We start from the raw sequence: 56,008 nt of genomic DNA, 5'->3' as shown, positions 1-56,008 counted from the left end.
TGGACATCGAACCGTTGCCCGTCACCCCCGAGCAGCAGGCGGTGTTCCGTGACCTGGGCCGCTATTGCGCAGTCATCGTGGTGAGCAAGCCGGCCGCCCGCGCGGCCCTGCAACAGATGCAACCCCATTGGCGGCAAGTGCCGTGGTTCAGCGTGGGGGCCGCGACGGCGCAGGTATTGGCCGATCAGGGCCTCAAGGTTCACTGCCCGCAAACCGGCGATGACAGCGAGGCGTTGCTCGCATTGCCCGCTCTGCAGGAGGCCGTCTCACGTCCCGGTGCAAGGGTGCTGATCCTGCGCGGCGAAGGCGGACGGGAGTTGCTTGCGCAGTGTTTGCGCGCCAGAGGTGCTAGTGTCGACTATCTGGAATTGTATCGGCGTTTTCTTCCGACCTATGATTCGCGGGTGCTGGTACAACGCATCCAGTTGGAACGCTTGAACGGGCTGGTGGTCAGCAGTGGGCAGGGTTTTACACACCTGCAGGCCCTGGCGGGCGCCGATTGGCCGCTGGTGGCACAGTTGCCATTGTTCGTGCCCAGCCCGCGAGTCTGTGAGATGGCGCAGGCTGCCGGCGCAGAAAAAGTTGTGGATTGTCGCGGTGCGAGTGCCGCGGCTTTGTTAGTGGCGTTACGGAGTTATCCCGTTCCCACTCTCTGATACGCAAAGGACGGATACGTGAGCGAAACAGCCTTGCCTAAAGATGAGACTCAGCCCGCGCTCGATGCGCCGGTCGAGACACCGGTTACCGCGCCACGCCGTGGTAATGGCCTGGCAATCGTCGCCTTGCTGCTCGGCGCCGCAGGCGTTGCCGTTGGCGGTTGGGGGGTGTGGCAGGTGCGTGCGCTGCAAGCCAGCAGCCAGCAACAGCTGGGCCAGGTGCAGACCCTCGACGACCAGTCCCAGAGCCTCAAGCAGAGCCAGCAGCAACTGGCCGCGCGTCTGGCGCAACTGCCGGCTGCGGATGAACTGGAAGAGCGTCGGCGCCTGGTTGCCCAATTGCAGGGTGACCAGCAGCGACTGAACCAGCGCCTGGAAACCGTGCTGGGCGCCAGCCGCAAGGATTGGCGTCTGGCTGAGGCCGAGCACCTGATCCGCCTGGCGAGCCTGCGCCTGTCTGCCCTGCAGGACATCAACAGTGCCCAGTCGCTGGTCCAGGGTGCCGACGAGATCCTTCGCGAACAGAGCGATCCTGGCGCTTACGCCGCCCGTGAACAGTTGGCCAAGAGCCTGGCGGCGCTGCGCAGCACCGAGCAGCCGGACCGCACCGGGTTGTACCTGCAATTGGCGGCACTGCGTGATCAGGTGGTGCAACTGTCGGCTATCGCGCCGGAGTATTCACTCACCGAGCCCGCGTCCCAGGGGCGCCCTACCGACGATACGCAAAACCGCCTGAGCCAGTGGTGGGAACAGATTTCCCGTTACTTCCGCATCAACTTCAACCCTGACGACACGATTCGCCCATTGCTGGCAGGCCAGGGCCTGAATCAGGTGCGCCTGGCCCTCAGCCTGGCCCTGGAGCAGGCGCAGTGGGCGGCGCTCAATGGCGAATCGGCGGTGTACAGCCGCTCGCTGGGCGAGGCGCGCAGCGTGTTGCAGGACAACTTCAATCAGGACAATCCGCAGAGCAAGGCCATGCTGGCACGTATCGCCGAGCTTGAGCCCAAGGCCGTTTCGGTGGTGACGCCGGACCTCGCCGCGAGCCTGGCTGCTGTGCAGGCCTACCTCGAGCGTCGTCATTTGTCTGCCGATGAGGCCAAGGCGTCGGCAAGCAAGCCGACGACCCAGGAGTAGAGCCGATGAAGCGTTTCTATGTGATCCTGGTGCTGGCGATTGTCATTGCTCTGACTCTGGCTGTGGGCATTTCGAAACACACCGGCTACGTGCTGATTACCTATCCGCACCTGCTGCATTATGAGTCGAGCCTTTGGGCGACGCTGGTCGCGATCTTTGTGATCGGCCTGGTGATCTACCTGCTGCGGGTATTGCTGAGTCTGGTGATGACCTCCGGTGGTGTGGTCAACCCGTGGTCGCGGCGCAATCGCAGCCGTCGCGTGCAGATCGCAATCGAACAAGGCCAGATGGACCTCGCCGAAGGCCGTTGGGCCAGCGCCGAGCGCCATCTGCACCGCGCTGCCGAGGCGGAGCGTCAGCCTTTGCTTTACTACCTCGGCGCCGCCCGCGCCGCCAACGAGCAAGGGCGTTACGAGGAGTGCGACAGCCTGTTGGAGCGCGCGCTGGAGCGTCAGCCCCAGGCCGAACTGGCGGTCGCCTTGAGTCATGCACAGTTGCAGATGGATCGCGGCGATACCGACGGCGCGTTGACCACCCTGCAGGCCATGCATGCACGTCATCCTCATAACGCGCAGGTGCTGCGCCAGTTGCAACGTCTGCATCAGCAGCGTGGCGATTGGTCGTCGGTGATCCGATTGCTGCCCGAGTTGCGCAAGGACAAGGTGCTGCCTGCCGCCGAGCTGGCTGAACTGGAGCGCCGCGCCTGGGGTGAAAATCTCGGTCTGGCCGTACAGCGCGAAGAACAGGGCGAAGCGGGGTTGCAGTCGCTGGAGCGGGCTTGGCAGCAGCTGACATCCGCACAGCGTCAGGAGCCGCAACTGGTACTGGCCTACGCTGAGCAACTGCGCCAATTGGGGGCGGATGCGCAAGCCGAGGAAGCCCTGCGCGGTGCTATCAAGCGCGGCTACGACAGTCACCTGATCCGACTCTACGGTTTGCTGCGCGGCAGCGATCCGGCGCGGCAGCTGAAATTTGCCGAAGGCTGGCTCAAGGACCACCCTGGCGATGCCAGCCTGTTGCTGACTCTGGGCCGCCTGTGCCTGCAGAATAGTCTGTGGGGCAAGGCGCGTGACTACCTGGAAAGCAGCCTGCGGGTGCAGCGCAATCCTGAGGCCTGTGCTGAACTGGCACGCCTGTTGGCTCAATTGGGCGATACCGAGCGCAGCAACCAGTTGTTTCAGGAAGGCCTGGGCTTGTTGGACAGCCGGCTTCTGGCGTCTCCCTTGCCGGTCCCCGCACGGGTTTGAAGTAGGAAAAGTGATGTGGGTTGGCTCGGACGATTCTGAGGGTCAACCCATCAATTACCGCGTAACACCTGGTTCAGGTCGCCGCGTAGTAAATTCCTACCGACAGCTTCTTGAAGTCATCCAGGGTCTGACGGCATATCCCTGTGTTCTCGCGGAATTGTCTGCCCCTGCGCGTATTGAAAGGCGGCAGGACTTTCCTCTACCGTAACGACCTATCTCTTGCGGTACGGATAACAATGTCTTTGGCCCCTTCACGCTCCTTGTTTCTTCTGGCCTTCGTGGCCGGTGCGCTGACGTTGGGTGCGTCTTTTTATCTTGAGTACGGTGCGTTGTTACGGCCTTGTTTCCTGTGCCAAGTGCAACGCATCCTGATTGCCACCTTCGTGCTGATCAATCTTCTCGCCGCCCTCCATAATCCAAAACGTTCGGCCAGCTACTTTTACGGTCTGGCGAGTATGGGCTGCGCATTACTCGGTGCCGTTACGGCCGCGCGCCAAGTGCTGTTGCAGAATGCCGCTCCGGAGCAGACAGGCGACTGCTGGCCGAACCTGCAATACATGATTGAAAACCTGTCGCCATGGCAGGCGCTGCAACTGACGTTCAGGGGCACCGCCGATTGCGTCGAGATCAACTGGACACTGTTTGACCTGAGCCTTCCAGAGTGGAGCCTGTTGTTTTTCGTAGCGATGCTGATATTGGGCATCCTGCAGTTTTCACCGCTGTTGTCCGGTCGCCGAGCGGCCGTTGCGAGGCAATGACTGTGCAAGGCTATTCGTAGGACGGGATTAAACGCTTGTATGAACTTTCTGTCCTGCGTACCTTGAAGCCATAGTCATGCGGGCATAATCTGGCCCGCACGCGTCATTGAAACCGATTGTCAGTTGCAGCTTCGTGCGGCTGGCGCTTCACCGTTGAGTGTTGCGCGGCACAAGGCGAACGCATCCCCTAGGGAAGAGAGATCATCATGTTGGAAAGTTGCCGGAATGCCCAGGAACGCTGGGGTGGGGTGCACAAGCTGATAGACAGCTGGTTGAAGGCACGTCACGAACTGATTCGGTCCTTCGATGCGCTAGGCGCCAAGCCCGAAGCGCTGGCCGAAAACGGCGAATTGCTGCAGGACTTCTGCGGTGTGCTGATGGACTACGTGTCAGCCGGCCATTTCGGCGTCTACGATCAGTTGACCAAGGAAGCAGAAGCCTTCGGTGATGAGCGTGGGTTGGAGTTGGCAGATACGCTTTATCCTCGCCTCGACGCGATCACTGAGAAGCTCGTTGCCTTCAACGACCTGTGTGATGCGGGCAAATGTGTTGCTGAAAAATTCAAAGAGTTGGGTGCATTGTTGCATGAGCGTTTCGAACTGGAAGATTGCCTGATCGAAGTGCTGCACAACGCTCACAAGGACGAGGCTGTTACCCAGGCCTGACCCTTGGCGGTACAAAAAACGGTGCGCATGTCGCACCGTTTTTTTTGGCTCAATGACGCGTGCCCAGCAATTCGATCTCAAACACCAGCGGTGTGTAGGACGGGATCAACTCCCCCGCGCCGTCTGCGCCATAGGCCTGTGCCGATGGAATCACCAGGCGCCATTTTGCGCCCACCGGCATCTGCTGCAACGCACTGCGCCAGCCGCTGATCACGCTGTCCAGGCGAAACCACTGCGGTTGCGTGCTCTGATCGAACACCGTGCCGTCCGGCAACCGACCCACGTATTTGACTTGAACCTGATCACTGGCTGCCGGCTTGTTGCCGTTACCCGGCGTCAGCTCCGTGAGCAGGATTCCATCGGCCAATTCGCGCACACCGGGCGCGGCTTTTTCCTTGGCGAGAAAGTGTTGCTCGGCGGCCAGTGCCTTTTCACTTTGGGGCGCCTGTGCATCGGCCTCAGTCTGTGCCTCGTGCTGGGCAAGCAGTTTTTCGATACGCGCGCTGTCCAGCGCCAACGGCTTGCCTTGATAGGCTTGTTTGAGTCCGTCGATCAGGGCCTGGATCTGCAGGTCGGGGACTTCCTGGCGCAGCCGTTCACCAAGACTGGCGCCCAGGCTGTACGCGAGGTCATGCTGGTCTTGGGTAGCCGCGCTGGACGGCGATTGTTCGCTCGCGTCAGCGACGCAAACACTCAAGCCAAGCACAAGAAAAAGGTAACGCGACATGGGCATGCTCCCGCCGAAAGTGCGACGGATTATGCCAGTGTGGAAGGGTAAAAAGTGTCGTGGATTCCGGTCAGGCCGATAAGAATTTTCGCAGGGCGCAACGCAAGTCAATCGATACTGTCAACATGCGCTAGCGGCGGTAAGAGCAGAGGGCTAGTATGAGCCGCACCCACGTCAGTCAGGAGGTAAACCATGTCGGCCAAACAGAAGCCTGTTAATACCCCGTTGCATTTGCTCCAACAACTGTCGGGCAGCCTGCTCGAACATCTGGAAAGCGCTTGTGCCCAGGCCTTGGCCGATGCAGAAAAACTGCTCGCCAAACTGGAAAAACAACGCGGCAAAGCGCAGGAAAAGCTGCACAAATCCCGCACCAAACTGCAAGACGCCGCCACTGCAGGCAAGTCCAAGGCACAAGCCAAGGCCAAAGACGCAGTCAAAGAACTCGAAGACTTGCTGGACGCTCTCAAAGATCGCCAGTCTGAGACCCGCACTTATATTGCCCAACTGAAAAAAGACGCTCAGGAAAGCCTGAAGCTGGCCCAGGGCGTTGGTCGTGTGAAAGAGGCCGTCGCCAAGGCCCTGGGCGCGCGTACGCCAGCCAAAGCGGTCGCGGCAAGCACGGCTAAAAAGCCTGCGAGCAAGGCCGCTGCAGCGAAGGCTCCGGCTAAAGCCGCTGCCAAGCCAGTTGCTAAAACAGCCGCTGCAAAACCAGCTGCCAAGCCAGTTGCTAAAACAGCCGCTGCGAAACCAGCTGCCAAGCCGGTTGCTAAAACAGCTGCTGCAAAACCAGCTGCCAAGCCAGTTGCTAAAACAGCCGCTGCGAAACCAGCTGCCAAGCCAGTTGCCAAAACAGCTGCTGCAAAACCGGCCGCCAAGCCAGTTGCCAAAACAGCTGCTGCAAAACCAGCTGCCAAGCCGGTTGCTAAAACAGCTGCTGCAAAACCTGCTGCCAAGCCGGTTGCTAAAACAGCTGCTGCAAAACCAGCTGCCAAGCCGGTTGCTAAAACAGCTACTGCAAAACCAGCTGCCAAGCCAGTTGCTAAAACAGCCGCTGCGAAACCGGCCGCCAAGCCAGTTGCTAAACCAGCTGCTGCAAAACCGGCCGCCAAGCCAGCTGCCAAACCTGCTGCTGCAAAACCAGCACCGGCCAAGCCTGCTGCATCGACCGCTACTTCGACAGCATCCACCGCTCCAACCGCACCGGCCAGCAGCACCTCTGCACCGGCAGCACCAGGCACCACGCCAACCAGCGCTTCCTAAGTGCTGGCAACCACGACGCGCAGTTGCTGGAGCGCGTTGTGGTCAAGGTTGGCGACTTCGGTCGCCAGGCCTTCAAGCCATCCGTAGTGACCCTTCGCCTCATCCTGCGGCCAGCCCTGCGCCAGTTGTTCCAGGCGAGTCAACAGCGCCCGTTCCGCTTCCAGTTCCAGCGCCTTGACCGCCGTGCGTAACGGCTCCAGTTGACCCTCCTGCTGCGCCAATTCACGCCATTGCACGCGTAGCGCTCGCAACGGCTCGACAACCTGTTCGCGCCACGGACGAGCAAGCTGCTGCAACGCCTCCAGACGTTCGGCCTTCGGCGCTACGCCCCGCGCCTCCAGCCAGGCGCCACACAGTAAGAGGCACACATCCGCGCCAGTTTCCTGCAAGCGCAGGCACGCGGCTTCGACGCCGGGACGGGCGTAGGTCGATAGGGCAAAGCTCCACAGGTCAGCGCACATATTCACACCCAAGCCAGCGGCCAACGAAGCTGGTAGACTCCGCCGCCATTATGATCCGACTTCAAAGCCTAACATTACAGCGTGGCCCGCAACGTCTTCTTGAAGATGCCGAGCTGACCCTGCACGCCGGTCACAAAGCCGGCCTGATCGGTGCCAATGGCGCCGGAAAATCCACGTTGTTCGCCTTGTTGCTCGGTGAGCTGACCCCGGATTCCGGAGACTGCCTGCTGCCGGCCGACTGGCGCATCGCCCATATGCGCCAGGAGATCGACACCCTGGACCGCATCGCGATCGACTACGTGCTCGATGGCGACCTGCGTCTGCGTCAGGTGCAACACGACCTCGCCGAGGCCGAGAAAGCCCAGGACGGCGCCGCCCAGGCCCGCCTGCACGCCGAGCTGGACAGCGCCGATGGCTACACCGCCGACGCCCGCGCGCGCAAAATGCTCGCCGGCCTGGGGTTTGCCAACGAACAGATGGACCGCCCGGTCGCCGACTTCTCCGGCGGCTGGCGCATGCGCCTCAACCTGGCCCAGGCGCTGATGTGCCCCTCCGACCTGCTGCTGCTCGATGAGCCGACCAACCACCTAGACCTCGATGCGATCCTGTGGCTGGAAGACTTCCTCAAGAACTACCAGGGCACCTTGCTGCTGATTTCCCACGACCGGGATTTCCTTGACGCCGTGGTCGACAACATCGCCCACGTCGAACAGAAGAAAATCACCCTCTACCGTGGCGGCTACACCGCCTTCGAGCGCGCGCGCGCCGAACGCCTGGCCCAGCAGCAACAGGCGTTCGAGAAACAACAGGCGCAGCGGGCGCACATGGAAAGCTACATCGCAAGGTTCAAGGCCCAGGCCACCAAGGCGCGCCAGGCACAGAGCCGCATCAAGGCCCTGGAGCGCATGGAAGAACTGTCGGCGGCCCACGTGGATTCGCCGTTCGACTTCGTGTTCCGCGAGTCGGTGAAAATCTCCAGCCCGTTGCTGGACCTCTCGGATGCGCGCCTGGGTTACGGCGACAAGACCATCCTGGAGAAGGTCCGGCTGCAGCTTACGCCGGGCGCGCGCATTGGTTTGCTCGGCCCCAACGGCGCGGGCAAGTCGACGCTGATCAAGAACCTGTCCGGTGAGCTTTCGCCGCTGGCCGGCCGCCTCACCCGCGGCGAAAACACTGTGGTGGGCTACTTCGCCCAGCACCAGCTCGACTCGCTCGATTCCAAGGCCAGCCCGTTGCTGCACCTGCAGCGGCTGGCGCCGACCGAACGTGAACAGGTCCTGCGCGATTTCCTCGGCGGTTTCGACTTCCGTGGCGCGCGCATCGATGAACCGGTGCTGAACTTTTCCGGCGGCGAAAAGGCCCGCCTGGCCCTGGCTTTGATCGCCTGGGACCGGCCGAACCTGCTGCTGCTCGACGAACCAACCAACCACCTGGACCTGGAAATGCGCCTGGCGTTGACCATGGCCTTGCAGGAGTTCAGCGGCGCGGTTCTGGTGGTGTCTCACGATCGTCACTTGCTCAAGAGCACCACCGACAACTTCCTGCTGGTGGCTGACGGCAAAGTCGAAGAGTTCGATGGCGACCTGGATGACTACGCACGCTGGCTGACCGATTACCGTCTGCGCAACGCGCCGGCCAGCAACACGCCAGTCAACCCGGACAAGACCGACAAGAAGGCCCAGCGCCAGGCCGCTGCCGCCTTGCGCCAGCAGTTGGCGCCGCACAAGCGCGAAGCCGACAAGCTGGAAGCTGAGTTGGGCAAGGTGCACGAGCGCCTGGCCAGCATCGAAGCCAGCCTGGGTGACAGCGCCGTGTACGAGGCCGCACGCAAGGATGAGTTGCGCGACCTGCTGGCCGAGCAGGCCAGACTCAAGGTGCGTGAAGGCCAGTTGGAGGAAACCTGGATGGAAGCCCTCGAACTGCTGGAATCCCTGCAAGCGGAGCTGGAGGCGCTGTCCTGATGGAAGCGCTGCAACTGCCACTGCCGGCGCAATGGGTGGCGCCGATCTGGATCGGTGTGCAGATCCTGCTCATTCTGCTGGCCGGCTATTTTGCCCAGCGCTTCGTTGCCAAGGGCCTGACTCGCTTGGGTGAGCGCTACCCGTTCCCGCCCCAGTTGCTGATGCCCCTGCGCGGTGGGCTGCGCTGGCTGATCATGGGCAGTGCGTTGATCTTCGTGCTGGGCCGCCTGGGCGTTTCCGCCACGGTGTTGTGGACGGCGTTGTCAGGGTTCGTGGCGGTGGCGGCGGTGGCGTTCTTCGCCATGTGGTCGGTGTTGTCCAACCTGCTGTGCGCGATTTTGATCTTTACCGTCGGGCCGTTTCGCCTGGGTGACATCGTCGAACTGGTGGACACCGTCGACAAGCCCGGCGTTAAGGGGCGCGTGGTCGCGATCAACCTGCTTTACACCACGTTGATCGAAGTGGAAGAGGCCGGCACCAACAGTGCCATTGTGCAGGTGCCCAACAGCCTGTTCTTCCAGCGTTCGGTGCGGCGCTGGCCCGGCAATATCTCGCCGCTGTAAAAAACTGATAGCCAGCCTTCATTCGGCGGCGTTAGCTTAGGGCACAACAGCAAACTCCCCCTTGAGGTGTGCAATGGCACTCGACACATGGCTGGCGTTTTTCCTCGCCAGTTGGATCATCTCCCTGTCCCCTGGCGCGGGCGCTATCGCCTCGATGTCCAGCGGCCTGCAATACGGTTTTGCGCGTGGCTACTGGAACGCCATTGGCCTGCAACTGGGCCTGGCGATGCAGATTGCCGTGGTGGCGGGGGGGCTGGGTGCCATTCTGGCGACGTCGTCCACCGCGTTCTATGCGATCAAATGGTTTGGCGTGGCGTATCTCGTGTACCTGGCCATCAAGCAATGGCGCGCCTTGCCCATGGACCTCACCGATGACGCCACTCCGCGCCAGATCGGCAAGCCGATGGCCATGATGTTTCGCGGTTTCCTGGTCAATGCCAGCAACCCCAAGGCCTTGGTGTTCATGCTGGCGGTGTTGCCGCAGTTCGTGAATCCGCAGGCGCCGCTGGCGATCCAGTACCTGATCATCGGCGCGACCATGATCAGCGTCGACATGATCGTGATGGCCGGTTACACCGGGCTGGCCTCCAAAGTCCTGCGCCTGTTGCGCACGCCCACGCAGCAGAAGCGCGTGAACCGCACGTTCGCCGGGTTGTTCGTGGGGGCAGCAGGTTTCCTCGCCAGCCTGCACCGCGCCACGGCATAACGTGCACTGAACACAGATCAACCTGTGGGAGGGAGCAAGTCCCCCCACAGTGGTGTGTGGCGGTGTCAAATAAGCTTGAGTCCAATCGGTTAAAGCTGAACAATAGTGTTACTTCGTATTTCCCCCTGAGATTCATTCATGACCGCCCCCTTCCGTTTTCTCGCCTGGCTGCTGTTGCCGGGGTTGATGTCGTGCAGCCTCAATCTGCTGGCCGCCACCGCCGAAGGTGCCCCACAAGCCTTGCATCTGCTGGACTACGTTAGCGCCGACTACCCACCGACCGTGGCGGCGGGCGAGGTGGTGGATCCATCGCACTACCGCGAGCAAGTGGAGTCTATCGGCGCATTGCAGGGGCTGGTCGCGCAGTTGCCGGAAAAGCCTGAACGCGCCGAATTGGTTACAGGCGTCGATCAGTTGCTGGCCGCTGTCAGCGCCCGTGCGGACGCCGCCACAGTGGCCCGCCAGGCCCGGCAATTGGGCGCCAGGCTGGCGGTGGCCTATGAAGTCAGCCAGGCACCGGCCATTACGCCGGACCCGGCGCGCGGTGCGCCGCTCTACGCTCAGCATTGCTCGGTGTGCCATGGCGCCACCGGCGCCGGAGACGGCCCGGCCGCGCTGGGCATGGAGCCTGCGCCTGGTGACCTGCGCGACGCGGCGCGTTTCGACCGCCTGAGCCTCTACGCGATCTACAATACCCTTGGCCTGGGCATCGAAGGCAGCGATATGCCATCGTTCGCCGATCAGTTGGACGACCGTCAGCGTTGGGACCTGGCCACCTACCTTGCGGGCTTCACCGCCGACCCGGCCGCGGCCAGGAGCGGGCAGCCCTTCAACCTCGCTGACCTGGCCCGCCAGACCCCCAATGAGGTGCTGACCACCAGCGGCCCGGCCGCCGCCGCGACCTTCCGCGCCCAGCGTGCGCAGCCACCGCAGGTCACGCGCGGCCCCGCGCAATTGCTTGAATACACCGCCACCACGCTGGACAAAAGCATCGCCGCGTTCCGTAGCGGTGACCACGAGCAGGCCTACGACTTATCCGTTGCGGCCTACCTGGAAGGCTTCGAGCTGGTGGAAAGCTCGCTGGACAACGTCGACGCCAACGTGCGCAAGGACACCGAGAAAGCCCTGATGGCCTATCGGCAGTCGCTGCAGGACGGCCTGCCGCTGGAACAGGTGCAGCAGCGCCTGGACGTGGCCAAGGGCAAGCTCGGCGAGTCCGCCGACCTGCTCGGCAGCGACGGCTTGAGCTGGTCGCTGAGCTATATCTCCGGCCTGTTGATTCTGCTGCGCGAAGGCCTGGAGGCGATTCTGGTGCTGGCGGCGATCCTTGCGTTCCTGCGCAATACCGGCCAGCAATCGGCGGTGCGCAGTGTCAATGTGGGCTGGGGCCTGGCGCTGGTGGCCGGCCTCGCGACCTGGGCATTGGCGGCGTACGTGATCGACGTCAGCGGTGCCCAGCGCGAACTGCTCGAAGGCTGCACGGCGCTGTTCGCCAGCGTGATGGTGCTGTGGCTTGGCGTGTGGATGCACAACCGCCGTCATGCGGCGGCCTGGCAAGATTACATCAAGAGCAGCCTGGTGGGCGGCGGCGGGCGGTTCGGCTTTGCGCTGCTGGCGTTCTTCTCGGTGTACCGCGAGCTGTTCGAGGTGATCCTGTTCTACGAAACCCTGTGGCTGCAAGCCGGCCCGGCCGGGCACAACGCGGTACTGGCCGGTGGCGCCACGGCGCTGGTGTTGTTGGTGGGCCTGGCCTGGGTGATTCTGCGCGGCTCGGCGAGGTTGCCGCTGGCACTGTTCTTCGGCATCAACGCAGCGCTGCTGTGCGCGCTGTCGGTGGTGTTCGCCGGGCATGGCGTCAAGGCCCTGCAGGAGGCCGGTGTCTTTGGCACACGGCCGGTGGCGTTCTTTGAGTTCGACTGGCTGGGGATTCACGCCGACGCGTATTCGTTAAGCGCGCAGGCGGTGGCTATCCTGGCGATTGTGGTGTTGTACCGCCGCAGCCGGTAAAAAATGTGGGAGGCTCCGCCGGGTCTTCGGCTTAGCGCTGTCGCGCAGCAAACTGGAGCCTTTGTGGCTGCCTGAAATTTCAGGGTTTGAAATCAGCACGCTATTTTGTGTTTGATAAGAGGGGGCTTGCTCCCACAATTGCATGTGTGGAGATGCTGTATGCGCGTATGGATCGATGCCGACGCCTGCCCTCGGGCGGCCAAGGATCAGGTGGTGAAGTTCGCCCTCAAGCGCCGGTTCGAAGTGGTTCTGGTAGCCGGGCAGAGTCAGATCAAGCCAGGCTTTGCCTGCGTGAAGCTGATCGTGGTGCCCAGCGGGCCGGATGCGGCGGACGATTACCTGGTGGAACACGCCGCGCCCGGCGAGTTGGTGATTTGCAGCGATGTGCCTCTGGCCGATCGCCTGGTGAAAAAGGGCGTCACCGCCCTTGACCCGCGTGGCAAGGAATTCAGCCCGGCCAACATGAGCGAACGGCTGGCGGTGCGCAACCTGTTCACCGACCTGCGTGAACAAGGTCAGATGGGTGGCGGGCCGCCGCCCCATGGCGAGAAGGACAAACAGGCGTTCGCCAACTCACTGGACCGTATTCTGACCCAATTGATGCGCCAGTCCTGACCCTCAGTCGTTCTCGTGAGTCAGTTCCAGCACGCGATCCACCAACTTATTGATGCCCGAAGCCACCTCACTGATGTTCTTGCCCAGCATGTAGGCCGGCGTACTCACCAGCTTGCGCGCGTAGTCCTCGACAATATCCTCCACCGCGCATTCCTGATGCGTGGCGCCCATCTTGTCGAGGGCGGCGGCGGTGTCGGCGCAGTTGCCGATGGTGCAGGTCACGCCCGGGCCGTAGATCTTCGCGGCCAGGGCTGGCGAGATGCAGATCAGGCCCACTGGCTTGCCGGCTTCGGCAAAGGCTTCGGCCAGCGCCAGTACCTGCGGGTTGACACTGCAAGCGGCACCTTGCACGGCGAAATTCGACAGGTTCTTCGCCGCGCCAAACCCGCCCGGCACGATCAGCGCGTCAAAGTCGGCGGCGCTGGCTTCAGCAATGTCCTTGACCTCACCACGGGCGATGCGCGCCGACTCCACCAGCACATTGCGCGACTCGGGCATCTCTTCGCCCGTGAGGTGATTGATCACGTGCAACTGCGCCATATCCGGAGCAAAGCATTGGACCTGAGCACCGCGCTGATCCAGGCGCAGCAGGGTGATCACGCATTCCTGGATTTCTGCACCGTCGTACACGCCGCAGCCGGAAAGGATCACTGCAATTTTTTTGCTCATGGGCATTTCTCCTGGTTGATGGCGTGGGATGGCGATTGACGGGTAACCGGCACCCCCCGCACGGAACGCTCTCTAGATGGATCGCAACGGCGGCGGGGTGTTCATTATTTGCGGTCGGTTTGCTCGACAGGCGTTTCGGCCGCAACGGGGTCGGCCGCCTCTCGGGCCCTGGCCTGGGCGCATTCTTCGCGGGCAATCCGCGCATTCTTGAAGCGGCGCCGCAGCCACAGCACAAAGCCCAGCAGGATCAGGGCGCCGAGCACCCACAGCTCGTATTTCTTCACGCTGCCCAGCATGCCTTCAAGCACAGCGCCAAAGTGATAGGCCGCTGCGCCCAACGCTGCTGCCCAGATCGCAGCGCCAATGCCGTTGAGGACCAGATAGCGCAGCGGCGGGTACCCCGACAGGCCGATTGCCACGGGCATCACCGTGCGCAATCCGTAGACGAAGCGGAAGCTCAGCACCCAGATATCCGGGTGCTTGCGGATGTGCTCCAGGGCCTTGTCGCCCATCAATTGCCAGCGCGGCTTGCGCGCCAGCAATTTGCGGCCGTGCTTGCGGCCCATGTAATACCAAAGCTGGTCGCCGGCGTAGCTGCCGAAAAAGGCCACCACCACCACCAGGTTGATGTCCATGTATTCACGGAACGCCAGGAAGCCTGCGAGTACCAGAATGGTCTCACCTTCGAAGAACGTGCCGAGGAAGAGGGCAAAGTAGCCGAAGTCATGCAGAAATTGTTGAAGCATGGTCTGGGTGCTGGCGAAATGAACGCGCAGCCTACGCCTTCACGAAGATTCATGAAAGTATCGAGATGTGTCACGAAGTGAACAATTCCTACGTGAATGACGAATGTGCCTACAGGTCGCGCCGATAAGCACAACTGTCATTCCTTCGTCATAATGGCCGCTTATAACTGCAACGCTCGCCCGTGAAACGCGGGCTCAGGAGTCTGTCGTGAGCTTTACCCCTGCCAATCGCCTGTTCCCCGCCACTCGTCTGCGTCGCAATCGTCGTGATGATTTTTCTCGCCGCCTGGTGCGTGAACATGTGCTGACGACGAATGACCTGATCCTGCCGGTGTTTGTGCTCGACGGTGAAAATCGCCGGGAAGCGGTGGCGTCGATGCCGGGTGTGGAGCGCTTGACCCTTGATCTGCTGCTTGAAGAAGCGGCGCAGTGGGTTGAACTGGGGATCCCGGCGCTGGCGCTGTTTCCCGTGACGCCGCCTGCGCTCAAGTCTCTGGATGCCGCCGAAGCCTGGAACCCGCAAGGCATTGCGCAGCGCGCTACCCGCGCCCTGCGCGAGCGCTTCCCGCAACTGGGTATCATCACCGACGTGGCGCTAGACCCGTTCACCACCCATGGCCAGGACGGCATTCTGGATCAGGACGGTTATGTCGAGAACGACATCACCGTCGATGCGCTGGTCAAACAGGCGTTGTCCCATGCCGCCGCAGGCGCCCAGGTGGTGGCGCCGTCGGACATGATGGACGGTCGCATCCAGGCGATCCGCGAAGCCCTGGAGCTGGCCGGCCACGTCAATGTGCGGATCATGGCCTATTCGGCCAAGTACGCCAGCGCCTATTACGGCCCGTTCCGCGATGCGGTGGGCTCGGCGCTGAACCTGGGCAAGGCCGACAAGGCCTCGTACCAGATGGACCCGGCCAACAGCCATGAGGCCCTGCACGAAGTGGCGGCCGACCTGGCCGAAGGCGCCGACATGGTGATGGTCAAGCCCGGTATGCCGTACCTGGACATCCTTTACCGGGTCAAACAGGAATTCAAGGTGCCGACCTTTGTCTATCAGGTCAGCGGCGAATACGCCATGCACATGGCGGCAATACAGAATGGCTGGTTGAGTGAAGGGGGAATCCTAGAATCCCTGACTGCCTTTAAACGTGCCGGGGCCGATGGCATCCTGACCTATTTTGCCGCCCGCGCAGCCCAATTGCTTAGAGAGCAACAATAGCCCTCACAGGAACACTCGATGAATACCGAAGGACTTACCGACGTTGCCGTAAAAGACGCTCACCCGGTGGTTGAACAAGTCGCCGAGACCCCGCCGGAGCTTGAGCAGGCCCCGCCTGCCGTGGTCGCCGATGTGCCTGCGCCGGCCCCGGTGGTCGCGGTGACCAACCTGGATGACAGCAGCCTGTACATCCACCGCGAGCTGTCACAGCTGCAATTCAACATCCGCGTGCTGGAGCAGGCGCTGGATGAGTCCTACCCGCTGCTGGAGCGGCTCAAGTTCCTGCTGATCTTCTCCAGCAACCTGGACGAGTTCTTCGAGATCCGCGTGGCCGGCCTCAAGAAGCAGATCACCTTCGCCCGTGAACAGGCCGGCGCCGACGGCCTGCAGCCGCACCAGGCACTGGCGCGTATCAGCGAGCTGGTGCACGGCCATGTGGACCGCCAGTACGCAATCCTCAACGACATCCTGCTGCCGGAGCTGGAGAAGCATCAGGTTCGCTTTATCCGTCGTCGTCAGTGGACCACCAAGATCAAGACCTGGGTGCGTCGCTATTTCCGCGACGAGATTTCGCCGATCATCACCCCCATCGGCCTTGACCCGACGCACCCGTTCCCGTTGCTGGTGAACAAGAGCCTCAACTTCATCGTCGAGCTGGAAGGCATCGATGCGTTCGGCCGCGACTCGGGCCTGGCGATCATCCCGGCGCCGCGCCTGTTGCCACGCATCATCAAGGTACCGGAAGAGGTGGGGGGCGCTGGCGACAATTATGTATTCCTGTCGTCGATGATCCACGCGCACGCCGATGACCTGTTCCAGGGCATGAAGGTCAAGGGCTGCTACCAGTTCCGCCTGACCCGTAACGCCGACCTGGCGCTGGATTCCGAAGACGTCGAAGACCTGGCCCGCGCTCTGCGTGGCGAGCTGTTTTCGCGACGCTACGGCGATGCCGTGCGCCTGGAAGTGGCCGACACCTGCCCCAAACACCTGTCGGACTACCTGCTCAAGCAGTTCAACCTCGCCGAGTCCGAGCTGTACCAGGTCAATGGCCCGGTCAACCTCACGCGGCTGTTCAGCATCACCGGCCTGGACAGTCACCCGGAGCTGCAATACACGCCGTTCACCCCGCAGATCCCCAAGCTGCTGCAAAACAGCGAGAACATTTTCAGCGTGGTGAGCAAGCAGGACATCCTGCTGCTGCACCCGTTCGAGTCGTTCACGCCAGTGGTCGACCTGCTGCGTCAGGCTGCCAAGGACCCGCATGTGCTGGCTGTGCGCCAGACCCTCTACCGTTCCGGCGCCAACTCGGAAATCGTCGACGCCCTGGTCGACGCCGCGCGCAACGGCAAGGAAGTCACGGCGGTGATCGAGCTGCGTGCGCGCTTTGACGAAGAGTCCAACCTGCAACTGGCCAGCCGCCTGCAGGCGGCCGGCGCGGTGGTGATCTACGGCGTGGTCGGCTTCAAGACCCACGCCAAGATGATGCTGATCCTGCGCCGCGAGGCCGGTGAGATCGTGCGTTACGCGCACTTGGGTACCGGCAACTACCACGCCGGCAACGCCAAGCTCTACACCGACTACAGCCTGCTGACCTCCGACGACGCGTTGTGTGAAGACGTCGGCAAGTTGTTCAGCCAGTTGATCGGCATGGGCAAGACCTTGCGCATGAAGAAGCTGCTGCACGCGCCGTTCACGCTCAAGAAGGGCATGCTCGACATGATTGCCCGCGAGACCCAGTTCGCCCTCGACGGCAAACCGGCGCACATCATTGCCAAGTTCAACTCGCTGACCGATCCGAAGATCATCCGCGCGCTGTACAAGGCCAGCCAGTCCGGCGTACGCATCGATCTGGTGGTGCGCGGCATGTGCTGCCTGCGTCCGGGCATCGTCGGGGTGTCGCACAACATCCACGTGCGCTCGATCATCGGCCGCTTCCTGGAGCACACGCGGGTGTTCTACTTCCTCAACGGCGGTGAAGAGCAGATGTTCCTCTCCAGTGCCGACTGGATGGAGCGCAACCTCGACAAGCGCGTGGAGACCTGCTTCCCGGTAGAGGGCAAGAAGCTGATCATGCGGGTCAAGAAGGAGCTGGAAAGTTATCTCACCGATAACACCCACAGCTGGAGCCTGCAGTCGGACGGCCGCTACGTGCGCAACACGCCAACCGGCAACCAGAACCCGCGCAGTGCGCAGGCGACGTTGCTGGAGAAGCTGGGTAGCCCGATTTTGTCGGTGAACTAACAGACAATAGGGTCTGAAAATGTGGGAGGGAGCAAGCCCCTCCCACATTTGTTTTGTGGTGTGCTTTAGCGCAGGTTCAGGCTGAACCCCACCCGCGTCAGCCACTCGGCTTCCTGGGCGAAGTCCGCCTGGGTCAGTTGGTTCTCGTCCAGCCAGCCTTCGGGGAACACCACGTCCAGGCTGTCGCCGTTGGCGCGCAGGGTGACCTGGGGCATTTCCTGGGTGCCACGGATGTGGTGGAACAGGATCGCAAAGCGCAGCAGCGCACACAGGCGGATCAGCTTGATGCCGTCGTCGCCGAACTCGGCGAACTTGTCCTTGGGAATGTTACGGCGATGGCCGCGCACCAGCAGCGCAAGCATTTGCTGGTCTTCCCGGGAAAAGCCGGCGAGGTCCGAGTGCTCGATCAGGTAGGCGCCGTGCTTGTGGTAATGGTAGTGGGCGATGTCCAGGCCCACCTCATGCACCTTGGCGGCCCAGCCCAGCAGCTCGCGCCAGACGCCGTCTTCCAGGTCCCAGTCGGCGGCCACCTGGTCGAACGCATGCAGCGCCTTGCGCTCCACGCGGGCGGCCTGTTCCTGGTCGACGTGATAACGCTCCATCAACGAGGTGAGGGTGCGCTCGCGCACGTCTTCGTGGTGATGACGGCCCAGCAGGTCGTACAGCACGCCTTCACGCAGGGCGCCGTCGCAGTGGTCCATGCGTTGCAGCTCGAGGGCGTCGAAGATCGCTTCGAGAATCGCAAGGCCGGCCGGGAAAATGGCGCGGCGGTCGGGCTTGATGCCGTCGAAGTCGATTTTCTCGATATCGCCCAGCTTGAACAGTTTGCGCTTGAGCCACGCCAGCCCTTCGGCATTCACTTCGCCGGTGCCATGGCCGCCGGCCTTCAGGGCCAGGCCGATGGCGCGGATGGTGCCGGAGGAGCCAATGGCCTCATCCCAGGTGAGGCGGTGCAGGGCATGCTCGATGCTCATGATCTCCAGCCGCGCGGCGGTGTAGGCCTGGGCATAGCGCGCCGGGGTGATCTTGCCGTCCTTGAAATAACGCTGGGTGTAGCTGACGCAACCCATCTGCAGGCTTTCACGCAGCAGTGGCTCGAATCGCTGACCGATGATGAACTCGGTACTGCCGCCGCCGATGTCCGCCACCAGACGCTTGCCGGGGGTGTCTGCGAGGGTGTGGGACACGCCGAGGTAGATCAGGCGCGCTTCTTCACGGCCGGAGATGACTTCCACCGGGTGACCGAGGATCTCTTCGGCACGGCGGATGAATTCGCCCCGGTTGCGCGCTTCACGCAGGGCATTGGTGCCGACGATGCGCACTGCGCCCAATGGCATGCCGTTGATCAGTTGGGCAAAGCGCTTGAGGCAATCGAGCCCGCGCTGCATGGATTCTTCGTTGAGCTGGCGCGCGTCGTCGATGCCGGCCGCCAACTGCACTTTTTCGCCGAGCCGCTCAAGGATGCGGATCTCACCGTTCTGGGCCTTGGCCACGACCATGTGAAAGCTGTTGGAGCCCAGGTCTATGGCAGCGATCAGGGACAGATTCTTGGCTTGGGATTGCGGCATGGTTTGGGGCTCTCGGTCGATAACCTTGCCATCGTGCCACGATCGACCGCTGGCGCCAACGCGTAGTGCTGCGGTAATTTTCCTGAGGCCTTTTGCAGAGGGGTGTTGCAGGAAATGTAGGCTGTTGCTCTGTACCTATGTTGAAAGTTGCGGATGACTATGTAGGAATTTTGACCTTGCGCTGTTGTAAAGCTGACGGCGATTCCGGCTACAACTGCAACGATTAAGTTCTCATCTGTGTTTTGAGTTTGCTTACAGCCGCAGGGCGTTTAAAACGGCAGTTGGTTTTAATGGTTCCCACAGTAATTGACGTGTTGTCTTATTCTTTTGCGGGCTGACAAAGCGACAGACTGTCACTCGGCGATTTTGCCGTGGTGTTATTTATTTATGCTTTTGGAATTCAAAAACAGTAAATGCACCTGATAACTCTCAGTGACAGGATGATTATGAAAAAAATTGTTGGAATGACATTTGTTATTGCGTGTCTGGCGGCTGCGGTCAATGCCCAGGCCTCCACCAGTGCCCAGTTGTCTGTCAGGGGGACGATCACACCGGCCTCCTGCAACCTCAGTTTGACGGGGAGCGGTACCATCGATTACGGCGTCATTCGTTCCGGCGAGTTGTCGCAAACGGCGTTCAATCCGCGTGAAGAGCGCACCACCTCGCTGTCGATCAACTGCGGTTCCACACCCGCCAGGTTCGGGCTGGCGTTTACCGACCTGCAAGCCGGCAGCAAGGTCCCTGGTATCCTGGGCGCAGGCTTCACCGAAGCGCAGAACTATGGCCTCGGCTCTGTCGCCAGCAGGCGAACCGGTGGCTACTCGATCACCCTGAAAGACCTGAGGTCTTCGGCCACAACTCTCTATCCCATCATGCGAACCAGCAGCAGCGGTGCCTGGCAAACCAGCGACGGCAAGGTTGCCCAGGTGCCCAGCCAGTATTCGTGGCGCAATAGTTCATCTCTCAGCCCGGTATCGGTGACTCAAATGACCGGCACCATTGCCGTCAAGGCGGTTATCAACAAGGCACAGGACCTGAACCTGAGCAGTGACGTCACTATCGACGGTCGCGCCACGCTGGTGCTGAGTTACCTCTAAGTAACAGTGTGCAGCCGATAAAGAAGCGATTCATTTCTTGTCGGCTGTTTTTATATGGGTGCTTAATTATCGGCAGTGGCTTTGCAAGTCATGGGGAACTCACGTGCGTGGTCTTTCAATAATAAGCAAGGCACTTCTTTGGAGTGCAAGTGTATGTATCTGTTTGTCGGCGGTCGCCGTGGCGGGTGGCATGCGACCTGAAAGCACGTTGGTCATGCTGTATGAGGAAGACGGCGAAGCCACGATCAATATCATCAACACCGATGACGGACCGGCGCTTCTTCATTCGGTGGTGGAGAACGTGCCCGAGGATCACGAGCCGTTGGTCATTGTCACGCCGCCTGTCACGCGGGTGGAGGCGGGCGATATTCAATTGGTGCGGTTCATCAGCACCCTGAAAACGCCGCTCAAGACCCAGCGGCTCAAGCGCGTGTCATTCGAGGGCATTCCCCAGGCGCGCGCGGCGGGCGGCGCGACCATTGGCATCACGTTGCGCCAGAACCTGCCACTGATCCTGCACCCCAAGGGTTTGCCTCGGCATGAATCGCCATGGGAGTTACTCAAGTGGACGCGGGTTGGCGAACATCTGTCGGTGCAAAACGACAGCGCCTACGTGGTGCGCCTGGCACCCGAAGTGCGTCTGCTTCCCAAAACGGGCGTGGCGACGTTACCGCGCACTTACATTCTGCCGGGGGAGACCCTGCGCGCCACGGTCGAAGGCGGTATGGCCGACGTGTCCACCGTCGAGATTCAACCGGCAACGGTCTATGGCTTCTCGGTGGATAACTACCGGACCACGATCAATGCCAGCGGGGGTTGATCGGCGTATGAGCAGACCCAAACGCCGACCCACGATACTTGTTGGACTGGCGACGCTGTGCGGCCTGCCCGGCTTCGCATCGGCGCTGGAGGTGGGAGAAGGCTTTGATCTCGTGGCCCTGAACGCCCATGGCATCGACCCCAGGGTCTCCGACTATTTTCGCAATGCCGCGCGTTTTCGCGAGGGCTCTCAGGTGGTGGGCTTGCGCGTCAACGGCAACCCGTTGGGGTTGGTGGATGCGCAATTCGATTCCAGCGGCCAGCTGTGCTTTACCCCAGGGCTTCTGGCCAAGGCCGGGCTGGTAAAGCCCGCCGGGGTGCTGCGCGAAGGTGCGACGCCGGACCAGGCCTGCCATGACTTCCTGGGCGCCTTCCCAGCGACCATGGTGCGATTGCGCCCCGGCTCGGACGAAGTCACGCTGGTCGTGCCGACCCAGTCACTGCGTGCGCCTGAATGGGAGGCCACGGGTTTTTCCAGCGGCGGTGCGGCGGCGTTGTTCAATTATGACGTGCTGGGCTTTGACAGCCGCTCGCGCAGTGGGTCCAGCCGGTATGTGTCGGCCTATACCGAGGCCGGTTTCAACCTGGGCGACTGGATCGTGCGCAGTCGCCAGTTCTATGTGTCCGACGATGGCAAGGCGCGCACCGAGCATCTGTACGCCTACGCCCAGCGAGATATAGCAGCGCTGCATTCCACGTTTCAGGCGGGGCAGTTGTCCAGCAACAGTCCAGTGTTTGGCGGTGTTCAGTTTTCCGGTTTCCAGTTGGCGCCCGACGGTCAGTCACGCACGCCAGCGGGCAGCAATAATGCGGTGGTTGAGGGGCTGGCCCAAAGTCAGTCGCGAATCGAGGTGCGCCAATCCGGGGTGTTGATCCACACCACACTGGTGCCCGAGGGGCCTTTCCGGCTGACCGGTTTGCCGTTGCTCAACGGCACCAGCGACCTGGAGGTGAGCGTCATTGATGTGCGCGGGGCCAGGCGCAGTTTTGTCGTGCCGGCGGCCTCGTTCCAGGGGGCTGCGCAGGCGGCGCCGGGTTACTACCTGTCGGTGGGCAAGGTGCGTGAATCGGCACCCGGCGAAAACCAGACGCCTTCGGTTGTCATGGGCAGCGGCACCTGGGGCCTGGGCGGCTCCACATCGGCGGGCCTGGGTGTGTTGGGCAGCGAGGATTACGGCGCCGTCGGGGCGAGCCTGGGTAGCGTGTTCTTCCAGAAAGTTTCCGTGAGCACCCGGCATAACCTGTCCCGCGACACACGCGACGCGGTGTCCGGAGCGCGCAGCACCTTGTCGTTGAGCAGTCCGGTGTATGCCGACCTTGACGTCACCCTCAGCGCCACCACTCAAAGCCTTGGTTATCGCGAGGTTCTTGAAGCCGGACGATCCTCACGGCTGGATACCCTGGATTCTCGCTTCAAAAACCAGTACACGGCGGGCATGACCTGGGTTGATCCGGCACTGGGTGGTTTCAGCGTGGGATACAGCCGCAGCGCACAATTTGACGGGCAATCGCTCGAGCACGTATTTGCGTCGTGGAACAAAACGTTCAGCGGCGCCGACGTGACCCTGATCGCCGACTCCCGAGTGGGCGGCAGGCAGGCACGTGAGCATACGGCGGCGCTGGAGAACCGCCGGGATCGGGGGCTGGACAACGACCTTTCGGTGCGCTTGCAGGTCAGCGTGCCGTTGGGCGATGACCGCCGCTTGAGCAGCTACGTCAGCCGTCGCGGGCAACAGCTCAATGCAGGCACGGCCCTCAGTGAACGGGTCAACGAATCGGTGAACTACGAGGTGGCGGTTGAGCGCGATGTTTCGGCGCGCGAGCAATCGGTTCGCGGCCAGTTGAACATGTTGCCGCGCTATACCCAGGTCGGCCTGGGCGTCAGCCGCGACCCACAGGGCGCCACCTACTCGGGGCAGCTGCGCGGAGGCGTGGTGGCCCACAAGCGCGGCGTGACGTTTTCGCCGTATACCGTACAGGACACCTTCGGCATCGTGTCGGTGGGCGACATTGGCTCGGCCAGGGTCGATACCCCCCAGGGGCCGGTATGGACCGACTTTACCGGGCAGGCGGTGATTGCCGGATTGCCCGCTTACACCCACAGCCGTGTCGAAGTGCAGACCCGCTCGCTGCCCAAACGCGTCGACCTCAAAAACGGCACCCAGGTCCTCACCGCCGGGCGTGGCTCCGTCAGTACGGTGGATTTCGAGGTGGTCAAGGTGCGCCGTGTGCTGGTCCAGGCGCAGGACAACCAGGGCAAGCCGTTGACTCAAGGATCGCCGGTATTCGGCAAGGGCAATCGCTTCCTGACCAGCGTGGTCGGCGACGGCATGATCTACCTGAGCGACGTTCAGGGGCCGCAAAGCCTGCGCGTGACGCTGCCGAATGCCTCCACCTGCGTGCTGCGCCTTGAAACCGACAGCAAGCCTGACGACGAGAAACTATATGAAACCACGACGGCGGTGTGTCATGCGCTTTAAACCCATGGCCCTGTGCCTGATGCTCTGGGGCGGCGTGATGAGCCATGCCGCGCGGGCCGACAACTGCCGACTGTCCCTCAGCCAGCCCCAGGTCGAGTACGGCGTGGTTCACCGCGAAAGCCTCGATGACCGCGCCACCGTCGCCCTCGGAACGCGCACGCTGCACTTGAACATCCTGTGTCTTGCGCCCGCGGCCATCGGTGTGCGCTTCAATGGCGCGGCGGCTGACGGGCAGGGCTATCGCTTTGGGCGCGAGGGGCGTTTTCGCCTGAGTCTCAAACATGCGCAGGTGGATGGGCGGCCTGTGCAATGGCGTGCAGCGCAGTCGTCAGGCGAACCCGACGATGACCGCTTGCTGCCTGGCAAGACCTTGCTGGCGCAGGCCACAGGTCGACGATTGACGGCTCAGGTCGAGATCGACGCCGAACTGCCCGCCGACGCCTTGCAGGTGCGCTACCGGACATTGCTGCAAGGGCAGGGCAGTTTCGAACTGGTCAGCCCGGCTGCTCCACCGAACCAATGAAGTTGGCCAGTTCCGCCGTTTGCGGGTTGGCGAACAACACCTTCGGATCACCCACTTCATGCACCTTGCCCTGGTGCATGAACACCAGCTTGTCGCCGACCTCGCGGGCGAAGCGCATTTCGTGGGTGACCATGATCAGCGTCATGCCGTCCCTGGCCAGTTGACGCACCACGCTGAGCACTTCGTTGACCAGTTCCGGGTCCAGCGCCGAGGTGATTTCGTCGCACAGCAGCACCTTGGGCGACATGGCCAGCGCGCGGGCAATGGCGACGCGCTGCTGCTGGCCGCCGGACAGGCGATCGGGGAAAGCGTCGAACTTTTCCCCGAGCCCCACGCGCTCCAGCATCTGCCTGGCGAGCTGCGCGGCTTTGGCCTTGGGCACTTTCTGCACCACCTGGGGCGCGAGCATCACGTTTTCGCCAACGGTGAGGTGCGGGAACAGGTTGAACTGCTGGAACACCATGCCGACTTTCTGCCGCAAGCTGCGCAGGTCGGCGCGTGCCGCATCGATGTATTCACCATCGACTTCGATCACGCCGTCGTTGATCGATTCGAGGCCGTTGAGGGTGCGCAGCAGGGTGGATTTACCCGAGCCACTGCGGCCGATGATCGCCACCACCTGGCCTTCCTCAACGGTCAGGTCGATGCCCTTGAGGACGTGGTGATCGCCGTAATACTTATGCAGGGCGGAAATTCTAAGCAGAGGCATGCAGTCTCCTTTCCAGGTAGCGCGCACTGAGGGACAAGGGGTAGCAGAGCAGAAAGTAACCAAGGGCCACCAGGCCGTAGACCATGAAGGGTTCGAAGGTGGCGTTGGCGAGCATGCCGCCGGTCTTGGTCAGTTCGGTGAAACCGATGATCGAGGTCACGGCGGTGCCTTTGACCACCTGCACCGAGAAACCCACGGTGGGTGCCACGGCAATGCGCAGCGCCTGGGGCAGGATCACGTAGCGCAGTTGCTCAAGCGGGTTGAGCGCCAGGCTGGCCGAGGCTTCCCACTGCCCATTGGCGATGGAATCGACGCAGCCGCGCCAGATTTCGGCCAGGTAGGCGCTGGTAAACAGGGTCAAGGCAATCGCGGCGGCGAGCCAGGGCGAGATATCCACGCCGAGCAGGGCCACACCGAAAAACACCAGGAACAGCTGCATCAGCAGCGGCGTGCCCTGGAACAGTTCGATATAGCCGCGCGCCACATTGCGCGCAAAGGCCTTGCGGCTGATGCGCATCGTCATCACCAGCAGGCCTATCACGCCGCCGCCGACGAAGGCCACCAGCGACAGCAACAGCGTCCATTGCAGGCCGGTGAGCAGGTTGCGCACGATGTCCCAGAACGAAAAATCACTCATTGGGCGTTCCTCATCACAAAGCGGCGCCCGATCCAGTTGAGCAACTGACGAATCATCAGCGCCATGCACAGGTACACCAGGGTGGTCAGGGCATAGGTTTCAAACGCACGGAAATTGCGCGACTGGATGAAGTTGGCGGCAAAGCTGAGTTCTTCGGTGGCGATCTGCGAACACACCGCCGAACCGAGCATCACGATGATGATCTGGCTGCTCAATGCCGGCCACACCTTGCCCAGCGCAGGCAGCAGCACCACGTGGCGGAACGCTTCGACGCGCGTCATCGCCAGCGCCGCCGCGGCTTCCAGTTGCCCACGCGGGATAGCCTGGATGCCGGCGCGGATGATCTCGGTGGAATAGGCCCCAAGGTTGATCACCATCGCCAGCACGGCGGCCTGCCATTCGGTGATTTTCAGGCCCAGGGACGGCAGGCCGAAGAAGATGAAGAACAACTGCACCAGAAACGGTGTGTTGCGGATCAACTCGACATAGACGCCGAAGCACCAGGCGAATGGCTGGATCTTCCATGCGCGCACCACCGCCCCGACGATGCCCAGGGCCACCCCCAGGATCGCGCCGATGGCCGTCAGCTCAAGGGTGAACAGCGCGCCGCGTAACAGCAGGTCGGTGTTGGCCAGCACCGGCACGAAGTCAAATTGATACGCCATAACTCAGCTCCGTGGTATCAGAGGTCGGCAGGCAATGGCTCTTTAAGCCACTGCAGTGCGTTCTTTTCCAGGCTGCCATCGGCCTTGGCCGTCGCCAGGATCTGGTTGACCTTCTCCAGCAGGGCCGGCTCGTTCTTGTTCACGCCCACGTACACCGGCGAATCCTTGAGTTTCACTTTCAGCGCCGGCACGCGCTTGGGATTGCGCTCGCTGATTGCCACCATCACCACGTTGCCGCTGGCGATCAGGTCGACCTGGCCGGCGAGGTAGGCAGCGATGGTCGAGTTGTTGTCTTCGAAGCGCTTGATGGTCGCTTCCTTGGGCGCCACGGCGCTCAGCTCGATGTCTTCGATGGCGCCGCGGGTGACGCTGATGGTCTTGCCCTTGAGGTCGTCGGTGGTGCTGACGGCGGCGTCAGGCGGGCCGAATACGGCCAGGTAGAACGGCGCGTAGGCCCGGGAGAAGTCGATGACCTTCTCGCGCTCGGGGTTCTTGCCCAGGCTGGAGATCACCAGGTCGACCTTGCCGGTGGTGAGGAACGGGATGCGGTTGGTGCTGTTGACCGGCGTCAGTTCCAGTTTGACCTTGAGCTGGTCGGCCAGCAGCTTGGCAGTGTCGATGTCCAGGCCGCGCGGCTTCATGTCGGGGCCGACCGAACCGAACGGCGGGAAGTCCTGGGGCACGGCGACCTTCAGGGTGCCACGGGCGACGATATCGTCCAGACCGTTGGCCTGGGCGGGCGCCTGGCTCAGCATCAGGCTGGCAAACAGGGCAGTGAGCAGGGCGCTGTAGCGCTTGGTCATGGCAACTCTCCGGGAAGGGCGAAGGGGGTTTCTGAATTCGACTGCTGTGCGTGATTGCACAGCCCATGCCAGCCTTCCCTGAATCGTCTGCGGGGCCGGGATTTGCTGAGTTCCGGTGGTCTTACTGGTCTGAACAGTTCGCGCGCCTTTCGCACCTTTTTCGAGCGTCGCCAAAACCGCACGAGCCCCTTTGGGGCGTGGCTTGCCGACGGCCCGGAATAGCTTTACAACTAGCCGCTCAGTTGACTGGAACCTTGAGTTTTTTATGCATTCCATCGCCCAAGCCGTACCGGAAGCGGCCTTGCAGGCCATCCGCAAACTGATCAAGGAGCAAGGCTTCTGCGCGGGCGATGCACTGCCGTCCCAGCGTGACCTGGCGCTGCAGTTGGGGGTGAGCCGCGCGTCGTTGCGCGAGGCGTTGTCGTCCCTGAGTGCCTTGGGCGTGGTCAGTGTGCAGCCGGGCAAAGGCGTGTTCGTGCAGGCGGCGCAGGAGTCGCCCGGGTTCGCCTGGCCGTTTGCAGCGCAGGCCACGCCGCTGGATATCTTTCAATTGCGCTATGCCCTTGAAGGGTTCGCCTCCGGTTTGGCGGCGATGACGTTGACCCTCGATGAACTCGATGGCCTGGAAGACAATGTCGAGGCGATGCGCAAGGTGCTCAGGGCCGGCGATTTCGAAGCGGCGGCGCGGCTGGACTTCGACTTTCACCAACGCATCCTGCTCGCCAGCGGTAACCAGGCGATGGTGAGCATCCTCAGTGCCAGCGCCGAGGTGTTCCTGGAAAGCCAGAAGCTACCGTTCATCCGGCCGGAGAGGGCGATGGAGACCTGGCAGGAACACCGCAGGATCCTGCGCGCCCTGGCCCGGCGCGCGAGCGCGGCGGCGCAGAAAGCCATGCAGGAACACGTACGCAATGCAGCGTTGCGCACCGGGATTGCCTTCGTGACCCCCGTGTCGCCCTGAGTGGCTCATACCCAAACTCATGCGCCGCCATAGCAACACTCAATCAGAGGCGACTTCCTGAACGGGGGAAGGGCGGCTATGATGGGCGACGTTTTTTTGCTTACAACCTGGAGACTTCCATGAGCAGCGATCTTATCAAACACGTTAGCGACGCTAGCTTCGAAGCTGATGTACTCAAGGCTACCGGCCCTGTACTGGTTGATTACTGGGCAGAGTGGTGCGGTCCTTGCAAAATGATCGCCCCGGTCCTGGACGACATTGCAACCACGTATGCAGGCAAGCTGACCATTGCCAAGCTGAACATCGACGAGAACCAGGAAACCCCGGCCAAGCATGGCGTGCGTGGTATCCCTACGTTGATGCTGTTCAAGAACGGCAACGTTGAGGCCACCAAGGTTGGCGCGCTGTCGAAGTCCCAACTGCAAGCTTTCCTCGACGCCAACATCTAAGCGTCGTCAAAAAAGCCCCGCAAATCGCGGGGCTTTTTCGTGAAACAGGGCTGGACGCTCCGAAATTCAGGTGGTACATTCGGCCCCGCACTGGTTTCTCCACTGCCCCCTGCAAGCCGTCGCCGACGCATTCCTTTTCGATTAGTACGCGATCCTGTCGCCTTCTCTGCGGCGCGGCCTCATTAAGCCAAAAGCTTAATTTCCCCCCTCCATAAATGATTACGTCATTCCTATATGAATCTGACTGAACTCAAGCAAAAGCCGATTACCGACCTGCTCCAACTGGCCGAAGAAATGGGCATAGAAAATATGGCCCGTTCGCGCAAGCAGGACGTGATTTTCTCCCTGCTCAAAAAGCACGCAAAAAGCGGCGAGGAAATCTCCGGTGATGGCGTGCTGGAGATTCTCCAGGACGGCTTCGGCTTCCTCCGCTCTGCAGACGCTTCCTATCTCGCCGGCCCGGACGATATCTACGTCTCGCCGAGCCAGATCCGTCGCTTCAACTTGCGCACCGGTGACACCATCGTCGGCAAGATCCGCCCTCCGAAGGAAGGCGAGCGTTATTTCGCCCTGCTCAAGGTCGATACGATCAACTTCGATCGTCCCGAGAACGCGAAAAACAAGATTCTCTTCGAGAACCTGACCCCGCTGTTCCCGACCGTGCGCATGAAGATGGAAGCCGGCAACGGTTCCACCGAAGACTTGACCGGTCGCGTGATCGACCTGTGCGCGCCGATCGGCAAGGGCCAGCGCGGTCTGATCGTCGCCCCGCCGAAAGCCGGTAAAACGATCATGCTGCAGAACATTGCCGCAAACATCGCGCGTAACAATCCTGAAGTTCACCTGATCGTATTGCTGATCGATGAGCGTCCGGAAGAAGTGACCGAAATGCAGCGCACCGTGCGCGGCGAAGTGGTTGCCTCGACGTTCGACGAGCCGCCAACCCGCCACGTGCAGGTTGCCGAAATGGTGATCGAAAAGGCCAAGCGCCTGGTCGAGCACAAGAAGGACGTGGTGATCCTGCTCGACTCCATCACCCGTCTGGCGCGTGCCTACAACACCGTGATACCGAGCTCCGGCAAGGTACTCACCGGTGGTGTCGACGCCCACGCTCTGGAGAAACCGAAACGTTTCTTCGGCGCCGCGCGCAACATCGAAGAAGGCGGCTCGCTGACCATCATCGCCACCGCGCTGGTTGAAACCGGCTCGAAGATGGATGAAGTGATCTACGAAGAGTTCAAGGGTACCGGCAACATGGAACTGCCCCTGGACCGTCGCATCGCTGAAAAACGCGTGTTCCCGGCCATCAACATCAACCGTTCCGGCACCCGCCGCGAAGAGTTGCTGACGGCTGACGACGAACTGCAGCGCATGTGGATCCTTCGCAAGCTGCTGCACCCGATGGATGAAGTCGCTGCCATCGAGTTTTTGATCGACAAGCTGAAAACCACCAAGACCAACGACGAGTTTTTCTTGTCGATGAAGCGTAAATAACACTTCAGGTCCGTGAGAATGGCGCCCTTTGGGGCGCCATTTTTTTGTGTCACAAATGAGCGGTTCGCGGCATACGTGTCAGTTGAGACACAAAAAAACACGAGTGCGTCTACGCTCATCCCCATTCGTATCTGGCTGACATTGATTTATGACTGTTCTTGCTTACCGAAGAGACATTGATGGCCTGCGTGCTATCGCGGTTCTGGCTGTTGTGTTGTTTCACTTTGGCGTGCCGGGCGTCACCGGCGGCTTTGTTGGCGTTGATGTGTTCTTCGTGATTTCGGGTTTCCTGATCACCTCGATCATCTGGCGCGAACGCCAGGCCGGGCGCTTCAGTTTTGTGGAGTTCTGGGCGCGGCGTGCCCGGCGCATTCTGCCGGCGCTGTTCGTGATGATCGTGGCGACGCTGGTGGCGGGCTGGTTCCTGCTGGCGCCCAAAGACTATGAGGAGCTGGGGCGGGCGGCGCACTATCAGGTGATCTTCACCTCCAACCTGCTGTTTGCGCGCCAGCACGGCTATTTCGAGGCGGCGTCCGACATCAAGCCGCTGCTGCACACCTGGTCGCTGGCGGTCGAAGAACAGTTCTATATCCTCTTTCCCTTGCTACTGACCCTGCTTTCAAGCCGCTTGAAGCACTGGCGCCTGGCCCTGTTCGGCGTGCTGCTGGTGTCGTTCGGCATGAGCGTCTGGGCGGTGGAGCATGAACCGCAAAAAGCCTTCTTCCTGTTGCATTTGCGCGCCTGGGAATTGCTCGCCGGCGCCATGCTGGCGGTGCTGCCCGCACGTGAGTGGCGCGCCTCACCGGCCCTGGCCCAGTGGGTCAGCCTGGGGGCGATGGGGTTGATCCTGATTGCCGTATTCGGCTTCGATTCACAGACAGCCTTCCCCGGCGCCGCCGCTCTGCTGCCGGTGCTCGGCGTGGTCGGACTGATCTGGGCCAACGGGCAGCAATACACCTGGGTGGGCCGCCTGCTGAGCTCGAAGGTGATGGTGGGCCTGGGGCTTATCTCGTACTCCTGGTACCTCTGGCACTGGCCGGTATTCGTGTACGCCAACTACGCGGCGGTCGATGGCTTGAGCGCAACGGAACTGGGCGCTCTGATGCTGCTGAGCCTGGTGTTGGGCTATCTGTCCTGGCGCTTTGTGGAAACCCCCTTCAGGGAGAAGCGTCTGCTGGCAACACGCAAGGCGATTCTCGTTGCGGCAGCGGTTGGCATCCTGTCCATCGGCCTCACGGGCGTGGCGCTGCGCAAGGCCGATGGGGTGCCGTCGCGCTTGTCCGAGCAGGCGCTGCGGTATGCCCAGGCGAAGAAGTGGAGCCCCGAGTTGATGGCCTGCATGGCAGACAAGGACACGCCCGATGAGCGCCTGTTCTGTCACTTCGGTCCGAAAAATCCGGCGGTGTCTGCGTTGGTGTGGGGCGACAGCCATGCCACTGCGTTGATCCCGGCGCTCGAAATCGGCGCGAAGAAGCACGACATCAGCTTGATGGAGGCCAGTTTCGCCGGTTGTGTGCCGCTGGATGGCCTGGAAAACATTGCCCGCTGCGCGCATTTCAATCGACGCGTCGAGAAGGCCATGAGCGAACGGCCGATCAGCGATGTGGTGCTGGCGGCACGCTGGAGCCTGTATCTGTATGGGCAGATGTCCGGTGACAAGGAGCATGCGCTCAAAGACCCGAGCACCGGCCAGTACGTACGCGCGGTAGCTGAACAACGCTTCGCCGACGGCATGCGCGCGCGCATCAAGGGCCTGCGTGCGGCGGGGCACCGTGTGTGGCTGGTCAAGGAGGTGCCGCTGCAGGAAATCATCGTGCCGTATCGCCTCAGCCGCCTGGCCATGATGCACCGGCCGGTGGACCGTGAAGGACTGCCGATCGCCAAGCACCTGGCGCGCGAGGCATTCATCGCCAACCTGTTCGACGAATTGGCCGCCGCCGACAGCGGTGTAAGGGTGCTGGACCCGGCGCCACAGCTGTGTGGCACCGATGGCCTGTGCCGGGTCGAACTCAATGGGCGCGCGCTGTACACCGACGATAATCACCTGTCCGACGTGGGCGCGCGGCACATCGAGGCGTTCCTGGAGCCCTTGTTCAGTTCGCTCCAATCACGGGGGCTGACGGCCAATTAAGCTGCCAGCCGTCCTCAGAGCAGGTAGGATGTAAGCCTATTTTACGGGTGGCAGGGTTAATGAAATTCAAGGATCTTCGGGATTTCGTGCAGCAACTTGAGCAGCGCGGAGAGTTGAAACGCATCCAGATGCCGATTTCCCCGGTGCTGGAAATGACTGAGATTTGCGACCGCACCTTGCGCAGCAAGGGCCCGGCGCTGCTGTTCGAGAACCCGACCGGCTTTGATATCCCGGTGCTCGGCAACCTGTTCGGCACACCCGAGCGCGTGGCCTTTGGCATGGGCGCCGAGTCCGTCAGCGAGCTGCGCGAGATCGGCAAGCTGCTGGCCTTCCTCAAGGAGCCCGAGCCGCCCAAGGGGTTGAAGGATGCCTGGTCGAAGCTGCCGATCTTTCGCAAGATCATTGCCATGGCGCCCAAGGTGGTCAAGGACGCGGTGTGCCAGGAAGTGGTCATCGAAGGCGATGACGTGGACCTGGCCATGCTCCCTGTGCAGACCTGCTGGCCCGGTGACGTCGGCCCGCTGATCACCTGGGGGCTGACCGTCACCAAAGGCCCGAACAAGGATCGCCAGAACCTCGGCATTTACCGTCAGCAAGTGATCGGCCGCAACAAGGTGATCATGCGCTGGCTGAGCCACCGTGGCGGCGCCCTTGATTTCCGCGAGTGGTGCGAAAAGCATCCCGGGCAGCCGTTCCCGGTCTCCGTGGCGCTGGGTGCCGACCCGGCCACGATCCTGGGTGCCGTGACCCCGGTGCCCGACAGCCTCTCCGAATACGCGTTCGCCGGCCTGTTGCGGGGTAACCGCACCGAGCTGGTGAAATGCCGTGGCAACGACCTGCAAGTGCCGGCCACTGCCGAAATTATCCTTGAAGGCGTGATTCATCCGGGCGAAATGGCCGATGAAGGCCCCTACGGCGACCACACCGGCTACTACAACGAAGTCGACAGCTTCCCGGTGTTTACCGTGGAGCGCATCACCCATCGCATCAAGCCGATCTATCACAGCACCTACACCGGCCGGCCGCCCGATGAGCCAGCCATTCTCGGCGTGGCGCTCAACGAAGTGTTCGTGCCGATTCTGCAAAAGCAGTTCCCGGAAATCACCGACTTCTATCTGCCGCCCGAAGGCTGTTCGTACCGGATGGCCATCGTGACCATGAAGAAGTCGTACCCGGGCCATGCCAAGCGGGTAATGCTGGGTGTGTGGTCGTTTTTGCGACAGTTCATGTACACCAAGTTCGTTATCGTCACCGACGACGACATCAATGCCCGCGACTGGAATGACGTGATCTGGGCCATCACCACGCGCATGGACCCCAAGCGCGACACGGTGATGATCGATAACACGCCGATCGACTACCTTGACTTCGCCTCGCCGGTGTCGGGCCTGGGTTCGAAAATGGGCCTGGATGCCACGCACAAATGGCCGGGCGAAACCACCCGCGAGTGGGGCAGGGTGATCGTCAAGGATGAAGCTGTCACGGCACGTGTCGATGCGATCTGGAAAGAATTGGGAATAGATTGATGCGTGTAACCCTGCAACCTTCCGGCGCTGTATTGGAGCTTGTCCCCGGCGAGCGAATCCTCGAAGGCGCACGCCGCCTGGGCTACGAATGCCCCCAGGCGTGTCGCAATGGCGTGTGCCATGTGTGCGTGGCGCTGCTGGTGGAAGGGCGCGTGCAACAAAATGGCGAGGTGCTCGACCATGGTGAGTTCTACACCTGCATCGCCGAGCCGCTGGAAGATTGCATTGTGTTGTGGGATGGCGTGCTGGCGCCGGGAGAGTTGCCGTTGCGCAAATTGGCGTGCCAATTGAGTGAATGCGTCGAGGTCGGTGGCGATGTATGGCGCGTGCGCCTGCTTGCACCGGCCGGCAAGGCGGTGCGTTACCACGCCGGGCAGTACCTGATGATCGAGCGGGACAATGGCGAGAAAAAGTCGGCGTTTTCCCTGGCGTCGGCGCCCCATTCCGGGCGCGAGCTGGAACTGCATGTGCTGGTGCGCGAGGACAGCGCCCGCGACTTGCTCGAACAATTGCAGCGAGACCGGATGGCCCGCGTCGAATTGCCGTTTGGCGATACGCACCTGGCCGAGCTGCCGGACGGTCCGCTGGTGCTGATCGCCGCCGGCACCGGTATGGCACAGATGAACAGCCTGATCGAGCACTGCCGCGCGTCGGGCTTCAAACACCCGGTGCACCTGTACTGGGGCGTGCGGCGCCCGGAAGACTTCTACGAAATCGAACACTGGGACCAGTGGCTGCAATTGCCCAACCTGTTTCTGCACAAGGTGGTCAGCGACCTGTGCGGCTGGGAAGGGCGCTGCGGATTGCTGCATGAAGCCGTGTGCGAAGACATCACCGACCTTACGGCGGTGCACGTCTACGCCAGCGGTTCACCCGCCATGATCTACGGCACCCTTGATGCGCTGGTCGAAGCAGGCATGGACGCCCACCAGATGCGCGCCGACGTGTTCGCCTACGCCCCACGCCCCTGAGGCTTGGCAGCGTGGACAATGTTCGAGACGCACCGCGTGCCGCTCGCCTCAAAACCCCTATGCACGGCGGTGAGCCGGGTCTCGGACCTAGAATCGCACGCCCGTGGTCAGCATCACTGCATTGAAGCCGAGCAACACCACCTCCGCCGCCACCGGCCCGTAATACGTGCCCACCGACGGGATAACCACCGGCGCCACGCCAAGCCGGTTCAGTGGGATCTTGTCGCGGTATTTACCGCGATAGCCCTGGATCGCCCCGCCCGTGATCTTCAGGTAGACGGGGTAATTCGCCATGTCATAGCGCTGGCCTGCGTAGGCGTAGTACGAACGCTGGCCGAACGAGTTGCGAAACGTCGCCCCGCCATACACAAAACCTGAGGCCTCATTGCGTTCCAGGCCGATCAGATTCTGTTTGTTGTTGTGGTCAGGGTCGGGCGAAAAGTGCCGGGTATACACGCTGGTCTGCGCATACCAGAAGCCTTTGTCGTCTTCGGCCGGTGGCACTTCTGCAGCGAAAGCGGTGGTGGCTTGGGCCAGAAACAGCAGGCCTGGCAGTCGGATCTTTTTCATGGAGGCGACCTCGGTAGTCAGTGTGAGGAGCGGACAACGGGCCGTAACGTGTGCGCCATTTTGGCGCCGGGACGCGTTACAAGGCTGAACCGGGGCTGAAAGTAGCGGAAGTGCCGGGCTCAATCCTGACCAAAGGTGGGCCATGCGCTTACAGCGCTGCGTTCTATTGCGGTAAAGTCCCTCACAACTGGTAATACACAGGAGGCGCACCGCTTTTCGCCATGACCGCCATAGAAACCGATCTTCTGCAATTGGCTTACCCTCCGCGACTCGATCTGGGGCCGCAACTCACTCACGAACAATTGATGAGCTCGATGCAGGCCACCATGGCGCGGCACAAGGGTGGGCCGGTGTGGCTGTTTGCTTACGGTTCGTTAATCTGGCGCCCTGAATGTTCGTCGACCGAACGCGTGCGGGCACGGGTGCATGGCTATCATCGCGGGCTGTACCTGTGGTCCCACGAGCACCGGGGTACGCCGGAGTTGCCGGGGCTGGTATTCGGGCTTGATCGCGGCGGCTCGTGCAGCGGGTTCGCCTATCGCTTGCCGGAAGATCAACTGGAGGCGTCGCTTTACGCCTTGTGGCAGCGCGAGATGCCTTACCCCTCCTACAAGCCGCACTGGCTCAGCTGCCGTCTGGAAGATGGCAGTCAGGTTCAGGCGCTGGGATTTGTCTTGGAGCGACACTTGCCCAGCTATGCCGGCAACTTGCCCGATATCGTGCTCAATCACGTACTGCAGAGCGCTTGCGGGCGTTACGGCACCACTCGCGATTATGTCGAGCAGACCGTCAACGCCCTGCGCAGCCACGCCATGCCAGATAAAAACCTGGAGGCGCGGCTCAAGCGTTGTATCAAGGATTGCGCGGCGGATTAACGCGCCGAGCTCACACTGTTGGTGTGCCACAGGGTCGGGATCAGGAACGCAATCGCCAGCAGGCACGCGCCGATCAGCAACACAAAGCCACCGTCCCAGCCGAAATGGTCCACGGTGTAGCCCATGGCGGCACTTGCGGCCACCGAACCACCCAGGTAACCGAACAGACCGGTGAAGCCTGCAGCGGTGCCGGCGGCCTTTTTCGGCGCCAGTTCCAGCGCCTGCAGGCCGATCAGCATCACCGGGCCATAGATCAGGAAGCCGATCGACACCAGGGCGATCATATCGACAGTCGGGTTGCCCGGTGGGTTGAGCCAGTACACCAGAGTCGCCACGGTCACCAGGGCCATGAACACAATGCCGGTCAGGCCACGGTTGCCGCGGAAGATCTTGTCCGACATCCAGCCGCACAGCAGCGTGCCCGGAATGCCTGCCCACTCGTAGAAGAAGTAGGCCCACGATGACTTGTCGACGGTAAAGTGTTTGGCTTCCTTGAGGTACGTTGGTGCCCAATCCAGCACGCCGTAGCGCAGCAGGTAAACGAAGACGTTGGCAAGCGCGATGTACCACAGCATTTTGTTGCGCAGCACATACTTGACGAAGATTTCCTTGGCGCTGAATTCTTCTTCGTGGCTGGCATCGTAGCCTTCCGGGTAATCGTTCTTGTATTGCTCGATGGGCGGCAGGCCCACCGATTGCGGCGTGTCACGCATGGTGATGAAGGCAAACGCCGCCACCAGCAACGCCACGGTCGCCGGCACGTAGAAGGCTGCATGCCAGTCGTTGAACCAGGCCATGCCCAGCAGGAACAGCGGACCGATCAGGCCGCCACCGACGTTGTGCGCCACGTTCCACACCGACACCACGCCGCCGCGCTCTTTCTGCGACCACCAGTGCACCATAGTCCGCCCGCTTGGCGGCCAGCCCATGCCCTGGGCCCAGCCATTGATGAACAGCAGGATGAACATCATGGTCACGCTGGACGTTGCCCAAGGTGCGAAACCGAAAATGAACATCACACCCGCCGACACCAGCAGGCCGAAGGGCAGGAAGTAGCGCGGGTTGGAGCGGTCGGACACCAGGCCCATGAGGAACTTGGACAGGCCGTAGGCAATCGCGATCGCCGACATCGCCAGGCCCAGTTGACCACGGGTATAACCCTCGTCGATCAGGTAGGGCATGGCCAGGGAGAAGTTTTTGCGCAGCAGGTAGTAACCGGCGTAACCGATGAAAATACCGGCGAAGATCTGCCAGCGCAGTCGTCGGTAGGTACTGTCTATTTTTTCTTCAGGCAGGGGCGCCTGGTGCGCGGCAGGACGAAAGAAAGCAAACATTCAAGAGCTCCAGATTTCTTGTTTTGACTGCGGATGCGAATGTTACAGTTTCGTTACCGAAAATAGCACCGCCTCTCATGGGCAAACACAAGAAATCCGAACACGTCGTAAATGGATAAGTGCGAGTCGTGGTTGCGCGCCAGGGCACATCAGCGCTGCAGATGTAGGCGGGGGCTTGCTCCCGATAGCGGTGGGTCAGCAATCGGGAGCGAGCCCCTTCCCGCAGTGATTGCATTTCACTGCATTCAGCGAGTTTGGACGACCACTTTGCCGACAGCCTTGCGCTGCCCCAAGTCGTTGATCGCCTGGGCCGCCTGATCCAGCGGATACATTTTCGACACCAGCGGTTTCAACCGGCCTTCGCCATACCAGGTGAACAACTGCTGAAAGTTCGCCGCATTGTCCTGCGGCTGACGCTGCGCGAAAGAGCCCCAGAACACGCCGACCACCGCCGCCCCCTTGAGCAGCGCCAGATTCACCGGCAGTTCGGGAATGCGTCCGCTGGCAAAACCGACCACCAGCAAGCGGCCGTTCCAGGCAATGGCGCGGATGGCCTGGTCAAACAGGTCGCCACCTACTGGGTCGTAGATCACATCGGCGCCATTGCCGTCGGTCAGGCGCTTGACCTCGTCCTTGAGGCTGGCGTCGCTGTAGTTGATCAGTTCATCGGCGCCGGCCGCCTTGGCCACGGCGAGTTTGTCGGCGCTGCTGGCGGCGGCGATCACCCGCGCGCCCATGGCCTTGCCGATTTCCACGGCGGCCAGGCCCACGCCCCCGGAAGCGCCGAGTACCAGCAGGGTCTCGCCGGGTTGCAGGTTGGCCCGTTGCTTGAGCGCGTGCATCGAGGTGCCGTAAGTCATGCTGAAGGCGGCGGCGATGTTGAAGTCCATGCTCGGCGGGATCGGCAGTACGTTGTAGCCGGGAACGGCGACCTGTTCGGCAAAGCTGCCCCAGCCCGTCAGAGCCATCACGCGGTCGCCGACTTTCAGGTGGCTGACTTTTTCGCCGACTGCGCTGACCACCCCGGCCGCTTCGCCGCCCGGTGAGAACGGGAAGGGCGGCTTGAACTGGTACTTGCCCTCGATAATAAGAGTGTCCGGGAAATTCACCCCGGCCGCGTGCACGTCCAGCAGCACTTCGTTCTTTTTGAACGCCGGGCTTTCGATCTCTTCCAGCACCAGGGTTTCGGCGGGGCCGAAGGCTTTGCACAGCACAGCTTTCATCGGACTATTCCTTTTGGCGTCTTGGCCGATAAGTGTAGGAGGGAACGCCCGTGGGTCAACGAGCATGCCCGGGCCTGATGAGTCGCCATAAGCTTGTGCTCTGCCTCGCTGGCGTTATGCTGCTTGGCAACCAAATGTGAGGAATGAATTGTGAAAGCGTGGATCCTGTTGATGCTGGCCCTGACCTTGCCGATGGCGGCTCAGGCCGAAGAGGCCAAGGAAGGTGAGGCGCCGAAGGTCAGTTATATCAGCCTGACCCCGCCGTTCGTGGGCAACTATGGCCTCGATGGCACGGCGAAACTCAAGGTGTTCAAAGCCGATATTGCCCTGCGTGTCACTGGTACCGAAGCGGCTGCGGCGGTCAAGGCCAATGACCCGCTGATCCGTAATCAGTTGGTGGCGCTGTTTACCCAACAGACCAACGAAGCCATGAGCACCGTCGAAGGCAAGGAAAAACTGCGTCAGGAAGCTCTGAAGCAAACCCAGCAGGTCATGAACGATGAGACCGGCAAGCCGATGGTGGAAGATCTGTTGTTCAACAACCTGATCATTCAGTAACCGGCGGCACCTCCCATATCTTCAGCAAGGCTGCGGTAAACGCGGGCTCCAGTACGCGGTTGCCATGGCCACTGAGGTGGTTGGAGTCGAAGAACAACGGTTTGGCGTTTTCCTCGTAGGCCGAACAGGTGGCACCGGGGCATAACAGCGGCAATGGATCCCAGGTATGTAAGGCCGGATAACGCGTCTCCAGTTGTCGCAGCAATTGCATCTGCGGCGCGCGCAGCCGCTCAAGCTGATTGCGCTCCATCGTCAGGCCCGGCTCGCACACCGGGTTCATGCGATTGAACCAGTCCGAGCAACGATTGGGCGCGGCCTTGAACACAGGTTTGGGGGCGTCGATCAGGATGTTGAGCTGCGCCGCCTGCAGGCGTTGCAATAATCGCTCGGCATCGGTTCGCGCCGCTTCCATGTTCTCGTCAGTCAGCTCTTTCAAGGCTTCATCGATTATCGCTGACTCACCTTCGCGCCACGGGCGGGCGGTGAGTTCAGGCATGCGCAGGGAGGCCAGGAACACCACGTCACCCGGCTTGGCGCGGGCCTCGATCTGCTTGAGCTGGGCTTCGCGCGACGGGGCGCAGCGCACGGGGTCCGGCCCGATCAAGCTGGCGACAGCGCAACCCCCTTGTTCATATTCCACCACCGTCACCCCGAGCTTGAGCGAGATCAACTTCAACAAGGTGCGGTAGGCCGCCGTATGCGAGTCCCCCATGACGAACAGCTGGCGTCCCTGCACACGCGGGTCATCGAGGGTTTCAAAGTCTTCCTGTGGATAATGTTTGTAGGCATACCAGGTGTAACTGTCGCGGGTCTGGCTGAGTGACAGGGTCGATGCGTTCGTCGATACCCACTGCGCCCCCAGCCACAGCAGCCCGGTGACGCCCGCAACACTGGCAATCGCAGGCCATGCCTGGCGTTGCACCACGGAGCGGCCGGTGCGAATCGGCATCTCGATCCAGTGGTAGGACGCTGCCGCGAGGGCGAGTACCAGCACCGGGTAAAGCAGTTGCACCGCAAGCAGCTCGAGCCCGGTGGTCCAGCGCAGGAACACCGCGACCGGCCAATGCCACAGGTACAGCGAATACGACAGTCGGCCGAGGTAGGTCACCACCCGGTTTTGCAGCAGGCGTTGCAGCGCACCGGGTGGTTGATCGGCTTGCAGCACGATTCCGGCGAGCATCGAGAGCGCGCCCGCCACGCTGACCATCGCCCAGGGGAACGGGAATTGGCCGGGGTTGGCGAACAGCAAACCGACGATGACCAAACCCAGACCGGCGGCCAACATGGCAGGAGCCCATCGGTTGAAGCGCGGCACCGTGCCGATGAGCTGGAACAGCAGCGCTCCCGAAGCCAGTTCCCAAAAGCGCCCGGGCAGCAGGTAGAACGCCGACAGCGGCGCGGCGTTGACCTGATAGGCCCCGACGATCAGCGAAGCAGCGGCCATCAACGGCAGCACGGCCCACACGATCGCAACGCGTTGCCGGTAGCGTAACCAGATAAAAAACAATGCCGGAAAGATCAGGTAGAACTGCTCTTCAACCCCCAGCGACCAGGTGTGCAGGTAAGGGTTGAGTTCGGCAGTGGGGGAGAAATAGGTGTCGGTATTCCAGGCCAGCACGAAGTTGCTCAGGCCAAAGAACGCCGCGAGGCCCGTACGGTCGATCAGTTCGCTGAGCCAGAACTGCGGCGTGAACATCGCCGACAGCATGAAGCTCACAGAGAGTACCGCCAGCAACGCCGGCATGATGCGCAGCAGGCGGCGACGGTAGAAGTCTTTCAGGTACGCGCCCAGAGTCAGGTCACGGCGCTCCCACAGGGATTGGCTGATTACATAGCCTGAGATGACGAAAAACAGGTCGACGCCGGTGAATCCGCCGGGCAGCAGGTCGAGAAAATCCAGGTGGAAAATGATCACGCTGAGCACGGCTATGGCGCGCATGCCGTCGATGGCTGGTAGGTAAGCACAGGTGGAACGCGTCACGGGATCTTCCTTCCTGGACAACGCGGTCGACGATTCTGCCAAACCCTGTGGTCCGCCGCGACTAGCCGTTCGGACAGGTATGCGTCCAGGTGTTGCGTGCGCTCAGCGCAGCGCCAACACGGTTGCCCATTGCTCAGCCGTGACCGGCATCACCGACAAACGGCTGCCTTTTTGTACCAGTGGCAACTCGGCGAGCGCGGCTTGCTGTTTCAGGTAACCCAGGCCCAGCACCTTGGGAAACGTCTGCACATGCGCCACATCGATCGCACTCCACGGATTTTTATCGGCGCTGGCCTTGGCGTCGAAGTAGTGGCTTTCTGGCTCCAGCGCGGTCGGGTCCGGGTAGGCGGCCTTGATGATTTTGCCGATGCCGGCAATGCCGGGCTCTGGGCAGCTGGAATGGTAAAAAAAGAATTCATCGCCCACGGCCATGGCGCGCAGAAAGTTGCGCGCCTGGTAATTACGCACTCCGTCCCAGCGGGCTTCGCCGAGCTTTTGCAGGCCGTCGATGGAGAGTTCGTCGGGCTCGGATTTCATCAGCCAGTAGGCCATTGTCGGGTTCCTGAAAAAGGCGTTGTGCGAGCTGTCGGGCAATTCCATGACAAACCGACAGTCGGTTGGCGCCAAGGTTTGCGTGTTGGTTCACGTTACCGCAGAATGCCGGCTTTTAAGCTTGACGCAGCTGCAACGGACTACTTTGGAACGTTGTTGTCATCGTGTACGAGATGCCTGAAGGGGGGCAATCGATGCAACGTAAACCGGATTTACTATGGATTTTGGTGATTTTATTTGGTCTGGGCGTCGTGACCACCGGGTATGCGCAAAGCTTGTGGACAAACAAGACCGATGCGCCGGCTCAGCTCTCTCCCGTGCAGCAACAGTACAAGCGTTAACCCCGCTTCAAGGCGCCGCTGATTCCAGTGGCGCTCCTGCGATATACCATTGCCTGTCAGTGACGGTGCCTGCCAACGGCACATCCCAACTGGCCTGCGCCAGACGATCAACCTTCTGACATTCATGGGCCAGGCCCAGCAGCGTAGGCTTGCGCCAGTGCCTGCGGCGGGCGAGGTAGGCCAGGCTGCGGTCATAGAATCCGCCACCCATGCCCAGGCGTCCGCCAACATCATCAAACCCCACCAGCGGCAGCAGCACCAGGTCCAGCGCCCACACCTTGCGCTGGCGGCGGGCATTCACCCGTGGCTCCAGAATGCGAAAGCGGTTGGGCCGTAATGCCTCCCCAGGACGCACGCGCTGGAACACCATCTTGGTTCGCGGCCATGCGCTCAGCACCGGCAGGTAGGTGGCCTTGCCCCGGCGCTGGGCCGCACGCAGCAGCAGGCGCGGATCGATTTCACCGTCCGTCGGCAGATACAGGGAAATATGTTTGGCCCGGCGAAACAGCGGGTGCTGTGCCAGTTGCCGATACAGGCCCAGGGCGGCCTGGCGCTGCTCGCTCGGCGTGAGGGCGCGACGGGCCTTGCGCAACATGCGTCGAAGTTGCGGACGGGAAAGCGGCGCAGGTTCGGTCATGGGTATTCGGCTCATAAAACAATGCCAGTCCGAAGACTGGCATTGAGTTTGGGAATTCAGGCTCCCCGACAGAACCGCTGTCGACTAAGCCCTTGAACCCGAAAGTTCAAGGTGGAAGAAGCAGTAGGCTTTAAGGCTTTCCGTCTAGCGGACATGCACACCAGCCCAACGTGCAACTTCCAGGGTAGTGCGAATCGGCTCCGGGACATCGCCGACTGGCAAGCACGCCAGGGAGTGGGGCGAGTATACCTTAAACAGACTTGGCAATCAGCCCTTGGCTGCGTCCGAATCGCTGGACAGCGCCAGATCGACGCGGTCGAGCAGGTCGCGCACCTGCTCGCGGGTCGAGCCGCTGGCCTGTACATCGGGGCGTTCCTGCTTGTGCAGCAGGTCGTGGGTGATGTTCAGCGCGGCCATCACGGCGATGCGGTCGGCGCCGATCACTTTGCCGCTGCTGCGGATTTCACGCATCTTGCCGTCCAGGTAGCGGGCAGCGCTCACCAGGTTGTTGCGTTCTTCCTGGGGGCAGATGATCGAATATTCTTTGTCGAGGATCTGCACGGTAACGCTATTGCTTGAACTCATGAGTCTTGCTCCAGGGCCTTCAGGCGCGAAATCATCGATTCGACCTTACGCCGGGCGATTTCGTTTTTTTCAATGAGGTGAGCGCGTTCCTCGCGCCAGGTTTTTTCCTGAGCTAGTAGGAGTCCGTTTTGACTCTTAAGTTGCTCGACCCGATCAATTAGCAATTCGAGTCTGGCCATCAGCGCTTGCAGGTCGGTGTCTTCCATTGGGTTCCACTGGATTTGTCTGATGAATGGCAACTGCAGGATAAACGATCTGACGCCCTCGATAGTCTTGGTACGTCTGCCGGTGCTAGGATACAGCGCTCCATTCTAGACATTGCGCCGTCTGGCGCCTAGCTCACCATGCCTATTCAGAACTCCCCGTACGATGCCTTTTCCAAACTGCTGAGCACCAGCGGCCACCCCTGCTCGCCTGCCGAACTGCACGGCGTGCTGTTGGGCCGCAGTTGCACCGGTGTCGGCTTCGATGCCGACAACTGGCTGGCCGATGTGGCCGAGCTGCTGGAGACCGAACCCACCGATAACGTACGCAACGCGTTGATCGGCCTGCAAGAGATGGTCAAAGGCGAGCTGACCGGCGATGACGTCACCGTCGTCCTGCTGCTGCCTTCCGACGACGCACCGCTGGCCGACCGCGCCGCTGCGCTGGGCCAGTGGTGCCAGGGCTTCCTCCACGGTTTCGGCGTGAACGCAGGCGGCCTGGAGCTGAGCACCGACGCCAGGGAAGTGCTGCAGGACCTCGCCGCCATCTCCCAGGTGCAAGATGCCCTGGAAGAATCCGAAGACGGCGAAGCCGATTACATGGAGGTCATGGAATACCTGCGCGTGGCGCCGCTGCTGCTGTTCACCGAGACCAAAAAGTCCGCTGAGCCCGCTGCACCCAAGCCGTCGTTGCACTAAAAAGGAAGCCCCTCTGCCCATGATCCATATCCCCAAAGCGGAATACACCCGGCGCCGCAAGGCGCTCATGGCGCAGATGGAACCCAACAGCATCGCGATTCTGCCGGCCGCTGCGGTGGCCATTCGTAATCGTGATGTCGAGCATGTCTACCGCCAGGACAGCGATTTCCAGTACCTGAGCGGCTTCCCTGAACCGCAGGCGGTGATCGTGCTGATGCCCGGTCGCCAGCACGGCGAGTACGTGCTGTTCTGCCGCGAGCGCAACGCCGAGCGCGAACTGTGGGACGGCCTGCGCGCCGGCACCGAAGGCGCGATCCGCGACTTTGGCGCTGACGACGCTTTCCCCATCACCGATATCGACGACATCCTGCCCGGCCTGATCGAAGGCCGCGACCGGGTGTATTCGGCCATGGGCAGCAATGCCGAGTTCGACCGCCATGTGATGGAGTGGATCAACGTGATCCGCTCCAAAGCCCACCTGGGCGCCCAGCCGCCCAAAGAGTTCGTGGCCCTGGATCATCTGTTGCACGACATGCGTCTGTACAAGTCGGCGGCAGAGCTCAGGGTGATGCGCGAGGCCGCGCGCATTTCCTGCGCGGCCCATGTGCGGGCGATGCAGGCCAGTCGCGCCGGTCTGCATGAGTTCAGCCTCGAAGCCGAGCTGGATTACGTGTTTCGCCAGGGTGGGGCGAAAATGCCGGCCTATGGCTCCATCGTTGCCGCCGGGCGCAACAGCTGCATCCTGCATTACCAGCAGAATGACGCGCTGCTCAAGGACGGCGATCTGGTGCTGATCGACGCCGGTTGCGAGATCGACTGCTACGCCAGCGACATCACGCGCACCTGGCCGGTCAACGGCAGGTTCTCGGCCGAGCAAAAGGCGATCTATGAGATCGTGCTGGCGTCCCAGGAAGCCGCCTTTGCCGAGATCGCGCCGAACAAACATTGGAACCAGGCCCACGAGGCGACCGTGCGCGTGATCACCGCCGGGCTGGTGAGCCTCGGGCTGCTGCAGGGCGATGTCGACGAGTTGATCGCCAGCGAAGCCTACCGCGCGTTTTACATGCACCGCGCCGGCCACTGGCTGGGCATGGACGTGCACGATGTCGGTGAATACCGGGTCGGTGGCGAGTGGCGTGTGCTGGAAGTGGGCATGGTATTGACCGTGGAGCCGGGTATCTATATTTCCCCGGATAACCAGAACGTGGCAAAGAAATGGCGTGGCATTGGCGTGCGCATCGAGGACGACGTGGTAGTGACCAAGAAGGGCTGTGAAATCCTGACCGGCGGCGTGCCCAAGACCGTGGCCGAAATTGAAGCGCTGATGGCGGCTGCGCGATGAGCCGGGTCAACCTGGCGATTGTCGGCGGCGGTCTGGTGGGCGCGAGCCTGGCGCTGGCATTGCAGGCCGGCGCCAAGGCGCGGGGCTGGAAGATCATGCTGATCGAACCCTTCGCCCCGGGCGATAGCTACCAGCCAAGCTACGATGCGAGGTCCTCGGCGCTGTCATTCGGCGCGCGGCAGATCTATCAGCGGCTGGGCGTCTGGCAGGACATTTCCCGCCGAGCCGAGCCGATCAAGCAGATTCACGTGTCTGACCGTGGCCGTTTCTCCACCGCGCGCCTGTCCGCTCTGGAGGAAGGCGTGCCGGCCCTGGGCTATGTGGTGGAAAACGCCTGGCTCGGCCAATGCCTGTGGCAGAGCCTTGATAAAGACGTGGTGAGCTGGCGCTGTCCGGCGCAAGTCACGCGTATGGAGCCGTTGCCGGACGGCTATCGCCTGACCCTCAACGATGAAACGGTGCTGTCTTGCGACCTTGCGGTGCTGGCCGATGGTGGCCGTTCCAGCTTGCGTGAACAGCTCGGCATCGGTGTCAAAACCCGGCCGTATAACCAGAGCGCGCTGATCGCCAATGTGACCCCGAGCGAAGCCCACAACGGCGAGGCTTTCGAGCGTTTTACCGATGATGGCCCGATGGCCTTGCTGCCGCTGCCGGACAACCGCTGCGCGCTGATCTGGACCCGCATCGGCATGGATGCCCAGCGCCTGGTCGACCTCGATGAGCGCAGCTTCCTCAGCGAACTGCAGAGCGTGTTCGGCTACCGCCTGGGCACGTTCAAGCAAGTCGGCGCGCGTCATTTGTACCCGCTGACTCTGGTGGAGGCTGAAGAACAAGTGCGCTCGCACCTGGCGATCCTTGGCAATGCGGCCCATAGCCTGCATCCGATTGCCGGGCAGGGCTTCAACCTGTCCCTGCGCGATACGGATGCCCTGGCCGAAGCCCTGCTGGCCGGTCCGCAAGTGCCGGGCGACCTCGCGACCTTGCAGGCTTATCGCGACCGTCAGCGCGGCGATCAGCAACTGACCGTGGGCTTCTCCGACCAGGTGACGCGCCTGTTTGGCAGCGGCCAGCCGTTGGTGGCATTGGGCCGTAACCTCGGCCTGCTGGGCCTGGACCTGTTGCCGCCGGCCAAGCGCTGGTTCGCCCGTCAGGCCATGGGCCTGGGCACGCGCTCGGATGTGTGAGTGAATTCTTTATCGACGATGCCTTGCTTGATCAGGTGCGTCGGCAAAACCCTTTACGTGCGGCGCAGGCCGCCAGCGAGGCAGGTTTAAAGCATGGACATGCGCGCAGATGTGCTGATTGTCGGGGCCGGAATGGTCGGAAGCGCCCTGGCGCTGGCGTTGCAGGGCAGTGGCCTGCAGGTGCTGCTGCTCGATGGCAGCCCGCTGAGCGTCAAACCGTTTGACCCAGACGCAGCGTTCGAGCCGCGGGTGAGCGCCTTGTCGGCCGCCAGCCAGCGCATCCTCGAACGGCTTGGCGTGTGGGATGGCATCGTGGCGCGCCGCGCCAGCCCATATGGCGAAATGCAGGTGTGGGACGGCAGCGGCACCGGGCAGATCCACTTTTCGGCGGCCAGTGTGCACGCCGACGTGCTCGGGCATATCGTTGAAAACCGTGTGGTGCAGGACGCCTTGCTCGATCGCCTGCACGACTGCGACCTGGGCTTGCTGGCCAATGCACGCCTGGAGCAGATGCGTCGTTCCGGCGACGACTGGCTGCTGACCCTGGCAGATGGCCGCAAGCTGCGTACGCCATTGGTGGTGGCCGCCGATGGCGCCAACTCCGCCGTGCGCCGCCTGACCGGCACCGCCACCCGCGAATGGGATTACCTGCACAACGCCATCGTCACCAGCGTGCGCAGTAGCCAGCCGCACCAGCGTACGGCGTGGCAGCGCTTCACCGATACCGGCCCGCTGGCATTTCTGCCGCTGGATCGGGACGGGCAGCAGGAATGGTGTTCGATTGTGTGGTCGACCACGCCGGCTGAGTCCGAACGCTTGATGGCGCTGGATGATGAACGCTTCTGTCGTGAGCTGGAGCGCGCATTCGAAGGGCGGCTGGGAACGGTGGTCAGCGCCGACCCGCGCGTCTGCGTGCCTTTGCGCCAGCGTCATGCCAAGCGCTACGTGGCCGAAGGCCTGGCACTGATCGGCGATGCGGCCCACGCGATTCATCCGCTGGCGGGGCAGGGCGTTAACCTGGGGTTGCTCGATGCTGCGGTGCTGGCCGAGGTGCTGCGGGCGGCGAGCGAGCGCGGTGAACGCCTGGCCGAGGTGAAAGTCCTGAGCCGCTACGAGCGTCGGCGCATGCCGCACAACCTGGCGTTGATGGCGGCGATGGAAGGCTTCGAGCGCCTGTTCCAGGCCGATCAGCTGCCGTTGCGCTGGTTGCGTAATACCGGGTTGAAGGTGGTCAATCGGATGCCTGAAGCCAAGGCTGTGTTCGTTCGCCAGGCGTTGGGGCTGACCGGGGATCTGCCGGAGTTGGCGAAACCCTGACACTGCCGTGCAACATCTGGTAACGCCTCCACCAAGCGTTACCAAATGTGAGTCCTTATCATTTGCCCTCTTTTTGCAAATGAGCGACCGCCCCCATGTCGGCACCCAAGCGCCTCCTGACTGCCCTGGCACTCACCCTGATCGGCTGCAGCAGCGCCCAGGCAGCCGACGAAGTCGTGGTCTACTCCTCGCGCATCGACGAACTGATCAAGCCGGTGTTCGACGCCTACACCCAAAAGACCGGCGTGCAGGTGAAGTTCATCACCGACAAGGAAGCGCCGCTGATGCAGCGCATCAAGGCCGAGGGCGAAAACGCCACCGCCGACCTGCTGCTCACCGTCGACGCCGGCAACCTCTGGCAGGCCGAGCACATGGGCATCCTGCAACCGTTCACCTCGGCGGTCATCAACAAGAACATCCCGTTGCAATATCGCTCATCCGCTCACGCCTGGACCGGCTTGAGCCTGCGCGCGCGTACCATCGCCTATTCCACCGACCGGGTGAAACCGGGCGAACTGACCACCTACGAAGCCCTCGCCGACAAACAATGGGAAGGCCGCCTGTGTCTGCGCACGGCGAAGAAGGTCTATAACCAATCGCTGACCGCCACCCTGATCGAAACCCACGGCGCGGCCAGGACCGAGGAAATCGTCAAGGGCTGGGTCAACAACCTGTCCACCGACGTGTTTTCCGACGACATTGCGGTCCTGGAGGCGATCAACGCCGGGCAATGCGACGTGGGCATCGTCAACACCTACTACTACGGTCGCCTGCACAAGCAGAAGCCGGAGTTGGCGGTGAAGCTGTTCTGGCCGAACCAGGGCGACCGTGGCGTGCACGTCAACCTGTCGGGCATCGGCCTGACCAGGTACGCGCCGCACCCGGAAGCCGCCAAGGCGCTGGTGGAGTGGATGACCACGCCTGAGGCGCAGAAGATCTTTGCGGATGTGAACCAGGAGTTCCCGGCCAACCCGGCGGTGCCGCCTTCTGCCGAAGTGGCGACCTGGGGCAAGTTCGTGGCCGATACCTTGCCGGTGGAAGTGGCGGGCAAGCGTCAGGCTGAGGCGATTCGCCTGATGGATCGCGCTGGCTGGAACTGAACGTGTAAAACGCCGCAGATCAAAATGTGGGAGGGGGCTTGCTCCCGATAGCAGTGGATCAGTTACTCATGAGTAGACTGACAACCCGCTATCGGGAGCAAGCCCCCTCCCACACTGTGTTTTGCCTTTGGATCGTCATTCGCAGGAAGTTTGCTCTTGGCCCACCCCGCCCAACGCCGCTGGTACCTGCCGGTGTTCACCGTCGCCGCCCTGGTGCTATTGCCACTGAGCGTGCTGTTGCTGTCTTGGCAAACTGTTGATGCACAAATCTGGGCCCACCTGTGGGATACCCAGATGCCACGCCTGCTGGGCAATACGCTCACGCTGGTGCTTGGCGTTGGCGTCGGTGTGACCTTGTTGGGCGTCAGCCTGGCCTGGTTGACCAGCCTCTGCGAGTTCCCCGGACGGCGCTGGCTCGACTGGGCGTTGATGCTGCCTTTTGCGATTCCGGCGTATGTACTGGCCTTTGTCTTTGTCGGCCTGCTGGATTTTGCAGGCCCGGTGCAGAGCCTGCTGCGCGAAGGGTTCGGCAGCGGCTTGCGCCTGCCGCGCGTGCGCTCCACCGGCGGCGTGATCATCGTGCTGGTGCTGGTGTTCTACCCTTACGTGTATCTGCTCGCGCGCAGCGCATTCCTGGCCCAGGGCAAAGGCCTGATGGAGGCGGCGCGGATACTCGGGCAATCGCCGTGGCAGGCGTTCTGGCGCGTCGCGTTGCCGATGGCCAGGCCGGCGATCGGTGCGGGCGTGGCGTTGGCGTTGATGGAGACCCTGGCGGATTTTGGCGCGGTCTCGGTGTTCAACTTCGACACGTTTACCACCGCGATCTACAAGACTTGGTACGGTTTTTTCAGCCTGTCCAGCGCGGCTCAACTGGCCAGCCTGTTGCTGCTGGTGGTGATGCTGGTGCTGTACGGCGAGCGTCGCGCGCGGGGCGCCAGCCGACCCGGCAATGATCGGCCACGGGGCAAGGCGCTGTATCACTTGCGCGGGGTCAAGGCGGCGGTGGCCACTGCCTGGTGTGGTCTGGTGTTCGCCTGTGCCTTTGTGATTCCGATGCTGCAGTTGGTGGTGTGGTTCTGGCAGCGTGGCCGCTTCGATCTGGATGAACGTTACACGGGGCTGATCGTGCACACCCTTTATCTGGGTGGTATCGCGGCGCTCATCACCGTCAGCGTGGCGCTGCTGCTGGCGTTCGCCAACCGTCTGGCGCCGACCCGGGCGATTCGCTCCGGCGTCAGCCTGGCCAACGTCGGTTACGCGTTGCCGGGGTCGGTGCTGGCGGTGTCGATCATGTTGGCGTTCAGCTATCTGGACCGCGTGCTGGTGGTGCCGCTGTCCGGCTGGCTGGGCGGTGCGGGCAAGCCGTTGCTGCTGGGCAGCCTGTTGGCGCTGGTGCTGGCGTATCTGGTGCGGTTCCTTGCGGTGGCCTACGGGCCGCTGGAAAACAGCCTGGCGCGCATCCGCCCGTCATTGCCTGAAGCGGGGCGCAGTCTGGGGGTCAGTGGGCCACGACTGTTTTGCAAAGTGTATCTGCCGCTGTTGCTGCCGGGCACCCTGAGCGCGGCGCTGCTGGTGTTCGTCGATGTGCTCAAGGAAATGCCCGCGACCCTGCTGATGCGCCCGTTTGGCTGGGACACACTGGCGGTGCGGATCTTTGAAATGACCAGCGAAGGCGAGTGGGCAAGGGCGTCGCTGCCGGCTTTGACGCTGGTGTGTGTCGGCCTGTTGCCCGTCATCGGCCTGATTCGTCGCTCGGCCCGGCCAATCGGCTAGGTGCCAGTCCTACAGCTTGCGGCTACAATGCGCGGCATTCGGTGCGCGCCGTCTTTCGGATCGGGTCGCTGTGCGTGGCTGCAGGCCTTGTGATTAAAAGGTGTCCAGCGCATATGGCAAGCCTGCGCATCTTCGCCAAGCCCGGAAGGAGAAACCCATGGGACAGCGTACGCCTCTGTATGACCTGCATCTCGCCCTGGGCGCGAAAATGGTCGATTTTGGCGGTTGGGATATGCCTCTGCACTACGGCTCGCAAGTTGAGGAGCACCATCAGGTGCGACGCGACTGCGGGGTGTTCGATGTGTCCCACATGACCGTGGTCGATGTCACAGGCCTTCAGGCCAGGGAGTGGCTTCAGCGCCTGCTGGCCAATGACGTCGATCGTTTGCATGGCTGCGGCCGTGCGCTTTACAGCGCCATGCTCAATGAGCAGGGCGGCGTGGTGGACGACATGATCGTCTATCGCACCCAGACCGGTTACCGGCTGGTGTTCAACGCCGCCACCCGTGACCAGGACCTGGCCTGGATGCAGGCGCAGCTTGGTGACTACCAGGTGCAACTGCATGAGCGCACGGAACTGGCGATGCTCGCCATTCAAGGCCCCCATGCCCGACAGAAAATCGCCGAGCTGGTGACCCAATCCCGCAGCACCCTGATCCACCAGCTCAAGCCCTTTGAAGGCCAGGCCGACGGCGACTGGTTTATCGCTCGCACCGGCTACACCGGCGAAGACGGCCTGGAAATTGTCCTGCCAGCCGAGCAGGCTCCGGGATTTTTCAACGACCTGGTCGGTGCCGGTATTTCCCCCATCGGCCTCGGCGCCCGCGATACCCTGCGCCTGGAAGCGGGCATGAACCTGTATGGTCAGGATATTCATCAGGACGTTTCGCCCCTGGCGGCCAATATGGCCTGGAGCATTGCCTGGGAGCCGGCGGAGCGCGACTTCATCGGGCGCGCGGCGCTGGAAGCCGAACTGGCGGCGGGTGTGCAGTTCAAGCTGGTGGGTTTGGTCCTGGAAGAACGCGGCGTTTTACGCGCTCATCAGGTGGTTCGTATCGCCAATGTTGGCGAAGGAGAGATCACCAGTGGTAGTTTCTCCCCTACGCTGAGCAAATCCATTGCCCTGGCGCGTGTACCGACGGCGACGGCCGACCGGGCCGAGGTGGAAATCCGCGGCAAGTGGTACCCGGTTCGAGTGGTCAAACCGACCTTCGTGCGCCATGGCAAGACACTGATCTAACTATTTCCGGCAGGCCATTTGGCCGCTGACATTCCTTCTAGAGGGCACAGAATATGAGCACTATCCCTGCCGAACTGCGTTTTGCCGAAAGTCACGAATGGGCCCGTCTGGAAGCCGACGGCACGGTGACCGTCGGGATTTCCGACCATGCCCAGGAAGCGCTGGGGGATGTGGTGTTTGTTGAGTTGGCCGAAGTGGGCGCCACGTTTGAAGCCGAAGGGCAGGCGGGGGTGGTTGAGTCGGTGAAGGCCGCCTCGGATATCTACGCGCCAGTGGCTGGCGAAGTGATCGCTGTGAACGAAGAGCTGAGTGGCAGCCCCGAGCTGCTGAACTCCGACCCTTACGGCGCGTGGATCTTCAAGCTCAAGCCAAGCAACCCGGCTGATCTGGATAAACTGCTGGACGCCGCCGGCTACAAGGCTGCTATCGGCGAGTAAACGCAAAGCGTTGAACAGCACAAACCAGTGTGGGCGCTGGCTTGCCTGCGATGCAGACACCTTGGTGTATCAGTTACACCGCAGTGATGTCATCGCAGGCAAGCCCGCTCCCACATTGGGTTGAGGTGAGCCGGATTTTTCAGTTCGCGTTCAGTACCGCTTTGACCGCCGCTACCGCTCGTTCCACATCCGCCTCGGTCATTGCCGTAAACATCGGCAACGACACAATCAAACGGCCCACTTTTTCCGCCACCGGGAACATGCCTTCCTTGAAACCCTGTGCCCGATAAAGGCTCAGCAGGTGGATCGGTGGGTAGTGGTAACCGATGCCGACGCCATGGGCCTGCATCTGCTCCATGAACGTCGCGCGGGCGGGCAAGCCGTCCTGGCGTTCCGGCAGCACCAGTTGGAACAGGTGCCAGTTGCTGTTTTCGAAGTCCGCAGGCGGTAATTGCGCGCCGTATGCCTGTTCAAAATCACTGCCGAAGCATTGGAAGTAATGCCGCGCCAGATTTTGGCGGTGGGCGGTGATTTTTTCGATATGGGCAAACTGGCCCAGGCCGATGGCAGCGGCGATATCAGTCATGTTGAACTTGCCACCCAACACATCCACGTCCAGGCCGTCAAAGCCGGTGCGGGTAACACCCTGCAGGCGATATTTTTCCGCCAGGCGTGCTTCCTCGGCGTTGTTCAATACCAGGCAACCGCCCTCGGACGAGGTGATGTTTTTATTCGCCTGGAAACTGAAGGAAACGAAGTCGCCGGTGGCGCCGATTCGCTCGCCATCCCAGCTGGAGCCCAGGGCCTGGGCGGCGTCTTCAATGATGCGCAGGTTGTACTTGTTGGCCAGTGCATAAAGCATTGGCATATCCAGCGGCAAACCGGCCAGGTACACCGGAATGATCGCCTTGGTACGCGGGGTAATGGCCGCTTCCACCTGCGTCAGATCGATATTGCGGGTGACCGGATCGATATCGGCAAACACCGGCGTTGCACCCACTTCCAGAATCACGTTGGCTGTAGCGACCCACGAGATTGGCGTGGTAATGACTTCATCGCCCGGCCCGATACCGGCGATGCGCAAGGCAATCTCCATGGTGCAGGTGCCCGAGTTGAACGTGCGTACCGGGCGCCCGCCAAAATATTCCGACAGCTGTGCTTCGAATGCCTGCACTTTCGGCCCGCTGGTGATCCAGCCGGAGCGCAGCACATCGCCGACCGCCGAGATAGTGGCTTCATCGATGGTGGGTTTGGAAAACGGCAGGAAGGGCTGTTGGCTCATGACGAGGAAGGCATCCGTTTCAGAGTGGCGACGAATAAAGGCTGTGAGTGCCCGGCATGGTTGCACGGTTCGACTGAATATAGCCTGTCGCCGGTGAACGAATTGTCATCTGGCAGGCAAAAAAATGCCGCTTGAAAAAGCGGCATCCTTTAGAGCAAGTATCACTCGGTAACGGCATTCTTCGCGAGAATGGCGTTGGCCAGTTGCATGTCCGTGGCCTGCAGGCCAGGGTTGTCGGCGCGGACCTTCTGCATGGCGGCTTCCAGGTAAGGGCCGCGGATGCCGCCGTCGCTGGCAACGAAGCTGCCTGCGTCGTCTTGAGCGGCAACCACCATCTTGTGGTCCTTGAAGGTCAGGTACGTGGAGCCGGTCGTGGCACCCGACGAGATGACATTGCGCCAGAAGCTGTCGGCCATGGCTGAACCGACTGGGAGGGATAGCACAGCGAGGGTTGCGACAGCATATTTAAGACGCATGGTAGGTGACTCCGGTGGTTGTCTGTTGGGTTTGATTGTAATCAGACCAATCGAGTTCAATCATGACTAAACAGTTTCGACTTTCAATACCACGCCGTCCTGGCCGATCACCCGCACTTGAGCGCCTGCAGGCATATCCGGGCCGGTCACCATCCATACACCGTCGCCGACTTTCACCTTGCCCCGGCCATCCACAATGGCTTGATGCACAACAAAGGTGCGGCCGATCAGCTCCGAGCCCCGCTCGTTCAGACCCGGCTGATCGCTCGCCTTGGCGCTGCTGCGCTGACGCTTCCACCAGTACACCGCCGTCAGAATCGACAGCAGGGCGAACAGCAGCAGTTGCCATTCCAGCCCCAGCGATGGCACCACGAACTTGATTACGCCCACCGCAGCGGCCGCGATGCCCATCCACAGCAGATACCCGCCGGCCCCGAACACCTCGAGAATCAACAACACGGTACCCAGTGCCAACCAGTCCCAGAACGACAGATGCTGAAGGAATTCCCACATGGCGATGGCCTCAGCCTTTCTTGTTGTCGAACGTTGCCTTGACGATCTCGCCGATACCACCGATGGCGCCGATCACCTGGCTGGCTTCCAGCGGCATGAGAATCACCTTGCTGTTGTTGGCCGACGCCAGCTTGCCCAGGGCGTCGATGTACTTTTGCGCGACAAAATAGTTGACCGCCTGCACGTTGCCCGACGCGATTGCTTCCGACACCACTTGCGTGGCGCGGGCTTCCGCTTCGGCCTGACGCTCACGGGCTTCAGACTCCAGGAATGCGGCCTGTCGGCTACCCTCGGCCTCGAGGATCTGCGCCTGCTTCTTGCCCTCGGCGGTCAGGATCGCCGAAGCGCGCAGGCCTTCGGCTTCGAGAATCTGCGCACGCTTGATTCGCTCGGCCTTCATCTGCCCGGACATGGCAGCCATCAGGTCTGCCGGCGGGCTGATGTCCTTGATTTCGATACGTGTGATCTTGATGCCCCACGGCGCCGTGGCTTCGTCGACGGTGCGCAGCAGCTTTTCGTTGATGCCGTCACGCTGGCTGAGCATGGCGTCCAGTTCCATGGAACCGAGCACAGTACGGATATTGGTTTGCAGCAGGTTGCGGATGGCGTGTTCGAGGTTGTTGACCTCGTAGGCCGCCTGGGCGGTGTTTACCACCTGGAAGAAGCACACGGCGTCGATCTGCACAGTGGCGTTGTCGGCGGTGATCACTTCCTGGGGCGGGATATCCAGCACGCTTTCCATCACGTTGATCTTGCGACCGATGCGGTCCATGACCGGAATGATGATATTGAGGCCAGGCTTGAGGGTGTTGGTGTAGCGGCCAAAACGCTCGACCGTCCACTGGTAGCCCTGGGGCACCACCTTGAAGCCCATGAAAAGAATGGCGATGGCCAAACCCACGAAAAGAAGCAGTACTGTTCCGATCTGCATTGCGATTCCCTATCTGATGGTGTCGGTAAAACGACGTTCGGCCGATTGTAACGGGGTTGTCGCCGATAAGACGGTTTCATTGTCCGACAATCAAAGGATTATTTCTGAATCTCCAGGGGTGACCCGCAGCACTTCGGCCAGGGTGGTCAGCCCGGCCTGTACCTTCAGCAACCCGGCCATCCGCAGGCTGTGCATGTCTTGCCGCAACGCCGCCTTGCGCAATGCCTGCACATCGGTGCCGGGCGTGATCAGTGTCGTGAGCGCCTCATCCATCACCATGATTTCGTAGACGCCGGCCCGGCCTCGGTAACCGCTGTCACGGCACTCTGCGCACCCCACTGCCTCGCAGCTATCGCCCGCAACGCGCTTGCAGGCGGGGCACAG

The 56,008-nt window shown here is 61.8% G+C and carries 55 protein-coding genes, 1 other RNA gene and 1 pseudogene (2 of these 57 only partly in view); 34 read left to right on the top strand and 23 right to left on the bottom strand.

Annotation, left to right across the window (positions count from 1 at the left end; genetic code table 11):
• The 5 genes from JOE32_RS25040 to rsd form a co-directional block, all read left to right on the top strand.
• Positions 1-656: the 3' portion of a uroporphyrinogen-III synthase gene (locus JOE32_RS25040; RefSeq protein ID WP_231422789.1), read on the top strand. The gene continues 103 nt to the left of window position 1, outside the view; only the last 656 of its 759 coding nucleotides appear in the window; the start codon falls outside the window, past its left edge; the stop codon is at positions 654-656.
• 18 nt (positions 657-674) lie between these two features.
• Positions 675-1,790, top strand: coding sequence for a uroporphyrinogen-III C-methyltransferase (locus JOE32_RS25035; RefSeq protein ID WP_307497079.1), 1,116 nt, complete (start codon positions 675-677; stop codon positions 1,788-1,790).
• Positions 1,791-1,795: 5 nt separating this feature from the next.
• Positions 1,796-3,037, top strand: a complete 1,242-nt coding sequence (locus JOE32_RS16435) for a heme biosynthesis protein HemY (RefSeq protein ID WP_209986282.1) — start codon at positions 1,796-1,798, stop codon at positions 3,035-3,037.
• 236 nt (positions 3,038-3,273) lie between these two features.
• The gene (locus tag JOE32_RS16430; RefSeq protein ID WP_209990569.1) at positions 3,274-3,795 is read left to right on the top strand and encodes a disulfide bond formation protein B; all 522 of its coding nucleotides are present in this window, start codon (positions 3,274-3,276) and stop codon (positions 3,793-3,795) included.
• A 206-nt stretch (positions 3,796-4,001) separates the two neighbouring features.
• Positions 4,002-4,460: a sigma D regulator gene (gene rsd, locus JOE32_RS16425; protein ID WP_169896174.1), complete on the top strand. Its 459-nt coding sequence runs from the start codon at positions 4,002-4,004 to the stop codon at positions 4,458-4,460.
• Between the two features lie 49 nt (positions 4,461-4,509).
• Here rsd and JOE32_RS16420 read toward each other — a convergent pair whose 3' ends face one another.
• A complete protein-coding gene (locus JOE32_RS16420; protein ID WP_209986279.1) occupies positions 4,510-5,187 on the bottom strand; it encodes an FKBP-type peptidyl-prolyl cis-trans isomerase in 678 nt (225 codons plus the stop codon).
• A 192-nt stretch (positions 5,188-5,379) separates the two neighbouring features.
• Here JOE32_RS16420 and JOE32_RS16415 point away from each other — a divergent pair, with 192 nt between their 5' ends.
• Entirely contained in the window at positions 5,380-6,447 is a 1,068-nt protein-coding gene (locus tag JOE32_RS16415) for an AlgP family protein (RefSeq protein WP_209986274.1), read from the top strand.
• On the opposite strand, the gene JOE32_RS16410 is transcribed toward JOE32_RS16415, so the two are convergent.
• The gene (locus JOE32_RS16410) at positions 6,444-6,908 is read right to left on the bottom strand and encodes a TIGR02444 family protein (RefSeq protein ID WP_209986271.1); all 465 of its coding nucleotides are present in this window, start codon (positions 6,906-6,908) and stop codon (positions 6,444-6,446) included. The two genes, JOE32_RS16415 and JOE32_RS16410, sit on opposite strands and share 4 nt — an antisense overlap.
• Before the next feature lie 50 nt (positions 6,909-6,958).
• On the opposite strand from JOE32_RS16410, the gene JOE32_RS16405 reads away from it, so the two are divergent.
• From JOE32_RS16405 to JOE32_RS16385, 5 genes are all read left to right on the top strand, one after another.
• Positions 6,959-8,869, top strand: coding sequence for an ATP-binding cassette domain-containing protein (locus JOE32_RS16405; protein WP_209986266.1), 1,911 nt, complete (start codon positions 6,959-6,961; stop codon positions 8,867-8,869).
• Positions 8,869-9,432 carry a mechanosensitive ion channel family protein gene (locus JOE32_RS16400; RefSeq protein ID WP_057006403.1) on the top strand — a complete coding sequence of 188 codons (564 nt, stop codon included), beginning with the start codon at positions 8,869-8,871 and terminating at the stop codon, positions 9,430-9,432. Before JOE32_RS16405 ends, JOE32_RS16400 begins: the two co-directional genes overlap by 1 nt.
• Positions 9,433-9,505: 73 nt before the next feature.
• Positions 9,506-10,138: a LysE family transporter gene (locus JOE32_RS16395; protein ID WP_209986263.1), complete on the top strand. Its 633-nt coding sequence runs from the start codon at positions 9,506-9,508 to the stop codon at positions 10,136-10,138.
• A 138-nt stretch (positions 10,139-10,276) separates the two neighbouring features.
• Positions 10,277-12,145, top strand: a complete 1,869-nt coding sequence (locus JOE32_RS16390; RefSeq protein ID WP_209986260.1) for a cytochrome c/FTR1 family iron permease — start codon at positions 10,277-10,279, stop codon at positions 12,143-12,145.
• 159 nt (positions 12,146-12,304) lie between these two features.
• Positions 12,305-12,760: a YaiI/YqxD family protein gene (locus JOE32_RS16385; RefSeq protein WP_209986257.1), complete on the top strand. Its 456-nt coding sequence runs from the start codon at positions 12,305-12,307 to the stop codon at positions 12,758-12,760.
• Positions 12,761-12,763: 3 nt separating this feature from the next.
• On the opposite strand, the gene elbB is transcribed toward JOE32_RS16385, so the two are convergent.
• Together elbB and JOE32_RS16375 are read right to left on the bottom strand one after the other, a co-directional pair.
• Complete coding sequence (gene elbB, locus JOE32_RS16380; protein ID WP_209986255.1) at positions 12,764-13,429, bottom strand: isoprenoid biosynthesis glyoxalase ElbB; 666 nt, start codon at positions 13,427-13,429, stop codon at positions 12,764-12,766.
• Positions 13,430-13,533: 104 nt separating this feature from the next.
• Positions 13,534-14,175: a DedA family protein gene (locus JOE32_RS16375; RefSeq protein WP_209986252.1), complete on the bottom strand. Its 642-nt coding sequence runs from the start codon at positions 14,173-14,175 to the stop codon at positions 13,534-13,536.
• A gap of 208 nt (positions 14,176-14,383) precedes the next feature.
• On the opposite strand from JOE32_RS16375, the gene hemB reads away from it, so the two are divergent.
• Entirely contained in the window at positions 14,384-15,397 is a 1,014-nt protein-coding gene (hemB, locus tag JOE32_RS16370) for a porphobilinogen synthase (RefSeq protein WP_209986248.1), read from the top strand.
• 18 nt (positions 15,398-15,415) lie between these two features.
• The gene (gene ppk1 / locus JOE32_RS16365; protein WP_209986245.1) at positions 15,416-17,638 is read left to right on the top strand and encodes a polyphosphate kinase 1; all 2,223 of its coding nucleotides are present in this window, start codon (positions 15,416-15,418) and stop codon (positions 17,636-17,638) included.
• A 65-nt stretch (positions 17,639-17,703) separates the two neighbouring features.
• On the opposite strand, the gene ppx is transcribed toward ppk1, so the two are convergent.
• Positions 17,704-19,206, bottom strand: a complete 1,503-nt coding sequence (gene ppx / locus JOE32_RS16360) for an exopolyphosphatase (protein WP_209986242.1) — start codon at positions 19,204-19,206, stop codon at positions 17,704-17,706.
• Between the two features lie 446 nt (positions 19,207-19,652).
• Between ppx and JOE32_RS16355 the strand changes: the two genes are divergently transcribed.
• From JOE32_RS16355 to JOE32_RS16340, 4 genes are all read left to right on the top strand, one after another.
• Positions 19,653-20,303: a DUF1120 domain-containing protein gene (locus JOE32_RS16355; protein WP_209986239.1), complete on the top strand. Its 651-nt coding sequence runs from the start codon at positions 19,653-19,655 to the stop codon at positions 20,301-20,303.
• A gap of 157 nt (positions 20,304-20,460) precedes the next feature.
• Entirely contained in the window at positions 20,461-21,123 is a 663-nt protein-coding gene (locus JOE32_RS16350) for a fimbria/pilus chaperone family protein (protein WP_307497670.1), read from the top strand.
• Between the two features lie 7 nt (positions 21,124-21,130).
• Positions 21,131-23,602, top strand: a complete 2,472-nt coding sequence (locus JOE32_RS16345; RefSeq protein WP_245229038.1) for a fimbria/pilus outer membrane usher protein — start codon at positions 21,131-21,133, stop codon at positions 23,600-23,602.
• Positions 23,592-24,125 carry a DUF1120 domain-containing protein gene (locus tag JOE32_RS16340; protein WP_245229037.1) on the top strand — a complete coding sequence of 178 codons (534 nt, stop codon included), beginning with the start codon at positions 23,592-23,594 and terminating at the stop codon, positions 24,123-24,125. Before JOE32_RS16345 ends, JOE32_RS16340 begins: the two co-directional genes overlap by 11 nt.
• On the opposite strand, the gene JOE32_RS16335 is transcribed toward JOE32_RS16340, so the two are convergent.
• The 4 genes from JOE32_RS16335 to JOE32_RS16320 are packed head-to-tail and all read right to left on the bottom strand — an operon-like array spanning position 24,097 to position 26,939.
• On the bottom strand, positions 24,097-24,834 hold the full coding sequence (locus JOE32_RS16335) for an amino acid ABC transporter ATP-binding protein (protein ID WP_209986230.1): 738 nt from the start codon (positions 24,832-24,834) through the stop codon (positions 24,097-24,099). The genes JOE32_RS16340 and JOE32_RS16335 overlap by 29 nt on opposite strands.
• Positions 24,821-25,471 (bottom strand): amino acid ABC transporter permease, encoded by a 651-nt coding sequence (locus tag JOE32_RS16330; protein ID WP_209986227.1) that lies wholly within the window; start codon positions 25,469-25,471, stop codon positions 24,821-24,823. The genes JOE32_RS16335 and JOE32_RS16330 overlap by 14 nt, the downstream gene beginning before the upstream one ends.
• On the bottom strand, positions 25,468-26,136 hold the full coding sequence (locus JOE32_RS16325; RefSeq protein WP_209986224.1) for an amino acid ABC transporter permease: 669 nt from the start codon (positions 26,134-26,136) through the stop codon (positions 25,468-25,470). The genes JOE32_RS16330 and JOE32_RS16325 overlap by 4 nt, the downstream gene beginning before the upstream one ends.
• A gap of 17 nt (positions 26,137-26,153) precedes the next feature.
• Positions 26,154-26,939, bottom strand: coding sequence for a transporter substrate-binding domain-containing protein (locus tag JOE32_RS16320; RefSeq protein WP_209986221.1), 786 nt, complete (start codon positions 26,937-26,939; stop codon positions 26,154-26,156).
• Between the two features lie 265 nt (positions 26,940-27,204).
• Between JOE32_RS16320 and JOE32_RS16315 the strand changes: the two genes are divergently transcribed.
• The 6 genes from JOE32_RS16315 (at position 27,205) to JOE32_RS16290 (ending at position 34,471) form a co-directional block, all read left to right on the top strand.
• Complete coding sequence (locus JOE32_RS16315) at positions 27,205-27,900, top strand: FCD domain-containing protein (RefSeq protein ID WP_209986218.1); 696 nt, start codon at positions 27,205-27,207, stop codon at positions 27,898-27,900.
• A gap of 119 nt (positions 27,901-28,019) precedes the next feature.
• Positions 28,020-28,349, top strand: coding sequence for a thioredoxin TrxA (gene trxA / locus JOE32_RS16310; RefSeq protein ID WP_003234832.1), 330 nt, complete (start codon positions 28,020-28,022; stop codon positions 28,347-28,349).
• Between the two features lie 234 nt (positions 28,350-28,583).
• Positions 28,584-29,843, top strand: coding sequence for a transcription termination factor Rho (gene rho / locus JOE32_RS16305; protein WP_003176825.1), 1,260 nt, complete (start codon positions 28,584-28,586; stop codon positions 29,841-29,843).
• Positions 29,844-29,991: 148 nt separating this feature from the next.
• A complete protein-coding gene (locus tag JOE32_RS16300) occupies positions 29,992-31,974 on the top strand; it encodes an acyltransferase family protein (protein ID WP_209986216.1) in 1,983 nt (660 codons plus the stop codon).
• 59 nt (positions 31,975-32,033) lie between these two features.
• Positions 32,034-33,500: a 4-hydroxy-3-polyprenylbenzoate decarboxylase gene (ubiD, locus tag JOE32_RS16295; RefSeq protein ID WP_209986213.1), complete on the top strand. Its 1,467-nt coding sequence runs from the start codon at positions 32,034-32,036 to the stop codon at positions 33,498-33,500.
• A complete protein-coding gene (locus JOE32_RS16290; protein WP_209986211.1) occupies positions 33,500-34,471 on the top strand; it encodes a CDP-6-deoxy-delta-3,4-glucoseen reductase in 972 nt (323 codons plus the stop codon). The genes ubiD and JOE32_RS16290 overlap by 1 nt, the downstream gene beginning before the upstream one ends.
• An 87-nt stretch (positions 34,472-34,558) precedes the next feature.
• Here the strand turns inward: JOE32_RS16290 and JOE32_RS16285 are convergent, their stop codons facing one another.
• Complete coding sequence (locus tag JOE32_RS16285) at positions 34,559-35,041, bottom strand: sn-glycerol-3-phosphate transporter (protein WP_209986208.1); 483 nt, start codon at positions 35,039-35,041, stop codon at positions 34,559-34,561.
• A gap of 221 nt (positions 35,042-35,262) precedes the next feature.
• Here JOE32_RS16285 and JOE32_RS16280 point away from each other — a divergent pair, with 221 nt between their 5' ends.
• On the top strand, positions 35,263-35,916 hold the full coding sequence (locus JOE32_RS16280) for a gamma-glutamylcyclotransferase (protein ID WP_003234823.1): 654 nt from the start codon (positions 35,263-35,265) through the stop codon (positions 35,914-35,916).
• Here JOE32_RS16280 and glpT read toward each other — a convergent pair.
• A complete protein-coding gene (gene glpT, locus JOE32_RS16275) occupies positions 35,913-37,250 on the bottom strand; it encodes a glycerol-3-phosphate transporter (protein WP_209986205.1) in 1,338 nt (445 codons plus the stop codon). The genes JOE32_RS16280 and glpT overlap by 4 nt on opposite strands.
• 245 nt (positions 37,251-37,495) lie before the next feature.
• Positions 37,496-38,473 carry an NADPH:quinone oxidoreductase family protein gene (locus JOE32_RS16270; RefSeq protein WP_003234819.1) on the bottom strand — a complete coding sequence of 326 codons (978 nt, stop codon included), beginning with the start codon at positions 38,471-38,473 and terminating at the stop codon, positions 37,496-37,498.
• Between the two features lie 150 nt (positions 38,474-38,623).
• Here JOE32_RS16270 and JOE32_RS16265 point away from each other — a divergent pair, with 150 nt between their 5' ends.
• Positions 38,624-39,031, top strand: coding sequence for a flagellar basal body-associated protein FliL (locus tag JOE32_RS16265; RefSeq protein WP_209986201.1), 408 nt, complete (start codon positions 38,624-38,626; stop codon positions 39,029-39,031).
• Here JOE32_RS16265 and JOE32_RS16260 read toward each other — a convergent pair.
• The gene (locus JOE32_RS16260) at positions 39,021-41,012 is read right to left on the bottom strand and encodes an acyltransferase family protein (protein WP_209986198.1); all 1,992 of its coding nucleotides are present in this window, start codon (positions 41,010-41,012) and stop codon (positions 39,021-39,023) included. The two genes, JOE32_RS16265 and JOE32_RS16260, sit on opposite strands and share 11 nt — an antisense overlap.
• A gap of 102 nt (positions 41,013-41,114) precedes the next feature.
• A complete protein-coding gene (locus JOE32_RS16255) occupies positions 41,115-41,564 on the bottom strand; it encodes an EVE domain-containing protein (protein ID WP_209986195.1) in 450 nt (149 codons plus the stop codon).
• 194 nt (positions 41,565-41,758) lie between these two features.
• Between JOE32_RS16255 and JOE32_RS16250 the strand changes: the two genes are divergently transcribed.
• Entirely contained in the window at positions 41,759-41,905 is a 147-nt protein-coding gene (locus tag JOE32_RS16250; RefSeq protein ID WP_163001020.1) for a hypothetical protein, read from the top strand.
• Positions 41,906-41,912: 7 nt separating this feature from the next.
• On the opposite strand, the gene JOE32_RS16245 is transcribed toward JOE32_RS16250, so the two are convergent.
• The 4 genes from JOE32_RS16245 to JOE32_RS16230 all read right to left on the bottom strand — a co-directional run bounded on the left by JOE32_RS16245 (position 41,913) and on the right by JOE32_RS16230 (position 43,333).
• A complete protein-coding gene (locus tag JOE32_RS16245; protein WP_209990563.1) occupies positions 41,913-42,542 on the bottom strand; it encodes a 5-formyltetrahydrofolate cyclo-ligase in 630 nt (209 codons plus the stop codon).
• A 58-nt stretch (positions 42,543-42,600) separates the two neighbouring features.
• Positions 42,601-42,779: non-coding RNA, 6S RNA (gene ssrS, locus JOE32_RS16240), on the bottom strand.
• A 30-nt stretch (positions 42,780-42,809) separates the two neighbouring features.
• Entirely contained in the window at positions 42,810-43,127 is a 318-nt protein-coding gene (locus tag JOE32_RS16235) for a cell division protein ZapA (protein ID WP_003234809.1), read from the bottom strand.
• A complete protein-coding gene (locus JOE32_RS16230; protein WP_003177365.1) occupies positions 43,124-43,333 on the bottom strand; it encodes a TIGR02449 family protein in 210 nt (69 codons plus the stop codon). Before JOE32_RS16230 ends, JOE32_RS16235 begins: the two co-directional genes overlap by 4 nt.
• Before the next feature lie 138 nt (positions 43,334-43,471).
• On the opposite strand from JOE32_RS16230, the gene JOE32_RS16225 reads away from it, so the two are divergent.
• The 8 genes from JOE32_RS16225 (at position 43,472) to gcvH (ending at position 52,422) form a co-directional block, all read left to right on the top strand.
• Positions 43,472-44,029, top strand: a complete 558-nt coding sequence (locus JOE32_RS16225; protein ID WP_209986192.1) for a YecA family protein — start codon at positions 43,472-43,474, stop codon at positions 44,027-44,029.
• A 19-nt stretch (positions 44,030-44,048) separates the two neighbouring features.
• Entirely contained in the window at positions 44,049-45,371 is a 1,323-nt protein-coding gene (pepP, locus tag JOE32_RS16220; RefSeq protein ID WP_209986189.1) for a Xaa-Pro aminopeptidase, read from the top strand.
• Positions 45,368-46,555 (top strand): 2-octaprenyl-6-methoxyphenyl hydroxylase, encoded by a 1,188-nt coding sequence (gene ubiH / locus JOE32_RS16215; RefSeq protein ID WP_209986186.1) that lies wholly within the window; start codon positions 45,368-45,370, stop codon positions 46,553-46,555. The genes pepP and ubiH overlap by 4 nt, the downstream gene beginning before the upstream one ends.
• A gap of 99 nt (positions 46,556-46,654) precedes the next feature.
• Positions 46,655-47,872, top strand: coding sequence for a 2-octaprenyl-3-methyl-6-methoxy-1,4-benzoquinol hydroxylase (locus JOE32_RS16210; RefSeq protein ID WP_209990560.1), 1,218 nt, complete (start codon positions 46,655-46,657; stop codon positions 47,870-47,872).
• A gap of 95 nt (positions 47,873-47,967) precedes the next feature.
• Entirely contained in the window at positions 47,968-48,972 is a 1,005-nt protein-coding gene (locus JOE32_RS16205; RefSeq protein ID WP_209986184.1) for an extracellular solute-binding protein, read from the top strand.
• Between the two features lie 156 nt (positions 48,973-49,128).
• Positions 49,129-50,745, top strand: a complete 1,617-nt coding sequence (locus JOE32_RS16200; RefSeq protein WP_209986181.1) for an iron ABC transporter permease — start codon at positions 49,129-49,131, stop codon at positions 50,743-50,745.
• 157 nt (positions 50,746-50,902) lie between these two features.
• The gene (gcvT, locus tag JOE32_RS16195) at positions 50,903-51,985 is read left to right on the top strand and encodes a glycine cleavage system aminomethyltransferase GcvT (protein ID WP_209986178.1); all 1,083 of its coding nucleotides are present in this window, start codon (positions 50,903-50,905) and stop codon (positions 51,983-51,985) included.
• Positions 51,986-52,038: 53 nt separating this feature from the next.
• On the top strand, positions 52,039-52,422 hold the full coding sequence (gene gcvH / locus JOE32_RS16190) for a glycine cleavage system protein GcvH (RefSeq protein ID WP_209986175.1): 384 nt from the start codon (positions 52,039-52,041) through the stop codon (positions 52,420-52,422).
• A gap of 139 nt (positions 52,423-52,561) precedes the next feature.
• Here the strand turns inward: gcvH and JOE32_RS16185 are convergent, their stop codons facing one another.
• The 5 genes and pseudogenes from JOE32_RS16185 to JOE32_RS16165 form a co-directional block, all read right to left on the bottom strand.
• Complete coding sequence (locus JOE32_RS16185; protein WP_209986172.1) at positions 52,562-53,704, bottom strand: DegT/DnrJ/EryC1/StrS aminotransferase family protein; 1,143 nt, start codon at positions 53,702-53,704, stop codon at positions 52,562-52,564.
• 161 nt (positions 53,705-53,865) lie between these two features.
• A complete protein-coding gene (locus JOE32_RS16180; RefSeq protein ID WP_003234790.1) occupies positions 53,866-54,180 on the bottom strand; it encodes a DUF2388 domain-containing protein in 315 nt (104 codons plus the stop codon).
• Positions 54,181-54,246: 66 nt separating this feature from the next.
• A complete protein-coding gene (locus tag JOE32_RS16175; protein ID WP_209986168.1) occupies positions 54,247-54,693 on the bottom strand; it encodes an NfeD family protein in 447 nt (148 codons plus the stop codon).
• A 10-nt stretch (positions 54,694-54,703) separates the two neighbouring features.
• Positions 54,704-55,624: an SPFH domain-containing protein gene (locus JOE32_RS16170; protein ID WP_057006438.1), complete on the bottom strand. Its 921-nt coding sequence runs from the start codon at positions 55,622-55,624 to the stop codon at positions 54,704-54,706.
• Between the two features lie 76 nt (positions 55,625-55,700).
• A pseudogene (locus tag JOE32_RS16165) lies at positions 55,701-56,008 on the bottom strand (ATPase, T2SS/T4P/T4SS family); it runs 1,368 nt beyond the window's last position.

The organism is Pseudomonas sp. PvP025, from assembly GCF_017832155.1.
Taxonomy (GTDB): Bacteria; Pseudomonadota; Gammaproteobacteria; order Pseudomonadales; family Pseudomonadaceae; genus Aquipseudomonas.
This window is presented reverse-complemented; position numbering and strand designations above follow the sequence as displayed.

Coding starts and splice junctions, on each gene's coding strand:
- JOE32_RS16390 (WP_209986260.1), top strand. CDS start 10,277: ATGACCGCCCCCTTCCGTTTTCTCGCCTGGCTGCTGTTGCCGGGGTTG.
- JOE32_RS16435 (WP_209986282.1), top strand. CDS start 1,796: ATGAAGCGTTTCTATGTGATCCTGGTGCTGGCGATTGTCATTGCTCTG.
- JOE32_RS16430 (WP_209990569.1), top strand. CDS start 3,274: ATGTCTTTGGCCCCTTCACGCTCCTTGTTTCTTCTGGCCTTCGTGGCC.
- JOE32_RS16210 (WP_209990560.1), top strand. CDS start 46,655: ATGCGCGCAGATGTGCTGATTGTCGGGGCCGGAATGGTCGGAAGCGCC.
- JOE32_RS16280 (WP_003234823.1), top strand. CDS start 35,263: ATGACCGCCATAGAAACCGATCTTCTGCAATTGGCTTACCCTCCGCGA.
- JOE32_RS16270 (WP_003234819.1), bottom strand. CDS start 38,473: ATGAAAGCTGTGCTGTGCAAAGCCTTCGGCCCCGCCGAAACCCTGGTG.
- JOE32_RS16315 (WP_209986218.1), top strand. CDS start 27,205: ATGCATTCCATCGCCCAAGCCGTACCGGAAGCGGCCTTGCAGGCCATC.
- JOE32_RS16225 (WP_209986192.1), top strand. CDS start 43,472: ATGCCTATTCAGAACTCCCCGTACGATGCCTTTTCCAAACTGCTGAGC.
- ppx (WP_209986242.1), bottom strand. CDS start 19,206: ATGCCGCAATCCCAAGCCAAGAATCTGTCCCTGATCGCTGCCATAGAC.
- JOE32_RS16230 (WP_003177365.1), bottom strand. CDS start 43,333: ATGGAAGACACCGACCTGCAAGCGCTGATGGCCAGACTCGAATTGCTA.
- pepP (WP_209986189.1), top strand. CDS start 44,049: ATGATCCATATCCCCAAAGCGGAATACACCCGGCGCCGCAAGGCGCTC.
- JOE32_RS16290 (WP_209986211.1), top strand. CDS start 33,500: ATGCGTGTAACCCTGCAACCTTCCGGCGCTGTATTGGAGCTTGTCCCC.
- JOE32_RS16255 (WP_209986195.1), bottom strand. CDS start 41,564: ATGGCCTACTGGCTGATGAAATCCGAGCCCGACGAACTCTCCATCGAC.
- JOE32_RS16355 (WP_209986239.1), top strand. CDS start 19,653: ATGAAAAAAATTGTTGGAATGACATTTGTTATTGCGTGTCTGGCGGCT.
- JOE32_RS16180 (WP_003234790.1), bottom strand. CDS start 54,180: ATGCGTCTTAAATATGCTGTCGCAACCCTCGCTGTGCTATCCCTCCCA.
- JOE32_RS16335 (WP_209986230.1), bottom strand. CDS start 24,834: ATGCCTCTGCTTAGAATTTCCGCCCTGCATAAGTATTACGGCGATCAC.
- JOE32_RS16395 (WP_209986263.1), top strand. CDS start 9,506: ATGGCACTCGACACATGGCTGGCGTTTTTCCTCGCCAGTTGGATCATC.
- JOE32_RS16420 (WP_209986279.1), bottom strand. CDS start 5,187: ATGTCGCGTTACCTTTTTCTTGTGCTTGGCTTGAGTGTTTGCGTCGCT.
- gcvH (WP_209986175.1), top strand. CDS start 52,039: ATGAGCACTATCCCTGCCGAACTGCGTTTTGCCGAAAGTCACGAATGG.
- JOE32_RS16400 (WP_057006403.1), top strand. CDS start 8,869: ATGGAAGCGCTGCAACTGCCACTGCCGGCGCAATGGGTGGCGCCGATC.
- rho (WP_003176825.1), top strand. CDS start 28,584: ATGAATCTGACTGAACTCAAGCAAAAGCCGATTACCGACCTGCTCCAA.
- ppk1 (WP_209986245.1), top strand. CDS start 15,416: ATGAATACCGAAGGACTTACCGACGTTGCCGTAAAAGACGCTCACCCG.
- JOE32_RS16170 (WP_057006438.1), bottom strand. CDS start 55,624: ATGCAGATCGGAACAGTACTGCTTCTTTTCGTGGGTTTGGCCATCGCC.
- JOE32_RS16415 (WP_209986274.1), top strand. CDS start 5,380: ATGTCGGCCAAACAGAAGCCTGTTAATACCCCGTTGCATTTGCTCCAA.
- JOE32_RS16245 (WP_209990563.1), bottom strand. CDS start 42,542: ATGACCGAACCTGCGCCGCTTTCCCGTCCGCAACTTCGACGCATGTTG.
- JOE32_RS16235 (WP_003234809.1), bottom strand. CDS start 43,127: ATGAGTTCAAGCAATAGCGTTACCGTGCAGATCCTCGACAAAGAATAT.
- JOE32_RS16175 (WP_209986168.1), bottom strand. CDS start 54,693: ATGTGGGAATTCCTTCAGCATCTGTCGTTCTGGGACTGGTTGGCACTG.
- trxA (WP_003234832.1), top strand. CDS start 28,020: ATGAGCAGCGATCTTATCAAACACGTTAGCGACGCTAGCTTCGAAGCT.
- rsd (WP_169896174.1), top strand. CDS start 4,002: ATGTTGGAAAGTTGCCGGAATGCCCAGGAACGCTGGGGTGGGGTGCAC.
- glpT (WP_209986205.1), bottom strand. CDS start 37,250: ATGTTTGCTTTCTTTCGTCCTGCCGCGCACCAGGCGCCCCTGCCTGAA.
- JOE32_RS16250 (WP_163001020.1), top strand. CDS start 41,759: ATGCAACGTAAACCGGATTTACTATGGATTTTGGTGATTTTATTTGGT.
- JOE32_RS16340 (WP_245229037.1), top strand. CDS start 23,592: ATGCGCTTTAAACCCATGGCCCTGTGCCTGATGCTCTGGGGCGGCGTG.
- ubiD (WP_209986213.1), top strand. CDS start 32,034: ATGAAATTCAAGGATCTTCGGGATTTCGTGCAGCAACTTGAGCAGCGC.
- gcvT (WP_209986178.1), top strand. CDS start 50,903: ATGGGACAGCGTACGCCTCTGTATGACCTGCATCTCGCCCTGGGCGCG.
- JOE32_RS16385 (WP_209986257.1), top strand. CDS start 12,305: ATGCGCGTATGGATCGATGCCGACGCCTGCCCTCGGGCGGCCAAGGAT.
- JOE32_RS16410 (WP_209986271.1), bottom strand. CDS start 6,908: ATGTGCGCTGACCTGTGGAGCTTTGCCCTATCGACCTACGCCCGTCCC.
- JOE32_RS16375 (WP_209986252.1), bottom strand. CDS start 14,175: ATGCTTCAACAATTTCTGCATGACTTCGGCTACTTTGCCCTCTTCCTC.
- JOE32_RS16205 (WP_209986184.1), top strand. CDS start 47,968: ATGTCGGCACCCAAGCGCCTCCTGACTGCCCTGGCACTCACCCTGATC.
- JOE32_RS16300 (WP_209986216.1), top strand. CDS start 29,992: ATGACTGTTCTTGCTTACCGAAGAGACATTGATGGCCTGCGTGCTATC.
- JOE32_RS16330 (WP_209986227.1), bottom strand. CDS start 25,471: ATGAGTGATTTTTCGTTCTGGGACATCGTGCGCAACCTGCTCACCGGC.
- JOE32_RS16405 (WP_209986266.1), top strand. CDS start 6,959: ATGATCCGACTTCAAAGCCTAACATTACAGCGTGGCCCGCAACGTCTT.
- ubiH (WP_209986186.1), top strand. CDS start 45,368: ATGAGCCGGGTCAACCTGGCGATTGTCGGCGGCGGTCTGGTGGGCGCG.
- JOE32_RS16320 (WP_209986221.1), bottom strand. CDS start 26,939: ATGACCAAGCGCTACAGCGCCCTGCTCACTGCCCTGTTTGCCAGCCTG.
- JOE32_RS16185 (WP_209986172.1), bottom strand. CDS start 53,704: ATGAGCCAACAGCCCTTCCTGCCGTTTTCCAAACCCACCATCGATGAA.
- JOE32_RS16345 (WP_245229038.1), top strand. CDS start 21,131: ATGAGCAGACCCAAACGCCGACCCACGATACTTGTTGGACTGGCGACG.
- elbB (WP_209986255.1), bottom strand. CDS start 13,429: ATGAGCAAAAAAATTGCAGTGATCCTTTCCGGCTGCGGCGTGTACGAC.
- JOE32_RS16285 (WP_209986208.1), bottom strand. CDS start 35,041: ATGAAAAAGATCCGACTGCCAGGCCTGCTGTTTCTGGCCCAAGCCACC.
- JOE32_RS16325 (WP_209986224.1), bottom strand. CDS start 26,136: ATGGCGTATCAATTTGACTTCGTGCCGGTGCTGGCCAACACCGACCTG.